This is a genomic window from Caballeronia zhejiangensis (genome assembly GCF_000698575.1).
GTDB lineage: Bacteria > Pseudomonadota > Gammaproteobacteria > Burkholderiales > Burkholderiaceae > Caballeronia > Caballeronia zhejiangensis.
This window is the reverse complement of sequence record NZ_JFHD01000006.1, coordinates 169421-224951: the sequence shown is the minus strand read 5'-3', so window position 1 is coordinate 224951 and position 55531 is coordinate 169421. Positions and strand designations below refer to the sequence as shown.

Below are 55531 nucleotides of genomic sequence, written 5' to 3'. Positions count from 1 at the left end.
CGATCTCATCAACCGTGGTCCGAAGTCCTTGCAGACATTGCGCGAGATCATCGCCCTCGGCTCGCGCGCAACTGTCGTGCTTGGCAATCACGATCTGAATCTGCTATCCGTCGCCGCTGGCCTGCGCAAGCCGAAAAAAGGCGACACGCTCGATGAAATCCTCGCCGCGCCCGACGCCGCCGATCTCATCGAGTGGGTGCGTCACAAGCCGGTCGCGCACTTCGAAAACAATGTGCTGATGGTTCACGCGGGTGTGTTGCCGCAATGGGACGCGACGATGACGATGGAACTCGCGCACGAGCTTGAGCAAGCGCTGCGCGCACCGAACTGGAAGGAAACGCTCGCGTCGCTCTACGGCAACGAGCCGCATCGCTGGGACGACTCACTGAAGGGGGCCGACCGGCTGCGCGTGATCTATAACGCGCTGTCGCGCATCCGCTTCTGCACGCCCGAAGGCGCGATGGAGTTCGCCAACAACGGCGGCCCCGACGCGGCGCCGCCCGGCTACATGCCGTGGTTCGACGTGCCGGACCGCCGCACGCAGGACGTGACGATCGTCTTCGGCCACTGGGCCGCGCTCGGTCTCATGATCCGCGACGACGTTCTCTGCCTCGATTCGGGCTGCGTGTGGGGCAACAAGCTGTCGGCGGTGCGCCTGACGGCCGATCCCGCGCAGCGCGTCGTCACGCAGGTGAGCTGCTCGATGAAGAAGTGAGCGGCACTTCCGTCATCGCATCGGCGACGGCGGGTAGGCCACGCATCCGCTGAAGTGCGGCGTCGACGGAAGCCTGCGCCTCGCTCGCGAGCAACCGCCGGTCCGCGCCCGGTGCGAGCGGATCGCACACGTACAGATGCGCGGTGAGCGGCCGCGCGCGCAAGAGCGCATCGAGCGAATCGTTGAGCGACATATCGCCGATATACGCCGGCGCAGTCGATTGCCTTCCGCGCGCATCCTCGTACATCAGGCAGATAGGCTGCACCGGGCACGACGCCGATACCGCCGCCTGAAACATGTTTGCGTGAAAGGGCAGCAGCGCTTGCCCGTCCGAGGTCGTGCCTTCCGGAAACACGCACATCTTTTCGCCGGCGAGCAGACGATCCGCGAGCTCGTGCATGATGCGCTTCGCGTCGCTGCGCTTCTCGCGCTGCACGAACACCGTATCCAGTTGATGCGCAAGCCAGCCGACCACCGGCCATTTGCGGATCTCCGCCTTCGACACGAACGGCGTCGGACGCCACGCGTTGATGACGTAGATATCGATCCACGAGATGTGATTGCCGACGACGAGCACGCCGCTATCGAGCCGCGCCTCGTCGTTATGCACGACGAGCTTCATCCCCGACAGCCGCAGCATTTCGAGCGACCACAGTCGATTCATCTCGGCGCGTTCGGCCGCCGACACGCGGGCAAAGCGCGTCGCGACGATCCACATGCCGTACAACAGATGCGCGACGAGCCGCAGCTTGCGCCATGCGAAGCGCATGTTCAGCGGCTCTCGTAAGCGACGTGACCGCCGACCACCGTCGCACGCACGCGCGCCGGCAATTCGTAGCCACGAAACGGCGTGTTGCGGCCCTGGCTCTTAAGCTTCAGCGGATCGACGCGCCATTCGCTCGCCGCATCGAACACGCACAGATCCGCGAGCGCGCCCGTCGCAATGCGGCCGGCGGGGAGCTTCAGCACGTCGGCGGGCGCGGACGTGATGCGCGACAGCGCCTCCGCAAGCGGCACGTTCGCTTCGCGCGCCCACTTCACCGTCAGCGACAGCAGCAATTCGAGGCCGGTCGCGCCGGGCGTCGCTTCGGCGAAGGGCAGCAGCTTTTCGTCGTCGTCGAGCGGCGTGTGATCGGAGCAGATCGCGTCGATGGTGCCGTCGGCGAGACCCGCGCGGATCGCATCGCGGTCGCGTTGCTGACGCAGCGGCGGATCGAGGCGAAATTGCGAATCGAAATAGCCGATGTCGATGTCCGTCAGATGCACGTGATTGATGGTCACGTCGCACGACACGGCGATTCCTTCGGCCTTCGCCGCGCGCACGAGCGCGACGCCCGCCGCCGACGACAGATGCGACAAATGCACGCGCGCGCCCGTCACGCGCATCAGTTCGAAAATGGTATGCAGCGCGATCGTTTCCGCCGACACCGGCACGCCCGACAGCCCCAGCCGCGACGCCACCGCGCCGCTCGCCGCCACGCCGCCCTTCGACATGTACGCATCCTGCGGACGCAGCCACGCGGTATAGCCGTAGGTGGTCGCGTACTGCAGCGCGCGCTGCAGCGTGCGCGTATCGACGATCGGGTTATCCGCCTGCGAAAAGCCGACGCAGCCCGCTTCAGTCAGCTCGACCATCTCGGTGATGGTCTCGCCCTTGAGCCCGACCGTCAGCGCGCCGAGCGGATACACGTGCGCGAGATGCAGCTTCTGCGCGCGAAACTTGAGCATTTCGACAAGACCGGGTTCGTCGAGCGTCGGATCGGTGTCGGGCGGGCACACGAGACTCGTCACGCCGCCCGCCATCGCGGCGGCCATCTCGGATTCGAGCGTCGCCTTGTGCTCGAAGCCCGGTTCGCGCAGACGCGCCGACAAATCGACGAAACCCGGCGCGACGTAAAGCCCCGAAGCGTCGATGACCTTGGCCGCGTTGAAATCCGCGGGCGCCTCGCCGATGCCGACGATCCTGCCCGCCGCGATGAACACGTCCTTGCGCTCTTCCGTGCCGGCCGCCGGATCGATGATCGTGCCGTTCTGAATCTGGATCTTCATGTCGTCTTTGTCAGTCAGTGTTGCCGGCCACGATGCCCATCACCGCCATGCGCACGGCGATGCCGAAAGTCACCTGATTCAGGATGACCGACTGCGGGCCGTCGGCCACTTGCGAGTCGATTTCCACGCCGCGATTCATCGGGCCGGGATGCATGACGATCGCATCGGGCGCGGCGAGCGCGAGACGCTCGGGCGTCAATCCCCAGCTCTTGAAGTACTCCTGCGCGGACGGCAAGAGCGCGCCGCTCATGCGCTCGTTCTGCAGGCGCAGCATGATGATGACGTCGACGCCCTTCAGCCCTTCGTCGAGATTGTGATAGACGTGCACGCCCATCTGATCGAGATTGCCCGGCAACAGCGTGCGCGGTCCGATCGCGCGCACTTCGGGCACGCCAAGCGTCGTCAGCGCGTGAATGTCGGAGCGCGCGACGCGCGAATGCAGGATGTCGCCGACGATCGCCACGCGCAGCTTCGTGAAGTCGCGCTTGTAATGGCGGATCGTGTACATGTCGAGCAGGCCCTGCGTCGGATGCGCGTGACGGCCATCGCCCGCATTGATGACGTGCACGTGCGGCGCGCAATGCTCGGCGATCAGATACGGCGCGCCGCTCGATGCGTGACGCACGACGAACATGTCGGCGTGCATCGCGGAGAGATTGTTGATCGTGTCGAGCAGCGATTCGCCCTTGCTCGTCGACGACGCGTTGATGTTCAGATTCAGCACGTCGGCCGAAAGACGCTTCGCCGCGATCTCGAACGTGGTGCGCGTGCGCGTCGAGTTCTCGAAGAAGAGATTGAACACCGACTTGCCGCGCAGAAGCGGCACCTTCTTCACTTCGCGATCGGTCACGCTGACGAACTGCTCGGCGGTATCGAGAATGTGCGTGACGATCGAGCGCGGCAATCCTTCGATGCTCAACAGGTGCTTCAGCTCGCCGTTCTTCGTGAGCTGCGGATTGCCCTTGAGAAAGCCGTAGCGAAAGGTGTCGGGCGCGGCGGCGCCTTCGGTGGCGATATTCATGTCGATCCCGGATGTACTTTGAAAAGACGTCGAAGCGCTCGCTTCAGCTGGCGCGCGGTTCCGTCCTGAAGTCGAATGCGCCGTCTTCGCGACGCGCGAGCACGAGATTCTGATTCGCGGGCACATCGAGCGTCGCGCCGGTGAAACGCGCGCCGATCGGCATTTCGCGCCCGCCGCGATCGGCGAGCACCGCGAGATCGATCGATGCCGGACGGCCATAGTCGTACAGCTCGTTGATCGCCGCGCGCACGGTGCGCCCAGTGGACAGCACGTCGTCGACCAGGATGATGCGGCGGCCGTTCACATCAAAGGGGAGCGAGGTCGGGCTCGCCTGGCTGTGCAGGCCTTTCTTCGCGTAGTCGTCGCGATGCAGCGCCACGTTCACCACGCCGAAGCGCGGCGCGTTCAGATCCTTCGCGAGCCGCTCGGCAAGCCACACGCCGCCGCTGAAAATGCCCGCGAGCACGGCGCCGTCGGGCGCGGCGAGCGATTGTCCGTAGGCAGCGCGAACCTGGTCGACGAGCGCGCGATATAGCGCCTCGGCGTCAATGGAACTCATGATCGTCGGCAAGTCCGTCGAGATATTGTTGAAGGATGACGCGCGCGGCTTCGGCGTCGATTTCGTCGAAGCGGCCCCGCGCATTGGCGCGCACGCCGCGCTCGCGCAAATCGGCTTTGGCGTCGACCGACGAGTAGCGCTCGTCCACCCATTGCACCGGCACGTTGAAACGTCCGTTCACCTGATTGCCGAAGCGCTTCGCAAGCGCGCTCATTTCGTGCGGCGTGCCGTCGGGATGCATCGGCATGCCGACGACGATGGCGTCGGGCTTCCACTCGTCGAGCAGTTTGGCCACTTCGACGAAGCGATATTCGCGATTGCGGTTTTCCAGCGTGACGAGCGCGCGCGCGTGGCGGGTGAGCGTATTGCCGACGGCGACACCAATGCGTTTCTCGCCGTAATCGAATGCCAGCAGCGTGGCTTCGCGGCTCATGCGTGCCCTGCTTCGCCGGACAACATCGAGCGCGACACGCCGAGCAGCGAGAGCGCCGCTTCAAGGCGGTCTTCGGCGGGTACGTCGAAGATGATGCGCGGATCGGCTTCGACGGTCAGCCAGCCGTTCTTCGAGATTTCCTCTTCGAGCTGGCCCGCGCCCCAGCCGGCATGACCCAGCGTGAGCAGGAAGCGCTCGGGGCCCTTGCCGCTCGCGACTGCTTCGAGCACGTCCTTCGACGTGGTCATGGCAAGTCCGCCGGGCACGCTCATCGACGAGCTATAGGGTTCGCCCTCGCCCGCTTCGTGCAGCACGAAGCCGCGCTCCGTCTGCACGGGACCGCCGAAATAAACGGGCAAATGGACGAGCGGCTCGATTTCGAGCTTGAGATCGATGCGATTGAAGAGCGATTGAAGGTCGATGTCGGTCGGCCGGTTGATGACGAGACCGAGCGCACCCTTCTCCGTGTGATCGCAAAGGTAGACTACCGTTCCTGAAAACGTCGGATCGGCCATGTTGGGCATGGCGATCAGGAACTGATTCGTCAAATTGATGCGATCGGAAGTCTTGGACATAATTCAGAATTTTAACAAAGGCGCTGCGAGATGGCCGACTTTGATGTGGGTCTGGTCTGGTTTCGGCGGGATCTGCGCGCGGCAGACAATGCTGCACTCTATCACGCGCTTACAAGGTGCCGTCGGGTGCTGTGCGCCTTCGTTTTCGATCGCGATATTCTCGCGCCGCTCGACAAAAAAGACCGGCGCGTGCCGTTTATTCACGCGAGCGTCGTCGAGCTGGATCGCACGCTGCGCGAGGCGGGCGGCGCGTTGATCGTGCGGCACGGGCACCCCGTGCACGATATTCCTTCGCTCGCACGCGAATGCGGCGCGAACGCCGTGTTCGTCAATCGCGATTACGAGCCGGCGGCGAAGGCGCGCGACGAAGCCGTCGCGCAGAAGCTTGCGAGTCAGGACATCGCGTTCTTCTCTTTCAAGGATCAGGCCGTCTTCGATCACGACGATGTGATGACAGGCGCCGCAAAGCCCTACACCGTCTTCACGCCGTACAAGCGCAAGTGGCTCGCGACGCTCACGCCCGATGCGCTTGCGCACTACGCATCCGAAGAACATCTGGACGCGCTCGCGAAGCCGCCGTCGAACGTGAAGCATGCGATTCCATCGCTCGATGCGCTCGGTTTCGGCGATGCACCCGCGCCTGCGTTTCCCGCCGGCACGCGCGGCGCCTATGAGCTCTTCGACGATTTCCGCGACCGCATGACCGACTACGGTCGCACGCGCGATTTCCCCGCGCTAAAAGGCCCGAGTTATCTCGGCGTTCATTTGCGGCACGGCACGATGTCGATCCGCGCGCTCGCCCGCAGCGCCCACGATGCGCTGCGTCACGGCGACAAGGGCGCCGAAACGTGGCTAGGCGAGCTGATCTGGCGGGAGTTCTATTTCTCCGTGCTGCACCATTTTCCGCACGTCGGCGTGGCTGGCGATCATCGCGCGTTCAAGCCGGAGTACGACCGCATCGGCTGGGAAACGGGCCATGCCGCCGACGCGAATTTCGCCGCGTGGTGCGCGGGTCAGACGGGCTATCCGCTCGTCGATGCGGCGATGCGGCAGATCAACGCGTCGGGATACATGCATAACCGTCTGCGCATGGTCGTGGCGAGCTTTCTGACAAAGGATCTCGGCATCGACTGGCGACGCGGCGAGGCGTACTTCGAAGCGCATCTGAACGACTTCGAGCTGTCGAACAACAACGGCGGATGGCAATGGGCCGCGTCGAGCGGCTGCGATGCGCAACCGTACTTTCGCATCTTCAATCCGGTCACGCAGTCACGGAAATTCGATTCGGCGGGCAAGTTCATCCGTCATTACGTGCCAGAGATCGCGGCTCTTTCCGATCGCGATATCCACGCGCCGTGGCTTGCAAAACCGGATGCGCTGAAAGCGGCGAAAATCTCGCTCGGCGCGGATTATCCGCAGCCGATCGTCGATCACGAAGCCGCCAGAAAACGCACGCTCATACGTTATGACGTCGTGCGCGCGCCGGGCGCGAAAGCGCTTCCGCCCGGAGACGACGACCGCGAAGATTAACGGGCAAACGGCGCAGGTTTTTCGATCATCGACGTCAGCGCGACGATCGATCCGCGCCCTTCCGAAGGCGCAATGCCGGCCGCCGCCTGATGCAGCATCGAACGCAGCATTTGCGCGGCGCGCTCGGGCACGGTCGCGTCGATGCCGCGTGTCGCGCCTTCGGCGCCATCGGCGTGCGTTTCGCCGTGATGTGCAACGCGCCGCCACGCGAGGCCGAGCGTATCCGCCAAGAGAGCGACATGCCCGAGGCCCAGCGCGCAAGCCGCCGCGCCCAGCCGATGCGACGCGTCCGCCGCCGACAGCGCCGCCGCTTCGTCGACCATGCCGGTTTCGTTCGCCTGCGTGCCGCGCTCGACGAGCGCGTCGATCGACGTTTCCGCGCTCTGCAGGAAGTCCTCGTAAGCACTCGCGTTCACGCGCAGCACGCCGAGATCGCGCGTCGCGGCGTCGCGCGAGGCTTCCTCGCCCGCCTGCGCGGCGCTCTCTTCCCACGCCGCTTCCGATTCGGGCGTCGCGGCGACGTGCCACGCGACCGTCAGGCCGTAATCGCGCAAAACATCGACGTGGTCGGCATCTTCCGGCCGCGCGCCGTACAGCGCGAAATCGCGCCACAGCAGCGCGAGCGTCGCGCGCACGAGCGAGCGCGGCGCGTACGAAAGCGCGTGCGCCTGATCCGCCAGCACGAGGTTGAAGCGCGCGTAGAGACGCTTGACGTCGGCGATGTAGTCCAGCTCGCCGCCGGTGCGCTGCGCGCGCTCGCGCAGCGCCACGACCGCCGACGACGCGAGCCGCCAGAAATCGTAGGGATCCGGGCCGCGCAGTTCGCCGAGGCAGGCGTCGAGGCGCGCGAAGGTGTCGGCGGAGCCTTCGGCCTGTCCGCGCAAGAGTTTCAGCAACGTTTCCTCATAGCGCGCCCGCGTGTGCGCGAGCCGCTCCGGCGCGATGCCGCGCAGGGTCGCCGGGGCGATGGCGCGGCCCGCGAGGGCAAGGTCATCGTAGGAAACCGGCGCGATGCGCGTATGCGATGCAAGCAACGCATGCAGGCCGCGATAGTGATCGAAGAGCGCCGTCGAGCACGAGAGTTCGCGCAGATTGCGCCGCTCGACCGCGCCGCGAAAAACCGCGATCGCATCGGCGATGCGTGCGTGGCTGCCTTCCGATTCCTCGCCGAGCGGCGCGACGAGCGTCAGCGCCTCGGCGAAGCGCTGCGCGGGAAGCCAGCCCGCCGAATGCAACGCGGCGATCGCGCGCTTGAGCGCCGCCCCGGTTTCGCCCTGACGCTGGAACGCGTGCAGCGCGTCGGTCAGCGCCATTTCTGCGAGTCGCACCGATCCGCCGCGCGGATTGGGCAAGGCTTCGTACGGAACGGGCAGATCGGGACGAGATGTCATAACAAGCGCTCACAAGCCGGTTCGCGGGCGCGGCGATGGAGGGCCATCGTCACCCGCCGTTTAAATGCGTCGTCGACAGGCGGGAGACGGCGTCGCCGCGCCTGCTTCAAGCGTATGCCTTAACGGGCCAGTGCGGGAACCGAACCTGCAAAGGCTTCCCCCATCTTTGTTCGCCAACGTCGGTCGACGCCGGAATCGCCGCAACGAACTTATCTGACTCTGCAAAATCCGAAAAATCGGACGGGCCGCCCGACGGCGGCCCATGCGCGGCACGCGCCGTAGCGACGTACGCGGTCCGCAAAAAGCGCGCGCCGCATGACGCGAGTCATGCGGCGCGGCAGAACGACAAGATCAGATCTGGACCATCTCGAAATCTTCCTTGCGGGCTCCGCATTCGGGACAGGTCCAGTTGATCGGAACGTCCTCCCAGCGCGTGCCCGGCGCGATGCCCTCGTCAGGCAATCCCGCCTCCTCGTCGTAGATCCAGCCGCAGATCAGGCACATCCAGCTTCTGTATTCCATACTTATGCCGAGTCGATTGGTCGTTTAAAAATAGGACATGATGGTACCGTGTTGCCGTGCCGATGCCTAGCAAGCCGCCCGCCTGCGGTGCGCGCATCGTGACATCGGTCGAAACGGCCGTCACGCCGGGTCCGGTGAAGAAGGCTAGCGCACCGGAAAAAAGTGCGCAAAGAAACATTCCTGGCTGCGTTAGGCCGCATAATCAGACATGACCGAGCGGGCATTCGCTCACGCGCCGAGGCGCGCACGAGTTCGCTTAGAGCCGATCGTCCATTCAAGCAATCCAATACCATAATGTCCGTTTTTGCCATGACCGGCGATTCCCCACCGATCGTACTCACCTTCGGCCTTTCCGATCCCACGGGCGGCTCCGGCCTGCAGGCCGACTTGCTGACGCTCGCCAGCATGGGCTGTCACGGCGCGACCGTGCTGACGGGCTACGCGGTGCGCGATTCCGCGACCTGCGATGAAGTGACGGGCCTCGATCCGGACACCGTCGCGACCCAGGCGCGCATGTTGCTAGAGGACATGCCGATCGCCGCCTTCAAGATCGGCGCGGCGACGCGCGCGGAGCTCGTGTCCGCCATCGCCGAAGTCGTCTCCGATTACGACGACGTGCCGCTGATTCTCGCGCCCGATTTCACGCTCGACGACGAACACGTCCTGTCCGCCGATGAACTGCGCGAATCGCTCGCCGATCTGCTCGTGCCGCAGACCACCATGCTGATTGCCGATCACGCCACGCTACTGCAACTCGCGCAGCCCGACAGCGACGCGGAATCGCCGACGCTCGATTCCGCGATTTCCCACATTCTTGCGCAGGGCTGCGAGTACGTGCTCGCGATGGAAACCGGCACGCATCGTCACGTCAACACGCTCTACAGCGAAGAAGGGCTCGTGCGACAGGACACGTGGGAGCGCAGCGTGCAACGCATCATGGGCCTGACCGATACGCTCGGCTCGGCGGTCGCCGCCCTGCTCGCCAACGGTCAGGAACCCGCCGAGGCCGCGCGTGAGGCGCAAGAGTACGTATTTCAGGCCGCGCGCGCCGCGTTCCGGCCCGGCATGGGCGCGTATCTGCCGGATCGCTTTTTCTGGGCGCGCTCGAACGATGCAGACGAAGAAGGCGACGCATCCGCGCTGCCCGACGATCCAACGGGATTGCCCGGAGAAGCCCGACACTGACACACAAAAAGAAGGGAGGCGACGCGAGCGCATGCCATACCGACTGCCCCATCTGCACAAGCCCGGCCCGCAAGGCGCGATCCGCATCGGCTGCGCGGGCTGGGGCCTGTCGAGCGGTGTCTCCGCGAGCTTTCCGCACGAAGGCACTCATCTCGAACGCTACTCGCACGTTCTGACGTGCGTCGAGATCAATTCCAGTTTCTACAAGCCGCATCGCGAGCAGACCTACGCGAACTGGGCGCACAGCGTGCCCGAGTCATTCCGGTTCTCGGTCAAGCTGCCGAAGGCGATCACGCACGACGCGCGTCTCGTCGATATCGAATCGCTGCTCGACGACTTTCTCCGCGCGGCCGGCCAACTCGGCGACAAGCTCGGATGCTGGCTCGTGCAATTGCCGCCGAGCCTGCCGTTCGATCACGACATCGCCGACGCGTTTTTCAAGGCGCTGCGCGAGCGCACGACGTTGCCGGTCGCGTGCGAGGCGCGCGAACATAGCTGGTTCACGACGCACGCGGCAGCGTTGCTGAAGTCGCATCACATTGCATACGTCGACGCCGACCCGATTCCCGACGAATGCGAGATCAAGCATCGCGCGGACGCATCGCTCGTGTATGTGCGGCTGCACGGCTCGCCCGAGTTATACAGGTCTTCGTACGACTACACGTATCTCGACGAACTCGCGCGCACGCTGCACAACCGCGCGAAGAAGACGGCCGAAGTCTGGTGCATCTTCGACAACACCGCCGAGGGCCACGCGCAGCCCAACGCGCTGCATCTGATTGAGCGGCTGCGCATTCATCACAAGGTCTGAAGTTCTTTCTGGAGGTTCCTCAGATGCTCAAGCTGCTTGCGGCCACGCTCGCCGCATCTTGCATTTTCACGACCACGCCGGCACACGCTCAGAACGCCACGCCCGCCGGCGATAGCACGTTCCTGCTGACGATCTTCCTCAAGCACGACGAATCGAAGACGCTGCCCCAGATCAATCAGCAGTTGAAGGAGCAGGGCTACTTCAAGCAGTTTCCGCCGCCGGGCGTCGAAGTGGTGTCGTGGTACGTGATGATGGGAATCGGTCAGGTCGTCACGTTGCGCGTACCCGCCGACCGGTTGCGCGAAGTCAACCGCGCAATCGAAAGCACCGCATGGGGCGGATATCGGACGGAGTTCTATCCGACGTACGACTACAAGGCCGCCGCGCAGAAGTTGCGCGAGGAAATGAACAAATAGTCTGGACGAAAAAAAACCCGCATCGCTGCGGGTTTCTTCTTTCGGCATGACGCGAGCCTCTTTCGAAGCCCGCGCCGATGTAATCGGCTTTCGCCAGATTACATGTCCATGCCCATGCCGCCCATGCCGCCGGGCATGCCGCCAGGCATCGGAGCATCTTCCTTCGGCAGTTCGGCGACAGCTGCGTCGGTCGTCAGCAGCAGGCCAGCCACCGATGCCGCGTTTTGCAGCGCCGTGCGCGTCACCTTCGTCGGGTCGACGACACCGGCTTCCACCAGGTCACCGTACTCGCCGGTTGCCGCGTTATAGCCGTAGTTGCCCGTACCTTGAGCAACTGCTGCCACCACGACCGAAGCTTCTTCGCCGCCGTTCGTGACGATCTGGCGCAGCGGCTCTTCCATTGCGCGCAGAACGATTTTGATACCAGCGTCCTGGTCTGCGTTCGCGCCCTTCAGCCCGTCGATCGCCTTGCGAGCGCGGATCAGCGCAACGCCGCCGCCTGCCACGATGCCTTCTTCCACAGCTGCGCGCGTTGCGTGCAGTGCGTCTTCGACACGTGCCTTCTTTTCCTTCATTTCGACTTCGGTCGCAGCGCCGACCTTGATCACCGCAACGCCGCCGGCCAGCTTGGCCACGCGCTCTTGCAGCTTCTCACGGTCGTAGTCCGACGTCGCTTCTTCGATCTGCTTGCGCACTTGCTTCACGCGAGCTTCGATGTTCACGGCTTCGCCAGCGCCGTCGATGATCGTCGTGTTTTCCTTGCCCACTTCGATGCGCTTCGCCTGGCCCAGTTCAGCCAGCGTTGCCTTCTCGAGCGTCAGGCCGGTTTCTTCCGCGACGACTTGACCGCCGGTCAGGATCGCGATGTCTTCCAGCATGGCCTTGCGGCGGTCGCCGAAGCCCGGAGCCTTAACAGCAACCGTCTTCAGGATGCCGCGGATGTTGTTGACGACCAGCGTAGCCAGCGCTTCGCCTTCGACGTCTTCAGCGATGATCAGCAGCGGACGGCCAGCCTTCGCGACTTGTTCCAGAACCGGCAGCAGATCGCGGATGTTCGAAACCTTCTTGTCGTGCAGCAGCACGAACGGGTTTTCAAGGACGGCGACTTGCTTGTCCGGGTTGTTGATGAAGTACGGCGACAGGTAGCCGCGGTCGAATTGCATACCTTCGACAACGTCCAGCTCGTCTTGCAGCGACTTGCCGTCTTCGACGGTGATGACGCCTTCCTTGCCGACCTTGTCCATCGCTTCAGCGATGCGCTCGCCGATCGACGTGTCGCTGTTCGCCGAGATCGAACCGACTTGCGCGATTTCCTTGTTCGTCGTGCAGGGCTTGCTGATCTTGCGCAGTTCTTCGATTGCTGCAGCCACGGCCTTGTCGATGCCGCGCTTCAGGTCCATCGGGTTCATGCCCGATGCGACGTACTTCATGCCTTCGCGAACGATGGATTGCGCGAGCACGGTAGCGGTCGTGGTGCCGTCACCTGCGTTGTCGCTGGTCTTGGAAGCAACTTCCTTGACCATTTGCGCGCCCATGTTCTGAAGCTTGTCCTTCAGTTCGATTTCCTTCGCGACCGACACACCGTCCTTCGTGACCGTCGGGCCGCCGAAAGAGCGCTCGAGCACGACGTTGCGGCCCTTCGGACCCAGCGTGACCTTGACCGCGTTGGCCAGGATGTTCACGCCTTCGACCATCTTGGCGCGTGCGGAATCGCCAAAAGTGACTTCTTTAGCTGCCATATCCAAACTCCTTGATTCGATTCGGTTTGCTGGCTTCGCTGCGGCGCTCGGAGGAGCGGCTCAGGCAGACGAAGCCGAACGTGCAGGAAGGATGCTTACTTGACCAGAACGGCCATGATGTCTTCTTCGCGCATGACGAGCAGTTCTTGCCCGTCGACCTTGACGGTCTGGCCAGCGTACTTGCCGAACAGAACACGGTCGCCGACCTTCACGTCGAGGGCGATTTGCGCGCCCTTGTCATCGCGCTTGCCCGGGCCGATGGCCAGGACTTCGCCTTGATCCGGCTTCTCAGCGGCTGCTTCAGGGATCACGATGCCCGATGCGGTCTTGGTTTCCTGGTCCAGACGTTTGACGATGACGCGATCGTGCAAAGGACGAAGGTTCATACACACTCCTCTCTTGATTGAGACTGAAAACGCGGGAAAACCCGTCCTTTGAGAAGAAACTCGCCGGACGGCAATCTTGTTAGCACTCTCGTGCAGTGAGTGCCAATTATATGGAGCGGCTTTGACAATTTCAAGGACGCGAAGGCCGGGAAAACGCTTAAGCAGCTTGGCTCTTGAAAAACGGCACTGCGTCCACAGGCGGAAATCAAATCAATCGAAACTTAGAATCGATTGACAGAATTAATGCCGATTCGACAAAAGTGATTTCGTCGGATTAGGGTTTTTCCTAGGTCGTCCGGAGCCTAGACTGCATCTCAACGACGAAGCAACGGAAAGACACACACTCCGCCGCGACGTTCCTTAAAACAGCATCCGGAGGTCATCATGTTCAAGTTCAAATCAATCGTTCCCGCCATCGCCATTGCAGCCGTACTCGCCGCGCCGGCTTTCGCGCAAGCGCGCGAAGACGGGCCTGCCACCCGTGCGCAAGTGCGCGCCGAACTCGTTCAACTCGAACGCGCCGGCTACAAGCCGATGGCCGATCAAGCCACGTATCCCGCCGAGATTCAGGCCGCCGAAGCGCGCGTGGCCGCGCAACAAAGCGCATCGAACGCGTCGTTTGGCGGCGTGAGCGATGGCGCGTCGGCATCGGGGAAGCCGGCGCGCGTCGGCTTTTTGAGCCGTATCGTCCGTCCCGCCGCCGATGCCAATCCGGTCGACTTCAATCGCCCGTAAGCGAAATGCAAAGCGGCGCGCGACGCCGCATCCGACGAAGCCCGGCCTCGCATGCCGGGCTTTTCGCTTGCTGAAGGAACTAAGACCTATGCTTTTTCGTCGGTGATACCGCTGGCACTACAATCTTCACCTGCCTCCCTTCGTTCCTCTCGCTCTCCGTCTTAAGCCGCTCATGTCATCTCTCGCATCGTCGCGTCTCGTGTTCGTGTCGCTCGCGCTGACCGCCCTTGTCGGGTGCGGCGGCCGCGCCGCCACCACGCCGAGCTATCAGCAGGAGCTGTTCAGCACCGGTGTGAGCCCGTTCGCGCACAATTTCGACGCCACCGTCAACGAAACCTGCGAGGCCGCGCGGCGTGCGCTGCTGTCGCAAGGGTTTCTCACGACGATGGGCCAGCCCGACACCGTCGACGCGACCAAGAATTTCCAGCCGAGCGCCGAAACGCACGTCGTCGTCTCGTTCCACGTCGTTTGCACGCCCGGCGAAAACGCGACGAACCAAAGCATCGCGTACGTGAACGCCGTGCAGGACGGCTATGCGCTCAAGAAGAGCGACACGTCCGCGAGCGTGGGCTTGAGCGTGCTCGGCTCGCTGTCGCTGCCGATCCGCTCGAACAGCGACGCGATGGTCAAGATTTCCAGCGAGACCGTGCCCGCCGGCAAGTTCTATGACCGCTTCTTCGGTCTGATGGGCCACTATCTGAACACGGTGCCGCGCAGCGCGCCCGTCGCCGGCGACGAAGTGAAAAGCAAGCCGCTCGCGCCGTCGATCATCGTGAGCTCGCCCGAGCTGACGCCGACGCCCATCGTCGTGCAGGCGCCCGCCGCCGCGACCGCGATCCAGAGGCCGGATGCGGATGCGCCTGCGGCTGCGGCTGGCGCATCGGAAGTCCCGGCGGCGTCGGCGGCCGCAGTGCCCGCGGCCACCGTGACGCACTGAACCGTCAGTTCGGCACGTTGACGATGCCGCCCGCCACCGAGATCGCGTTCGCGCCGGGATCGGTCGCGATGGGCGGCAGATTCGACGTCGTGAGGGCGGGCGCCGAACCCGCCTTGCCGCCGCGCGCGACCGTCCGCACCACCTGCGACGGCGGCAGCGGCGCGTTGTTCTTCAGGTGGTTCCACATCAGGTTGAGCGCCTGAATGTCGTAGTAGTGGATCGGAATGAAGCGCGTGTCGAAGCCTGCCACGCTCAGGAACGCGTCGAAGTGCTGACCGTTCGTGATCTCATACAGCGAAAGCTGGCTCTTGCTTCCCTCCGCCACGCGATTCGCACCCAGATACGGCCGCGACGCATGATTGATCGGCACGAGCGCATCCGCCCGGCCCTGCACGATGATCGCGGGCTTGCCGCGGAGATTCGCGTTCACGCGGATCGCATTGACGCTGCCCGCCATCGTCGCGTTGCCGTTCGTCCATAACGCGCGCAGGCAGGCGGCGCCCGCGTAGCTCGCATCGGGCGTCGCCAGCCGATGATCCGCCGCGCCCGTCGTTCCCGCGTTGTAGACCAGGTTGATGCCGTTGGTCGGCGGCACGCCGTTGCCGTTGCCGAAGATCGTCGGCATCGGCGAGACGAGCGGCGTGACGCCGGCCGCGCCCGTCGCCGCGCTGGTCGTGCCGAAGCTGAACTCGCAGAGATTGTCGAGCACGCTCGCTTTCATGTACGCATCGGCGTAAGTCACAGCGACGGCCGGGACCGCCTGCGAATCCCACATCGGCGCGTGCAGCGTGTCGGAATCGCTCTCGTAGCCTGCCTGATGCAGACGGTTCAGCGCATCGGTCGCCTGCTCCGTCGTCGTGCCGCCCGAGACGAAGCCGTTGGCGGCAAGCGTCGCACAGCGCGCCGTGCGGATCGCGTTGGTTGTGGCGGGCAGAAGCGTCGTCAGATACGGCGCGCCTGCCGCAGCGGGCGCGAGCGCCGCGCACGGCTGCAGCAGGTTCGCGAGCGTCATGTAATCCGCGAGCGGCCTGCCGAACGAGCCGACCGGCACGCCGCCCTGCCGCACCGAAACCTGCGACGGCAAATTCAGATTGATCTGCGGCTCGCCGACGACGACCGCCGTGATCCAGCCATCGGTGTCCTGTTCCGCCGCCGCCAGCGATGCGCCGCCGCCGTTGCTCACCGATGCCGCGATCGTCGTGATGCTGCCCTTGCTGTAGCGCACCTGATGCGTCGATCCGCTGACCGGCCCGAACATGTCGTTGAGCGCCCAGTACGCGAACTGGATCGCCTGCAGCGTGTTCTTGCCCCAGTCCTGCTCCGGGTTTTGCTGCGAATGCGCGTGCTTGTACGCGTAGCGATTCGGGAACGCCGAATTGAACGACGACAGCGCGGACGGGCTCACGTTCGCCTTAAAAATCGCCTTGGTTCCGGCGATGTCCGCACTGGCGAGCGTGCCGTCGATGAGCGTCACGAGCGTCGTCGAAATTTCCTGCGCGCCGTTGCCGCTGCCCTTGTCCGTGTAGGCGACCGCGCAGCCGCGCTTGAGGCCCCACTCGCCCGCCGCCGAAATCGCACCGTAGACGCCGCGCGATCCCGATGACGTCGCCGTGACGATGCACGGCTGGTCCGGATTGAAGCTCGTCGGGATCTGCACGAGCAGGCTCACGTTCTGCCTGCCGCTGCCATCGTCCGCATAGGCGATGTACTCCTTGCCCGCGATCTTGCCTTCGCCGAGCGAGTCGTTGCCGTTCAAATCGATATTCGGCCCCCAGAAGCGGCCGTAGCCGCCGTTCGCCGACATGTCGACGAGCGCGCGGTAGTTCGAATAGATCGCGAGACGGCGTAATTCGGCTGCCGTCGGCGCGGCGGGCTTCGCGAACGTCGGCGCGGTCGCCGACGCGAGCCCCGTCTTGCCGAGACCGGCCGTGAGCAAATCGTCGGAGACGCCGTCGTAAGTCTGGGTGTTGACCGAGCCCGAGATGAAGCTCGGCAAGCTGTTGGCCGGCTGGCCGCCGCCGCCGTTGTCGTCATCGCCGCCGTGGCATGCGGCTAGTGTCGCCGCCGCCAGCAACGCCAGCGCGCCGAGCGCGGCCGTTCGCGGTACCTCCTGCAAAGCCTGCAACCTCGGGAAACGCGCGAGTCTTTTCATTTGAATCTCCGCCATCCGTTCCGATTGAGTGATGCGATTTTCAAGCGATCGACAATGCGAGTATCGCGCCGATCGAACGCCAGTTACACCTGATTTCATGCGCGCCGGCGATAAAAGCGCCAAACGACAACGGGCCCCGGCGGAGACGCCGGAGCCCGTTCAAACGCCCGCCAGACGAGCGAAGCTTGCGGCATCACGGATGCCGCCCACTGCCTGTGACGCGTATTATTGCCCGCCGCCTTGAACGCCGAGCGTGAGCTTGTTGGAAACCGACTTCACGCCCGGCACGCCCTTCGCCACTTCTTCAGCCTGGGCGATCTGGCCGCCTTCCGGCACCGTGCCGGTCAGCGTGACTGCGCCGCTGCGCGCGCGCACGAACACGTTCGACACGTCGAAGCCCTGCGCCTTCGACAGCGCGCGGCGCACGTCGTAGCCGAGCTTGCGATCGGTTTTCTTGGTCGCGGATTTCTGAGCCTTGGCCGCCGCTGCCGAGTCGGTGCTCGTGGCCGCCGCGTCGCTCGATTGCGCATAGGCGCTCGATGCCACGGCCACGCACACCACCACGCCCAGCGCCTTCAACAGATCGACTGCTTTCATGATTTCTCCTTTTGTTTCGCTTGTTGACTTCGCACAGTTGCTACTTCGCTCGTTTTGCACTTCAAAAGCGGGCCGCATTCCCAGCGGCTGGGCAACGACATCGAGCGGCTGACCGTGACCGCGCGCGCCCGGCGCCTGAAACTGACGCGGGAATAGCGGCGACAAGCCGGCGGATGCGGCTCACGGTGCTGCGAGAGACTGGCGATCGAAACAAATCACGGCCGTTTTTTTCGGGCGATGACGCCCGCCGGCTCGAATATGACCTGCCGCATGGTCCCTGCTTGGCAGTCCGCGAACCCACATTCCGGGTTGCGGCGCGCGAGGAGCCTTGTCGTGCGGCGGCGAACGTCAATTTAGCCCAGCGCGGCCATTAGCGCAAAGCATTTAACAATGCGGCCATATGCGACGCCGTTCGCAAGCAACAGCGCGCGCGCTTTCTACACACGCCTGTCACACGGCGCGCCGGGCCCGCGGTCATCCGGGCGACGCGCGACCTCATGTACCATCGACGCCATGCCGGCCGTCCGGACGCGCCGCTCGCGCGCCTCGTCGAACACGTTCGGGCAGACGTGGGCGCATCGCGATCGGGTAAGCTCGCACGCACGAAGTTTCAAGATTACCGACCAGATGACCCACCCTTCAGGAAACAATCCGGGCCACGATCCGGACGTCCCGCCCAAACGCAAGCCCTTGCCGAGAATCGGCGCGCGCTTCGTCGCGATCTCATGGCGCGATCTCGCGCTCACCTTCGGACCGATTCTGCTCGTGTGCGCGGCCGCGCTCTATGCCGCCGTGCGGCTGATCCAGCCCGCGCCGCCGAGCACGCTGACCATCGCCGCCGGCCCGAAAGGCAGCTCGTTCTGGACGAGCGCGCAGAAATACAAGACGATCCTCGCGCGCAACCGCGTGACGCTGAACATCCTCGAGACGCAAGGCTCGCTCGATAACCTGACGCGCCTCGAAGACCCGAAATCGAACGTCGACGTCGGCTTCGTGCAGGGCGGCCTGACCAAGCCGGGCGCGACGCACGACAATCTGGAATCGCTCGGCAGCGTGTCCTACGTGCCGCTCGCGGTGTTCTATCGCGGCGCGACGGTCGTCAGCCGATTGTCGGAGCTGAAGGGCAGGCGGCTCGCGATCGGCGCGGAAGGCAGCGGCACGCGCGTGCTCGCGCTGAATCTGCTGAAGGCGAACGGCATCGAGCCGGGCGGCGACACGGAACTGCTGCCGCTCGCCGGCGACGAAGCGGCGAAAGCGCTCGAAGACGGCCAGATCGACGCAGCCTTTCTGACCGGCGACTCCGCGCAGCCGCCGACGATGGCGAAGCTCCTGCGCACGTCGGGCATCCGCTTCATGGATTTCGCCCAGGCCGACGCCTACGCGCGCCGTTTTCCGTATCTGACAGAAATCGACTTGCCGATGGGCGCCTTCGATTTCGCCCGCAACCTGCCGCCGCGCGCGGTCCACATGATCGCGCCGACCGCCGAACTGGTCGCGCGCGACAGCCTGCATCCGGCGCTCTCCGATCTGCTGATCGAAGCCGCGCGCGAGGTGCACGGGCGCGCGAATCTTCTGCAGCGGGCGAACGAATTCCCCGCGCCGCTCGTGCACGAATTCCGCATCAGCGACAACGCCGAGCGCTATTACAAATCGGGCAAGAGCTTTCTGTACCGTTCGCTGCCGTTCTGGGTCGCGAGTCTCGCGGATCGCGTGCTGGTCGTGCTGGTGCCGCTGATCGTCGTGCTGATTCCGGGCTTGCGGCTCGTGCCAGGGCTGTATCGATGGCGCGTGAAATCGCGCATCTACCGCTGGTATGGCGCGCTGATTGCGATAGAGCGGGAAGCGATCAGCGGCCCCGACACCGCGCAGCGCGACGCCCTGCTCGACCGCATCGACGCGATCGAAACGGCCGTCAATCGCATGAAGATGCCGCTCGCGTTCGCCGATCAGTTCTACGTGCTGCGCGAGCACATCGGTTTCGTGCGGGAGCGTCTCGCGCACGCGCCGGTCGCCCCGGCCGACCAAACCCGCGCGCGCGACATGGCGCAACAGCATGCGGCCGGTGTCGTTCGCCGAGCAGACACGGAGCAAGGCAGCACGTAATATCTGTTGGAGAAACGTTAAAAAGGATGCGACGCCGCGCGCTGCATCCGTCATGCAGGACACGACAAAAAACGAACAGATGCGGCTCAGAGCCCGCCGCCGCGCGAGCAAAGCCACGGAATCTCAGGGAGAAGGGAACATGAGTGCCCCGCATTCGACCAGCACCGGTCATCCGTACTTTTTCTTCGACTTCATATCGCCGTTTTCGTACTTGCTGCTGGAGCAGCATGAGAAGTGGCCCGACATGCCGTTCGAGCTCGTGCCCGTCCAGTTGATGAAGCTGCTCGACCGCTGGGGCCAGCCGCACGCCGCGACGATTCCGTCCAAGCGCGTCTTCACCTACCGGCACGCGCTGTTTCGCGCGGAGCAGCTCGGCATTCCGTTCAAGATGCCGCCCGCCCATCCGTTCGATACGAGCAAGGCGCTGCGTCTTGCCGTGCTCGCCGACGGCGACATCGCCCGCGTGCGCGAAATCTTCCGCTACATCTGGCGCGAAGGGCGCGATCCCGCGACGCCGGAAGGCTTCAAGGCGTTGTGCGAGCACGTCGGCATGCCGGAGGCCGTGACGCGCATCGAGGATGAGGACGTCAAGGCGAAGCTGCGCGACAACAACGACCGCGCCGTAGCGATGGGCGTGTTCGGCGTGCCGACTTTCCTCGTCAACGACCAGATCTTCTGGGGCGAAGACACGCTGCCGATGGTGCTCTACGTCGCGCGCTCGCCGAACTGGCTCGACGGCGCGGAAGTGAAGCGCATCAGCGCGCTGCCGATCGCGCCGAAAGACGCCGATTTCAGCTGACGGCGGCCGGATGGCGGACGCGCCTATGCCGTGCATAGCGCGCCTGCTATGGCGTCAAAATTGGATAAGCGGTTTACTTCGGCTTTAGGGCTCGCGAGTTCGCGCCCGCGCGTCCTGAATTCACTTGCTTGCCATGAACGATCCCGCCGACTCACTCGACATCTGGCTCATCCGCGTGCTGCGCACCTTGCTGCTGGAGCGCAGCGTGACGCAGACCGCGCAGCGGCTGAACCAGACGCAACCGGCGATCAGCACCGCGCTGCGCCGTCTGCGCGAGATCCTGAACGACCCGATTCTCGTGCGCGGCAAACAGGGCATGGTGCCGACCGAATACGGCGAATCGCTGCTCGCGCCCGCGCAACGCGCATTGCGCGAAGTGGAATTCGTCGCGACGCCGCACGGGGATTTCGACCCGCGAAGCTCGCGCCGCACGTTCCGCGTGGCCGCGCCTGATTATCTGAACGATTTCTTCATGCCGACGCTCGTCGCCGCTTTTCGCGACGCAGCGCCCAATGCGCGTCTAGAGATCGAGTCGCTGAATCCGATGCGCGATCACGAGCGCATGCTTGACGAAGGCGAAATCGATCTGATGGTCGCGAACTGGACGAAGCCCGAGCCGCGCTTCGAACGCCAGGATCTTTTCAGCGACGTATTCGTCTGCCTGATGCGTGCGAATCATCCGCTCGCGCGCGAACCGCTGACGGCGGAACGCTACGCGCTCGCCGCGCACCTCGCGCCGACGCCGTATAGCGGCGGCCGGCGTCATCCGATCGACATCGGGCTCGCGCGCGCGGGCATCGAAAGGCGCATCGTCACGACGATTCCGTACTTCGGCCTCGTGCCGCAGGTGCTGTTGCAGTCGGACCTCATCTTCACCGCGCCGCGCCGCTTCGCCCAGCACTATGCGGCGATGCTGCCGCTCGCCGTGCTCGACTCGCCGATACCGTTTCCGCGCATCAAGTGCTACCAGCTTTCCGTGCCGCAGCCCGATCAGCCGACGGATATCGCCTGGCTTCGCACGCTGATGTCGACCGTATCCGACTCGCTCACGGGCAGGAAGCAAGTCGCGGCGGCGGCATCGGGCGATGAAACCGCCGAACTGGGCGAAGCCGCGAAGTAACGCACGCGCGGCGGGACTTCGGTACTATCCGAACGACACCTTCTGCCCGCCCGCTCACATGGATGCTCTCGACAAACTGATTCAGCTTGCGAGCCTTGCCGGCGCGCTCGATCTGCGCTGCCTGCTGAGCGGCCCGCTGGAACTGGATCACGCGCCCGCGCCCGCCGGCGAAGCGGTTTATCACGTCGTGCTCGACGGCGCGTGCACCGTCGTGCGCAAAGGTCACGCGCCGCTCGAACTGACGGCGGGCGACATTTTCTTTCTGCCGCGCGGAGACGCGCATGTGCTGAGCATCAAGGCGCGCGAAGGCGGCTCGTCCAAAGTCGAGATGGAAGCGCGCGACAACGGCGCGGTCACGGTGAGAAGCAATTGCGGCGGGCAGCCGCCGGGCGTGGACTTGCTGTGCGGGCGCTTTCTCTACGCGCCGCGCGCGCTTCTGATCGACGTCCTGCCGGATGTCGTGCACGTATCGTTCTCGAACGCGTCGGCGTCCTATCTCGCGCCGCTCGTCCAGACGATGCGCCGCGAAGCGGAAGATGCGCAACTGGGCGCGCCGTCGATCGTCACGGCGCTATCGACCGCGCTCTTCACGATGGTGCTGCGCGCGTGGCTCGACGGACAGCCGTCATTGGCGGGCGTGCTCGGCTTGCTGGCGAACCGGCGGCTGGGCGCATCGATCATCGCGATGCTCGAGCGCCCCGCCGAACCGTGGACGCTGGAGATGCTCGCCAAGGAAGCGGCGATGTCGCGCGCCACGTTCATGCGCGCGTTCTCTGCGCATTCGGACAGCTCGCCGCTCGCGTTGCTGAGTCATGTGCGGATGCAGCTCGCCAGCACGATGCTCACGCATACGAAAAAGAGCATCGCGGATGTCGCGGCCGATGTGGGGTATCAGTCCGAAGCGGCGTTTTCGAAGCGGTTCAAGGAGCTTTATGGCGTCGCGCCGGGACGCTTCAGACAGACCAACGGCATCGCTTGAAGCGTCATCGTGGCTCAGGCGGAAAGATGCGCTGCGTTCACCGCCGGCGTTCCGAACCTCGCCGTCATCTCCCGCACGCGCAGCAGTTGCGCGGCAACGGCGAGCCCGATCGACCACGGCGCCTTGTCGACGATCCCTTCCACGCCGATCGGACACGTGATCTCCGGCAGCCGGTCCGCCGCCACACCACGCTCCATCAATCGCCGCTCGAACTTGACGCGCTTCGTCTTCGAGCCGATCAGCCCGAAGTAAGCGAAGTCGTCGCGCCGCATGATGCGTTGCGTCAGCGAAAAGTCGAGCGAATGATCGTGCGTCATCACGATGAAGTACGCGCCCGGCGGCGCTTCGTCGACGATCGCGTCGGGCAGATCGGTCGCTTCGATCTGCACGTTCGCCGGCACTTCGTCGGGGAAAAGTTCGTCGCGCGCATCGACCCATTGCACGACGCACGGCAACGTGCCGAGCACCTTCACGAGCGCGTGGCCGACGTGGCCCGCGCCGAACAGGACGACGTGCATCATGAGCGCGCGCTCCTCACCGCATTCACCGCCTTCAGGATTTCTTCGGCCGTCGCGGGCGCGTTGAGCGGCGGATTGATCTTGTGATCGCCGACAGCGGAAACGGCATCGCGGATCGCGAAGAACACCGAGAACGGCAGCAGCAACGGCGGTTCGCCGACGGCCTTCGAACGATGGATGCTGTCCTCCACGTTGCGATTCTTGAAGAGATCGACGCGGAAATCGGCGGGCATGTCGTTGGTCGTCGGAATCTTGTAGGTCGACGGCGCGTGCGTCATCAGCTTGCCGTTGTCGTCCCACCACAGCTCTTCCGTCGTCAGCCAGCCCATGCCCTGCACGAACGCGCCTTCCACCTGGCCCTTGTCGAGCGCCGGATTCAGCGACGCGCCCACGTCATGCAACGCATCCGCGCGCAGCACGCGCATTTCGCCGGTGAGCGTGTCGATCACCACTTCCGACACTGCCGCGCCATACGAGTAGTAGTAGAACGGACGGCCTTGCATCGTCGCTGCATCCCAGTGGAGCTTGGGCGTCGCGTAGAAGCCGTCGGACCACAACTGCACGCGCGCGAGATATGCCTTCTGGACGACTTCGCCGAACGGAATGGCATCGTCGCCGACGATCACGCGGTCGTTCGCGAAGCGCACTTGCGCCGGCGTGACGGTGCCGCCGCCGAACTTCTCCGCCGCGAACTTCGCGAGCCGCTCGCGCAACTGGCGCGCGGCGTCCTGCGCGGCCTTGCCGTTGAGATCGGTGCCGGTCGATGCCGCCGTCGCCGATGTATTCGCGACCTTGCTCGTATCCGTCGCCGTCACGCGCACGCGCTCGAAGTTCACGCCGAGTTCGTGCGCGACGACTTGCGCGACCTTCGTGTTCAGGCCCTGGCCCATTTCGGTGCCGCCGTGATTCACGAGCATCGAGCCGTCGGTGTAGATGTGAACCAGCGCACCCGCCTGGTTGAAGTGCGTCACGTTGAACGCGATGCCGAACTTCACCGGCGTCAGCGCGAGGCCCTTCTTCAGGATTGCGTTGTTCGCGTTGAATTCGTCGATGGCCGCGCGGCGCTTGCGATATTCGCTCGTCTCTTCGAGTTCGGCGATCAGTTCGTGGATGACGTTGTCCTCGACCGTCTGGCCGTAAGGCGTCTTGTTGTTTTCCGTCTTGCCGTAGAGATTCGCGCGGCGCACGTCGAGCGAATCCTTTCCGACCGCACGCGCGACGTTATCCAGAATGTATTCGATCGCGAACGCGCCCTGCGGCCCGCCAAAGCCGCGAAACGCGGTGTTCGACTGCGTGTTGGTCTTGCCGCAATAGCCTGCGATCTTCACGTCCGAGAGCCAGTACGCGTTGTCGAAATGGCAGACGGCGCGCGTCATCACCGGGCCCGACAAATCCGCGGAGAAACCGCAGCGCGACGTCATGTCGACGGACACGCCTTCGATCTTGCCGTCGTCGTCGTAGCCGACTTCGAAGTCGTACACGAAGTCGTGACGCTTGCCGGTGATCATCATGTCGTCGTCGCGGTCCGGACGCAGCTTGACCGGACACAGCAACTTCCATGCGGCGAGCGCCGCGCAGCACGCGAAAATGCCCGACTGCGATTCCTTGCCGCCGAATCCGCCGCCCATGCGACGGCATTCGACCAGCACGTTATGCGAATGCACGTTCAGCACATGCGCGACGAGATGCTGCATTTCCGTCGGATGCTGCGTCGAGCAGTAGACGTGCATGCCGTCGTCCTCCTTCGGCACGGCATAGGCGATCTGGCCTTCGAGATAGAACTGTTCCTGGCCGCCGAGCTTCATCGCGCCGCGCTCGTGATGCGCGGCTTTCGACATGCGGCTCTCGGCGTCGCCGCGCGCGAGCTTCAGCGGATTGAGCACGTACGATTCCGCTTTGCGCGCGTCTTCGGGCGTGAGAATCGGCACGAGGTCTTCGAATTCGATGGTCGCGCGACGCGCGGCCAAGCGCGCCGTATCGTGCGACGTCGCGACGACGATGAACATCGGCTGGCCGACGAACTGCACGATGCCCTGAGCCAGGACCGGATCGTCGTGGATGATCGGGCCGCAATCGTTCACGCCGGGAATGTCCTCGGCGGTGAAGACGGCGACCACGCCCGGCGTCGCGCGCACGGCGTCGAAGTTCATCGATACGATCTTCGCGTGCGCCTTCGGGCTCGTGCCGAGCGCGGCGTGCAGCGTGCCCGCGACGAGCGGAATGTCGTCGGTATAGCTCGCGCGCCCGCTCACGTGCAGATGCGCCGACTCATGCGGACGCGATACGTGGACCTGCTTGAAAGCGTCGATTTCGTTCGCGAGCGACTGAGCGTCGGCGATGAATGCTTCTGCTTGCTGATTCATGTTTTTTTGCTCCTTCGCTTACTTCGCTTCGACGAGTTCGATTGCGCGCACATCCAGCTTCGATTTGTCCAGCGGATCGTGCGGGCGCGTCTCCAGCCAGAAGCGATACAAGAGGCTCTTTGCGGTGTCGAGGCGATAGTCGCTGCTCGCGCGCATGTCGGTGAGCGGCTGGTAATCCTTGGAAAGCGCGATCATCGCGGCCTGCGCGGTGGCTTCGTGCCAAAGCGCATCGTTGAGAATGGCTTCGGCGTGTTCCGCGCGCTTCGGCGTCGCGGCCATGCCGCCGTAGGCGAGGCGCGGCTCGCGGATCGTGTCGCCATCGGCGATGAAACTGAACGCGGCGTAGACGGCGGAAATATCGGAGTCGAAACGCTTCGACAGCTTGTACGCGCGGAACTTAAGGTACGCGCGCTTGCCCGTGCGCGTCGGCACGCGGATCGCGGCGACGAACTCGTTCTCGCGCATGTCCTTCTTCTGATACGCGATGTACAGATCCTCGAGCGGCATCTCGCGCAGACCATCGACGCTTTGCAGGACGACGCGCGCATTCAGCGCGATGAGGCCGGGCATCGAATCGCCGATCGGCGAGCCGTTCGCGACGTTGCCGCCGAGCGTGCCGGCGTTGCGGATGGGCAGCGACGCGAAACGCAGACGCGTCTCTTCGAGTTCGGGATAGAGCTTCACGAGTTCGTCGTACGCGCGCTCGACCGACACGCCCGCGCCGATCTCGATCCATTCGTCCGTCGTCTCGACGCGCTTGAACGAGTCGATCTGCCCGACATAGACGATATCGCCCAGATCGCGCAACTGCTTCGTCACCCACAAACCGACGTCCGTGCTGCCCGCGAGAATCCGCACGTTCGGGTTTTTGTCCTTGATCGCGGCGAGCGCTTCGGTCGTGCGCGGCGCGTCGAACTGGCGGCCGGCGTGCTCGTAGTGGAACGTGTCGTCGCGCTTCAGGCTTTCGAGCGTGCGCGCGAGCGCCGGCACGTTGACGGGCGCGAGCGGCGCGCGGTCGAACATCTGCTCGGCAGCGTCGATGATCGGCCGATAACCCGTGCAGCGGCACAGATTGCCCGTCAGCGCATCGCTGATCTCCTGGCGCGAGGGCTTCGTCTTCTCGCACGTTCCCGGGCAGCCGGTCGTCGCATGACCGTGCTTTTCGTAGAGCGCGAACATCGACATCGCGAAGCCGGGCGTGCAGAAGCCGCATTGCGAGCCGTGACAATCGACGAGCGCCTGCTGCACCGGATGCAGCGTGCCGTCCGGCTGGCGCAGGTCTTCGACGGTGAAGAGCGCGCGGCCGTCGAGCGTCGGCAGAAACTGCACGCATGCGTTGACGGCCTTGAACGCGACGCCGCCCGCGCCGTCCGGCTCGCCGATGACGACCGTGCACGCGCCGCAGTCGCCTTCCGCGCAGCCTTCCTTGGTGCCGGTGCAGCGCGCGTCTTCGCGCAGATATTGCAGGACGGTGCGCGTCGTCGACGCGCCGCTCACTTCCTGGATCGCGTTGCGGTGATAGAAGCGGATCGGCTCAGTCATGGATGTCTCGGGGCTCTTCGATGCTTTTTCGCTGGTTGCGCGGGATGCGCAGCCGGTGGCATTCGCGATTTCGGACCTTTTCAGATTAGTCCTGTCGCTTCGATGGTTCAAAAGCTATCACCGCCAAAATCGATAACCCATAGGCGGCATTGCATGAACGACATATTCTTCGTCCGATATGTGCTGAGAGCCTTATCCAGCAAGGCTTGCGTCGGCGGCGCCCGATGACTCGGACAGGCGATTTGTCCTAGCTGGTTACAAAACGACTGCGACGTTGCGCCGCAACATATGGGACAATCACGCCTTCGCGCCGAATTCAACCCCGCAATTTCCCTATGTCCACCGAGTCCCGCATCAAGCCGCAAAGCGACTTCGCCGTCACGCTGCGGATTCTGCCCGTCGTGCTGTACACGTTCCTTTGCTACCTGACGATCGGCATTCCGCTCGCGGTGCTGCCGGGCTTCGTGCACACGGATCTCGGCTACGGCTCTGTGATGGCGGGCGCGGCGATCAGCGTCCAGTACTTCGCGACGCTGCTGTCGCGGCCGCTGGCGGGCCGCACCGCCGATACGCTCGGCCCCAAGAAAACCGTGCTCTACGGTCTCGCGGCGTGCTCGGCAAGCGGCGTGCTGCTGCTCGCCTCGGCGCTCGCCGCGCAGTGGCACGCGGTGAGTCTCGTGCTGCTGGTGATCGCGCGGCTCGTGCTCGGCTTCGGCGAGAGCTGGGTCGGGACGGGATCGATCACATGGGGCATCGGGCGCGTCGGCGTGAACAACAACGCGAAGGTGATTTCGTGGAACGGCATCGCCACTTACGGCGCGCTCGCGATCGGCGCGCCGCTCGGCGTCGCGATCGATCATTCGCTGGGATTCGCGTCGCTCGGGCTGATCGTGATCGCGCTCGGCGGCTTCGGCTACTGGCTCGCGACGCGCATGGCGAGCGTGCCGATCGTGCACGGCGAGCGCATGTCGTATCGGAGCGTGTTCTTCCGCGTGTTGCCGCATGGACTGGGGCTCGCGCTCGGATCGGCGGGATTCGGCTCCATCGCGACGTTCATCACGCTTTACTATGCCGCGCACAACTGGCCGAATGCGGCGCTTTCGCTTACGGTGTTCGGCACGATGTTCATCGGCGCGCGGCTTCTGTTCGCCAACACGATCAAGGCGTATGGCGGGTTTCGCGTGGCGATCGTGTCGTTTGCGTTCGAATGCGCGGGTCTGCTGATGCTGTGGCTCGCCGCCGAGCCGACTTTCGCGCTCGCGGGCGCGGCGCTGACCGGCTTCGGATTCGCGCTCGTGTTTCCGGCGCTCGGCGTCGAGGCGGTCGGGCTCGTGCCGCCGGCCAGCCGGGGCGCGGCTTTGTCGGCGTATTCGGTGTTTCTCGATCTGTCGCTCGGGTTGACCGGGCCGCTCGCTGGGTATGTCGCGGGTGAGTTGGGGTACGGGTCGGTGTTTCTGTTTGCCGCGCTGGCGGCGGCGGCGGCGGTGGCGTTGTCGGTGGCGCTTTATATGCGCGGTGGACGTGGCGTGGGTGGGGCGGCTACGGCTTGAGCTCAGTGCTTTCGTAGCGTCGCGTCGGGCGCGTTTTGCCGGATCCCGTTTTCGTGTCGGTCGATCGGCACTGCCCCTGTGCGGGGCAATGCTAATGGACCACCAAGAAAACGGGATCCGACGAGAAAAAGGCCAAGCAACCAAAACCCGCCTCAAAGCGAAACACGGAGCGACCACCTTCAGCGTTTGTCTTAAAATCCCCGCTTGGCCCATTAGCGTCCGCTTTATGAACCCGACCTCGGAAGACCGCTGGCGCGATTTGCGCCCGGACCCGGACAGCGACACTCCGCTCTACCTTCAACTCGCCCGCAAGCTCGCCAACGCTATCCACGACAATCGCTGGAACGCAGGCGAAGCGCTGCCCTCCGAGCGCGTGCTGTCGGAAGCACTCGGCGTCTCGCGGATCACCTCGCGAAAAGCGATCGCGCTGCTCGTCGAACAAGGGCTCATCCGCCGCGAACAAGGCGCGGGCAGCTTCATCACGCCGCGCTACGAAGACCCGCTCTCGCGTCTGTCGAGCTTTTCCGAAATGCTTCGGCGCCGCGGCTTCAAGCCCAGCTCCAAATGGCTCTCGCGCAGCATCGAGCCGGCCAATCGCGAGGAAGTCATCCAGCTCGGCCTCTCGCCCGCCGCGACCGTCACGCGCCTGAAACGCCTGCGTCTCGCCGATGACATCGTCATGGCCGTCGAGAATTCCACCTTTCCGGCGTCGTGCATTCCCGATCCGCAGACCATCGGCGATTCGCTCTACAGCTATCTCGATGCACGCGGGCTATCGATCGTGCGCGCGCTTCAGCATTTCCGCGCCGTGAACGCGAGCCCGGAGATTGCCGAGCAGATGGGCATCGCGCCACACGACGCGCTGCTGCTCATCACGCGCGTCGGCTACACGGCCGATCAGCGCGCCATCGAGCTCACCGATACCTACTGCCGCAACGACTACTACGACTTCGTCGCCGAGCTGCGAAAGTAACCCGCCCAATGACCGACACGCCCACAGCACAGACGTCTGACCGATCGCTCTCCATCATGCTGTGCCTCGTCGCCACGGGCTTCTTCATGCAGACGCTCGACTCGACGATCGTCAACACTGCGCTCCCCGCGATGGCACGAAGTCTGGGCGAGGCGCCGCTGCGTATGCAGGGCGTGGTGATCGCCTACTCGCTGACGATGGCGATGATGATCCCCGTCTCCGGCTGGCTCGCCGACAAGCTCGGCACGAAGCGCGTGTTCTTCAGCGCGATCCTCGTGTTCACGATCGGCTCGCTGCTCTGCGCGAACGCGCAATCGCTGACGGCGCTCGTCGCGTATCGCGTCGTGCAGGGCGTCGGCGGCGCGATGCTCTTGCCGGTCGGACGCCTCGCCGTGCTGCGCGTGTTCCCGGCGGAGCGCTATCTTTCCGCGCTCGCGTTCGTCGCTATTCCGGGGCTGATCGGCCCGCTCATCGGCCCGACGCTCGGCGGCTGGCTCGTGCAGATCGCGTCATGGCACTGGATTTTTCTGATCAACGTGCCGGTCGGCGTGATCGGCTGCATCGCGACGAACCTGTACATGCCCGACAGCCGCAATCCGGCGACCGCGCGCTTCGATCTGGCGGGCTACCTGCTGCTCGCGATCGGCATGGTCGCGCTCACGATTTCGCTCGACGGACTCGCCGATCTCGGCCTCGCGCACGCGATCGTGATCGTGCTGCTCGTGCTCTCGTTCGGCTGCTTCGTCGCCTACGGTCTGCACGCGACACGCGCCGCCCAGCCGATCTTCTCGCTCGATCTCTTCAAGATCCACACCTTCAGCGTCGGCTTGCTGGGCAATCTCTTCGCGCGTATCGGCAGCGGCGCGATGCCTTATCTGATCCCGCTCCTGCTGCAAGTGAGCCTCGGCTACACGCCGTTTCAGGCCGGCATGATGATGCTGCCCGTCGCGGCCGCGGGCATGGCGTCCAAGCGCGTCGTCACGCGGCTCATCGAAAAGCACGGTTATCGGCGCGTGCTGGTCGTGAACACGGTGCTCGTCGGGCTGATGATGGCGAGCTTCGCGCTCGTGAGCGCGCATCAGCCGCTCTGGCTGCGGCTCGTGCAGCTCGCGATCTTCGGCGCCTTCAATTCGATGCAGTTCACCGCGATGAACACGCTCACGCTGAAGGACCTCGGCACCGGCGGCGCGAGCAGCGGCAACAGCCTGTTCTCGCTCGTGCAAATGCTGTCGATGAGCCTCGGCGTGACCGTCGCGGGCGCGATCCTGTCGACGTTTACAGGACTGCTGCCGCAGGTCACGGAGACGAACTCGCTGCCCGCCTTCCACGCGACGTTCCTGTGCGTCGGCATCATCACGGCCGCGACGGCGTGGATCTTCGGACAGCTCGCGCCGGAAGTGCGCGCGGCCGCGAGAAAGCCCGATCCGTCCGACTCGAACTGAGAACGCGGACGACGCACCGCGCCGGTGCCCGCACGCACGTTTGGACGGCGCGCGCTCCCGCGTCTGCGGCATGCGAGCTTCAATCCGCACACGAATAGGCGCAACGAAGCGCGCGATACCCGGCGAGCGCCGCTTGGATATTGAATTTGCACGCTTTTTGCTCGAACGGTCGGGTGCCGATCCGGTAAACTATCTCGATAAAGTTACTTGCCCTGCGCCCCGACACCATGAGCATGGTTGATCTCGACCCTCCCCGCTTCCAGCCGCCGCGCCCCGTCGCCGGTGACGATGGATCGCGTCGCACCGTGTTGTACGGCGAGTACACCGTTTTCAGCGTGTTCCAGCCCGTGTTTTCGGTGTCGCACCGGCGCGCGATCGGCTATCACGCGTCCTTGCGCGCGCGCGATGACTCACATCGTCACGTGCCGTCGCACGAGGTCTTCACGCAGGCCGCGCGGCGCGGCGATCTGCTCGAACTCGGCCGGCTCGCGGAATCGCTGCATCTGGGCAACTTCAATGCCTTCGACAGCCACGACGAATGGCTCTTCCTGAGCCTGCACCCCGCCGCGCTGATGGACACGAGCTACGGCGATGCGCTGCTCGCGTCGCTGAAGGACATCGGTCTGTCGCCGCAGCGCGTCGTGCTCGAAGTGCCCGAGCAGGCGGGCGGCGAGACGACGCGTTTCGCTGAAATCATCGATTCGCTGCGCAAGTCGGGCTTTCTGATCGCGCTCGACGGCTTCGGCGTGAAGCATTCGAACATCGATCGCGTGTGGCATCTGCGGCCGGATATCGTGACGCTCGACCGCTGCATCCTTCAGCAGGCGACCGAGCACTCGCATATCGAGCGTGTGCTGCCGCGCCTCGTCTCGCTGCTCCATGAGTCCGGCCAGCTCGTCTTGATGGGCGGCCTCGCGACCGAACGCGACGCGCTCATCGCGTTGGAGTGCAATGTCGATTTCGTGCAGGGCGCGTACTTCGCGCAGCCGAGCGTCGAGGCGGTGCACAGCGAAGTCGCCGCTGGCGTGATGGATGCGTTGTCGGCGGCATCGCGCGAACGCGTCGCTGGCCGCGAACGGGCGCAAGTCGCGCGCCTCGAGCCGTATGTAAGCGGGCTGGAGCGCGCGTCGGTCAAGCTGATGGAAGGCGAGACGCTCACGGCCGCGACGAGCGAACTGCTACAACTCGCCGACACCGCGCGCTGCTTCCTGCTCGATCAGGCCGGGCGGCAGATCGGCGACAACGTCGTGCCGATCGTGCGTACATCGCAGCGCGCGAAGCGCTTCAGTCCGCTGCTGCATTCGGAGGGCGCAAGCTGGGAGCGCCGGCCGTACTTCATCGAGGCGCTGCGCGCGCCGGGGCGCATGCATCTGACGGCGCCGTATCTGTCGATCAACGAGGCGCACCTTTGCGTGACGGCGTCGATCGCCGCGCAGACGCCTTATGGCTTACAGGTGCTGTGCGTCGATATCAACTGGGAAGGCGCGAAGCAGCGGTAGGCTACGCGCTGTTTTCGGATTCCGGACGGAGCAGATCGAAGCCGGCAAGCACCAGCACGCCGGAGAGCACGATGAGCGCGGCAGAATGGCGGCCGAAATAGAGCAATGCAGCGGCCGACCAGGCCGCGAGGCACAAGCCTGCGAAGCGTTTCATGATGGCGATGCGATTTCGATCGTTGCGGCGAGCCGATATTTTAGGCTCGCGCTCCGATGCGCGCAGCGACGGCTTATCGTCACGCACGCTGCGTCACTCTGCTCCGCTGCTTTCCGCGCGTCAGATATCGTCCCAGTCGAATCGACGGCTTTTCGACCGCGTAATATCCCGCGATGCTGACGGGAAGAATCAGCACGGCGGCAATGATCAGCGACATGCCTTGATAGGTTTCGCCAAAATAATGCAGCACGCCCAGCAACACGATGCAATGCAGCAGATACAGGCTGAATGAAATCTCGCCGAGGAAAATCAATGGCCGCGCGGTCAGAAACGCGGCGAACGGCCTGAGCGCAATCGCCAGAACGAGAATGCCGGTCACGGCTGGAAGAATGATCCAGTCGTCGGCGAAACTGCGCAGCACGTCGTTGGATATCGAATGGCGAGTGATCGAACCGACGAGGACGTAAAGGGCGAGACAAATCAGCAATGCGCCGAAAAGCGTTCGTGCGGAATAGGCGCCGAGTTTCGACGAAATGGCTTCGCGATACCGCGCAATCAACGCGCCGAGAACGAACATCGACATGTAATGGATGGTCGGCATCCATTCGCCCTGAATGCTCGCGTCCAGGAGGGTCCGCTGCAAATGATGGTAATAGCCGAATGCAGCAAGAGAGAAACACATGCTTAGTGCTACGGAAAACCAGACGGGCGTGGCAAATACCACGACGACGAGAATCGGGAAGATCAGCGAGATACGCATCTCGTAGACGAGCGACCAGAGCACCGGATCGAGCGTGCTGTTGCTGAACGGAATCACAAAGTAGAGGTGATCCAGCAAATCACGCCGATCGATGCCCGCGTGCCATGCCTGATTGACCCATTCGCCGGTCCAAGAGAGATTCGACCGGTAAAGCAAGCAATACGCGGTATAAGCGGCCAGAACCGCGATGAGATATGGGATGTAGATACGGCACACGCGCTTCACGATGAACTCGGCGAAGCCGGGTTTACTATCGCCGGTAACCTGCATGGCCAAGGCGAAACCGCTCAGCGCAAAGAACAGGATCACGGCGGAATGCCCTTCGGCGATTGCGCGCCATGGAACGTGCTGCAGCCAATGCGTGAGGGTGATCTGTGAATAGTGACTGAATACGACTGTCAAAGCGGCAATGCCGCGCAGCGAATCCAGTTGATGATAGCGTGTCGTCATTATTCAGCTCGCGTCTGTGTTGGCAACGCCAACATGGAAATCGGAAGCCGATTGGGCGACCAGAATCCCGTTAGACCAAGTGAGACTTCGACGTTCCCCAAAAATAGCTCACGCCGGACGCTTCAACGAAAAAAGCCCTCTCGCGAGGGCTTTCATTCTGATTGCGGCATTCGGAACTCATTTCGAAATGCGGCAATCCAGTTTCACGCGCGCTTACTTACGCACCGAAATTCTTCGACGCGAAATCCCAGTTGACGATATTCCAGTAAGCCTCAATGAACTTAGGACGCGCATTGCGATAGTCGATGTAATACGCATGCTCCCACACGTCGATGGTCAGGAGCGCCTTCGCGTCCGTCGTGAGCGGCGTGGCGGCGTTGCTCGTCGACACGATATCGACGGTGCCGTCGGTCTTCTTCACGAGCCACGTCCAGCCCGAGCCGAACGTGCCGGTCGCGACCTTGGCGAATTCTTCCTTGAACTTGTCGTAGGAACCGTACTTTGCGTTGATCGCATCAGCCAGCGCGCCGGTCGGAGCGCCGCCGCCGTTCGGCGACAGGCTGTTCCAGAAGAACGTGTGATTCCATACTTGCGCCGAGTTGTTGAACACGCCGCCCGACGACTTCTTGACGATTTCTTCCAGCGGCAGGTTTTCGAACTCGGTGCCGGGGATCAGCTTGTTCAGGTTCGTCACATAGGTCTGGTGGTGCTTGCCATAGTGATACTCGAGCGTTTCTTCCGACATGTGCGGAGCGAGCGCGTTCTTGTCGAACGGCAGCGGCGGGAGCGTATGTTCCATGATGCGAGCTTCCTTTCTATGTGGATTGTGGGATTGTGTGGCGTCCAGCAGTGGAGCACTGGATTGTAGGCGAGTTGGGATAACCCAGCAAACCGTGTGCTCTTTATGAGCAAGATTGCTTTCCAATCGCCTCACGCGGCGTAAAAAGTGCTCTGAGGAGCCTCGTCAGGCACGTCAAATGTACGCCGATTCCGCGCGCCGCGCCGGGCTCAGAATTCGTCGGACAGACGCGCCTGGACATCGGCGAGCAGCACATCCGCCGATCCTTCCGCGAGATGCACCGTCAGCGGCCGCTTCGGTTTCAATGCGTTCGGTGCACGCACGGCGCGGCCCGTCTGCGCGTCGATCAATGCGGCATAACCGCGTTCGAGTGTGCGCTGCGGGCTCAGCACCTGCAAGCGCGCTGCCAGTTCCGAAATGCACGCTTTCTCACGGTCGGCGCGCCGCTCATGCGCGCTGCCGATACGCTGCGCGAGCCGCAACAGATGCTCGCGCTCGGCGGCCACATTCGGACGTCTGCGCTGCCAGCGGTAGTGCACCAGCGCGAAGTGCGCGCGCGCATCGCGCACGGGCCGCGCGCCCGCCGCGGCGAGCCGGCTTGCCAGTTGCCGCAGATGCGCGCGCTGCCGCGCCAGCCGTTCCGCGGGGCTCACGAGCCGGCGCGCGAGCCAGTCGAGCTGCTGCGCGCGGCGCTCCATCATCCGGCCGAAGCCGCGCGCGAGCGCCGCATGTCGATGATCGAGCTCGCGCAACAGCAGCACGCGCTGCGGACTGACGAGCTCAGCGGCGGCGGTCGGCGTCGGCGCGCGCACGTCGGCGGCGAAATCGGCGATGGTGAAATCCGTCTCATGCCCGACGCCGCTCACCACCGGCACCGCGCTCGCCGCGATCGCGCGTGCGAGCACTTCCTCGTTGAACGCCCAGAGATCCTCGATCGAGCCGCCGCCGCGGCACACGATCAGCACATCGACCTCGCGGCGCGCGTTCGCGGCTTCGACCATCGCCGCCAGCTTCGCGCCGACGCCCGCGCCCTGCACCGGTGCCGGATACACGACGATCGGCACATGCGGCGCGCGGCGCGCGAGCGTCGTGAGGACATCGCGCAATGCGGCCGCCTGCAGCGACGTCACGATCCCGATGCCGCGCGGATGCGAAGGCAACGCGCGCTTTCGCTCGGCCGCGAAGAGCCCTTCGCTTTCGAGCTGCGCCTTCAGCCGCAGAAACGCTTCGTAGAGCCGGCCCTGCCCCGTGCGCCGCACCGCTTCCACGTTGAGCTGCAGTTCGCCGCGCGGCTCGTACATCGTGACGAGCGCGCGCACTTCGATCTTGTCGCCCTCGCGCGGCGTGAATTCGGCGTATTGCGCGCGGCCGCGGAACATCACGCAGCGCATTTGCGCGTTCGCGTCCTTGATCGAGAAGTACCAATGGCCGCTCGCCGCGCGCGTGAAATTCGACACTTCGCCCGATACCCACACGAGCGGAAATGACCGTTCGAGCATCGAACTGATCGCGCGATTGAGCGCGGAAACGGGGATGACGGCATCGCCGCTTTGCGACTGCAGTGAATCGGGAGTCATGGCTGGACGAGAAAAATCTTCAGGCGCGGCGCTGTGCGCGATGGACAAACGCCGCTGAACGAGGTACGCAAGTGTAACAAGTGTCCACACAGAAAGACTTACCGCCGCGTGCGGAGCGGCATCGCCAGAGGCTAGTGAGTTCGTTTCAAGCCGTTGATTTTTCGACGTTAAATTTTTATGGATACTGTCAGCCCCGGAGCAACTCTTTCCTGACGCGCGATCGCGGTGTGGCGGCTGGAAGTTCTTCACAGAGTTATCCACAGGCGTGCGGCGCGGATGGCGTCGCCCTTTCTCCCGCGTTCCTGACTGGCGCCCACGCCCCGCGCGCGCTAGAGTGCCGGGTTCCAGCACCGGCTGGCGCGGCCGAAACCTGCTTGTCCCGGGCCGCGAAAAGCCGGGCATCGTCCAACGCCGACCGTCATCCAAGGAGCTGCCGTTGCACGCCATGCCGTACCCGACTTGCCGCCCGCCAGCGTTCATCGCGAAGGCGGTCCATGTCTGATTTCAAACCGCCGCTCGAAAACTTCCTCGCCCGCGAATGGCGCCGGCGCGGCCCCGTCGCGTGGGCGCTGACGCCTTTCGCGTGCATCTTCGGCGCGATCGCTGCCACGCGGCGCGCCTTCTACGACCTCGGCTGGATGAAGCGCGTCGAAGTGGGCGCGCCGGTGGTCGTCGTGGGCAACGTGACCGTCGGCGGAACGGGCAAGACGCCGACCGTCATCGCGCTCGTCGAGGCGTTGCGCGCCGCCGGATTCCAGCCCGGCGTGATCTCGCGCGGTTACGGCGCGAAGATCGCCAAGCCGACGAGCGTCACGGCAAGCTCCGCCGCCGAGCAGGTCGGCGACGAACCGCTGTTGATCGCGCGGCGTACACACGCGCCGGTGTTCGTCTGCCCGGACCGCGTCGCGGCGGCGAAGGCGCTGCTCGAAGCGCATCCGAACGTCGATGTCCTCGTTTCCGACGACGGCCTGCAGCACTATCGCCTCGCGCGCGCGTTCGAGCTCGTCGTGTTCGACGACCGTCTCGGCGGCAACGGCTTTCTGCTGCCCGCGGGTCCGTTGCGCGAGCCGATGTCGCGCCGCCGCGACGCGACGCTCATCAACAGTCCCTACGAGCGCACGCTGCCGCCGTGGCCGAACACGTTTGCGCTCGAACTCGAATCCGGCGACGCGTGGCTGCTCGACGATCCGCATCAGCGCCGCCCGCTCGATCAGTTCGCCGGCGAGAAAGTGGTCGCGGCGGCGGGCATCGGCTCGCCTGAACGCTTCTTCGCGACGCTGCGCGCGGCGGGCATCGCGCCGGCGACGCGCGCGTTTCCCGATCACTACGCGTATCGCGAGAATCCGTTCGCCGGCGTCGACGCCGATGCCATCCTGATCACCGAAAAGGATGCAGTAAAATTGGGCGCCTGGCGCGATGCACGCATCTGGGTCGTTCCGGTGCAAGCCGTGCTGCGGCCGCGCCTCATCGCTCTTGTTGTGGAGAAACTCCGTGGACGCACGTCTGCTTGAAATCCTCGTTTGCCCGATTTGCAAAGGCCCGCTCAGTTACGATCGCGCCGCGCAGGAACTCGTCTGCAGCGCGGACAAACTCGCCTATCCGATCCGCGACGGCATTCCCGTGATGCTCGTCGACGAAGCGCGTCAGACCGTCGAGGGCACGCCCGTCGAGCCGCTCAAACCCGTCGGCGACGTCTGAGCACGCTGAAATGTCCGTTCCGTTCATCGCGGTCATTCCCGCGCGCCTCGCTTCCACGCGCCTGCCGAACAAGCCGCTCGCCGATATCGGCGGCAAGCCGATGGTCGTGCGCGTCGCCGAGCGCGCGCGCGAATCGGGCGCTTCGCAAGTGCTTGTCGCGACCGACTCCGACCGCGTCGTCGAGGCTGCGCGCGATCACGGCGTCGAAGTCATGTTGACGCGCTCGGATCACCCCACAGGCACGGATCGGCTCGCCGAGGTCGCGACGCGTCTGAACTGGGCCGACGACGCCATCGTCGTCAACGTTCAGGGCGACGAGCCGCTCATCGATCCGCAGCTCGTGCGCGATGTCGCCGATCACCTAGCGGCGCATCCCGAATGCGCGATCGCGACGGCCGCGCATCCGATTCACGATCCCGCCGACGTGTTCAATCCGAACGTCGTGAAGGCCGTGCTCGATGCGCAGAGCCGCGCGCTCTACTTCTCGCGCGCGCCGATTCCGTGGACGCGCGATCTCTGGCAACCGCACTGGCCGGACGTCGCCGCGCTTGGGGCACTGCCGTCCGTGCCGAAGAACGTGCTGCGGCATATCGGCCTCTACGCCTATCGCGCGAAATTCCTGCGCGACTTCCCGAACCTCGCGCAAGCGCCGATCGAAGAAGCCGAAGCGCTCGAACAACTGCGCGCGCTGTGGCACGGCGAACGCATCGCGGTGCGCGTGACGCAAGACGCACCGCCGCCCGGCGTCGACACGCCCGCCGATCTCGCGCGCGTTCAGGCGCTCTTCCCGGAAGCGGACTGATCTCTATCTCTGTTCGACAACCCGTGTAAACCCCGCCGGATGGCCCATTCGGCGGGGTTTCTGGCGTTTTCTATCCGCGTTATTACGGTCGCAATCGTAAAGCGGCGTGGCATAATCAAGCGATTGCGCGAGCCTTCCGGTCAGCGCCACGCTCAACGTTGCGCCGCTGTCCGCAGGTGCCCGCCGTCTCCTTTTCGGCTGCGCGCCCTGTCGTCGACGCCGCACGAGCCTGGCCACCGGATGTCAAATCAGCCTCGCGGCTTGAAGCGGTTTATAGACGATTCGGAGAGATCACCATGCGTTTGATCCTGTTGGGCGCACCCGGTGCGGGCAAGGGCACCCAGGCAAACTTCATCAAGGAGAAATTCGGCATTCCGCAGATTTCGACCGGCGACATGCTGCGCGCGGCCGTCAAGGCAGGCTCGCCGCTCGGCGTCGAGGCGAAGCGCTTCATGGATGCGGGCGAGCTGGTGCCGGATTCGCTCATCATCAATCTCGTGAAGGAACGCCTGCAGGCCGACGACTGCAAGAACGGCTATCTCTTCGACGGCTTCCCCCGCACGCTGCCGCAAGCCGAAGCCATGAAAGACGCCGGCGTGGCGATCGACTACGTGCTCGAAATCGATGTGCCCTTCGACGAAATCATCACGCGCATGAGCGGTCGTCGCGTGCATGCGGCATCGGGCCGCACGTATCACGTCAAGTTCAATCCGCCGAAGGTCGACATGACCGACGACGTCACCGGCGAGCCGTTGATCCAGCGCGACGACGACAAGGAAGAGACCGTGAAGAAGCGTCTCGACGTGTACGTCGCGCAGACCAAGCCGCTGATCGCGTATTACAACGATTGGGCGAAGAGCGGCGCAGCGCCGAACGGACTGAAGGCGCCGGAATATCGCAAGATTTCGGGCCTCGGCGCCGTCGATGAAATCCGCACGCGCGTGTTCGACGCGCTCAAGTAACGCGCTGCCTGATTCGCGTTCGACGAAAACCCGCTCCCTGTGAGCGGGTTTTTTATGTCCGTGAAATCGCATGACCGTCGTGCGAATTTGCAGCATGCGGCTTCGCTACAATCGACGCGTTTCCCAAAAGGAATGACATCGGCGCGAGCGGCTCAACCCTGCTCTCGCGCGCACGAATCGCACAAAAGGAGAAGAGACATGGAGATGCAAGGCAACACCTTTCTGATCACGGGCGGTGCGTCGGGCCTCGGCGCGGCGACCGCGCGGCTCATCGCGGCGCAAGGCGGCAAGGTCGTGCTCGCCGACATGAACGACGCGGCAGGCGAAGCGCTCGCGAAAGAGCTGTCGGGCGCGTTCGTCAAATGCGACGTGAGCCAGGAAAGCGATGGCCAACGCGCCGTCGATGCCGCGTTGAGTCTCGGCACATTGCGCGGCCTCGTGAATTGCGCGGGCATCGCGCCGGCGGCGAAGACGGTCGGCCGCGACGGTCCGCACGCGCTCGATCTCTTCTCGAAGGTGGTGTCGGTGAATCTCATCGGCACGTTCAACATGATCCGGCTCGCGGCGCACGCGATGTCGAAGAACGAAGCGAACGCGGCGGGCGAACGTGGCGTGATCGTGAACACGGCGTCGGTAGCGGCTTATGACGGACAGATCGGCCAGGCGGCCTATGCGGCATCGAAGAGCGGCGTCGCGGGCATGACGCTGCCGATCGCGCGCGATCTGAGCAAGAGCGGCATCCGTGTGATGACGATCGCGCCGGGCCTCTTCGAAACGCCGATGCTGCTCGGCATGCCGAAGGAAGTGCAGGACGCGCTCGGCGCGATGGTGCCGTTCCCGGCGCGTCTCGGCAAACCCGACGAGTACGCTCTGCTCGTCAAGTCGATTTTCGATAACCCGATGCTCAACGGCGAAGTGATCCGCCTCGACGGCGCGATCCGCATGCAGCCTAAGTAACGCTCTGCACGGCGCGCGCGGCGTGGTTCAGTCGCCTTGCTGCGTGCGCTGCCGCAACTCGTGCAGCTCGGTTTCGACGACGGTCGCGTCCTCGGCATCCGGACGAATCTCGATGTATCGCTGCAAATCTTCCAGCGCCGGTCGCAGATAATCGAGCCGCGCATACGCGAAACCGCGATCGCGCACTTCCTCGATGCTGTTCGGCAACGCGATCACCAGCCGCTGCTGAACGGCGAGCAGACGCTGCCACCGCTCCGTTTGCAGATAGATACCCTTCAGATTGCGCAGCATGCGCGCGACGATCTCGCGCCGCGTCGCGGGTTGCAACAGCACGCGCAACGCGCTGCCGATCGACTCGCCCACACGCTGCACATACGGCTCCAGCATCTCGACCATCTGCGCTTCGGAGAGCGTCTGGCCGGTCGTCGGATCGAGCATCAGATCGTGACCCGGCGTCGCGACGCGCAAAAGGAAATGCCCCGGAAACGATACGCCGCGCACCGGCAGGCCGAGTTGCTCGGCCATTTCCAGATAGATGACGGCAAGCGAGATCGGAATGCCGCGCCGGCGACGCAGCACCACATTCAGATGGCTGTTATCCGGATCGTAGTAATCGTTGAGATTGCTGGAGAAGCCCAGCTCGCGGAAAAAGTAGCGATTCAGCGCATCGACTTTCTGCTTCGCGTCGGCGTCATCGGGCATGCGGCGACGGGCGCGCACGACGAGTTCGTCGATCTCCGCGAGCGCGGCCTGCATGTCGAGATCGGGATACGCGTCCTGCGCGAGCGACAAGGCGGCTTCCGTGAGCGGAAGGCTGTCGTCGTCCGCCATCAGCGAGGAGAAGTAGTCGAGGATACGCGTTGTCGTCATCAAAGCGTGCGTCTCTTGAAATAGGCGTACTTGAAGCCCATTGCGGCAAGAATACCGAAATATAACGCGGCAAACACGACGAGACTTGCACCGAGAAGCGCGATGCGCAGGACCGGCGTCGCGCGCATGCCGATCCAGTCGAAATTGATCGCCACCCAATGCATCGTCCCCGCAAGAATCAGGCACGCGCCGATCAGTTGCACGAAAAAGCGCAGCCAGCCCGCCGAAGGCTCATAGATCTTGCGGCGGCGCAGCCCCGCGAACAGCAGCAGCGCGTTGGCGAGCGCGCCGAGGCCGATCGAGAGCGTCAGGCCCGCGTGAGAAAAAATCGGCACGAAGATGTAGTTGCTCACCTGAGTCATGACGAGCACGAAGATCGCGATCTTCACCGGCGTCTTGATGTCCTGCTTCGCGTAGAAGCCCGGCGCGAGAATCTTGATGAGGATGAGGCCGATCAGCCCGATCCCGTATGCCGACAGCGCGTGGCCGACCATCACGACCGAACGATTGTCGAACTTGCCGTAGTGAAAGAGCGTCGCGGTGAGCGGCTCGGCGAAGAAAAACAGCGCGATCGCGCTCGGCGCGGCCAGCAGGAACGTGATGCGCAGGCCCCAGTCGAGCAGCGCGGAGTATTCGTCGTGATTGGCGTCGACGTGCGCTTTCGAGAGGCTCGGCAGCAGGATCGTGCCGAGCGCCGCGCCGAGCAGCGCGGTCGGGAATTCCATCAGCCGGTCGGCGTAGTTGATCCACGACACCGCGCCCGCCCCGATGTTCGACGCAATATTCGTGTTGATGATGAGGCTCAGTTGCCCGACCGACACTGCGAACATCGCCGGGACCATTTTCAGCAGCACGCGCTTGACGCCGGGATGCGCGAGCGCGGCGCGGAAGTTCAGCCCGATGCGCGGCGTCATGTCGATCTTCTTCAGGCCGGGCAGTTGCACGAGCAATTGCAGCACGCCGCCGACGATCACCGCATACGCGAGCGCATAAACCGGAATCTTCAGATGCGGCGCGACGAACACCGCCGCGGCAATGAACGACACGTTCAGCAGCACGGGCGCGAACGCGGGCAGCGAAAACTGCTTGTACGTGTTGAGCACGCCCGAGGCGAGCGTCGTCATCGAAATGAGGACGATGTACGGGAACATGATGCGCGTCATCGAGACGGCGAGGCCGTACGCCGCGCCCTCGTGCGACAACCCCGACGCGACCGCGTACACGACCCAGCTCGCGCCCAGCATGCCGAGAAGCGACAGCACGACGAGGAACCAGGTGAGGACCGTCGACATCGCGTCGACGAGCGCCTTGGTCGGATCGTGGCCCTTGCTGTTCTTGAACTCGGCGAGGATCGGCACGAACGCCTGCGCGAACGCGCCTTCCGCGGACAGACGCCGCAGCAGGTTGGGGATTCGGAACGCGACGTAGAACGCGTCGGTATAGATACTGGCGCCGAAGGCTCGGGCGATCAGCGTTTCGCGGATCAGGCCGGTCACGCGCGACAGCAGCGTGAAGCCGCTGACCGTCAGCAGGGCTCGGAATAGATTCATGGGGCGCTTATTATACGGGCCGCGAGCGGCGCGCCCACGAGACTCGGGGCAATGCTGGCGGCCAATGCCGCACGTTTGACCGATGACAAGGCAGCCGCCCCGTGCCGGCGCGATCCACGCCGCGCTTGTCATGTCTCATATTCCCTTGCTATAATCGCGGGTTTCGAAGCTCCAAAAATCGCTCCGATTTTGCGGCTTCGCGTCTTTTCCGGCCCCGGCCGGCGATGTTTTAGAGGTTCTCGGGCAATCGTTCCCGGGATTTCAGATCAAAGGCAGCGCGCTCGATCGCCCGCGTCAGGGCTTTCATGGCCTTCGCCGGCCCCGCGCGCTCCGGACAAGTAACAGCGAAACAGGAAAAGGGAAACCGTCATGGCAAATTCCGCACAAGCTCGCAAGCGCGCCCGTCAGGCCGCCAAAGCCAACTCGCACAACTCGGCGCTGCGCTCGAAGTTCCGCACGGCCATCAAGGCAGTTCGCAAGGCTATCGAAGCCGGCGATCAGGCCAAGGCCGCCGAAGTGTTCAAGACGTCGGTCAAGACGCTCGACATCATCGCGGACAAGAAGATCGTCCACAAGAACAAGGCAGCTCGTCACAAGAGCCGCCTGGCTGCAGCCATCAAGGGCCTGCAAGCCCCCGCTGCCCAGTAATTCCGGCTCGCTTCCGGCGGGCGCATTCCGGTTTCGCGAGTTTCGCGTTCGGGGCGTTCGCCGAAGCAGCTTCCTGTTTCCGCTGCGCAGTAACGAAAAAGCCCGCTTCGGCGGGCTTTTTTGCGTCTATCGCTTTTCGTCTGTGGCTTTCGTCGCGCGGAGGTCAGGGCTGAGGCTGCTGCGTCTGCGTGCCGTGATGCGGCGGCAATTCGCACGCCTCGGTCACAACCAGATCATTGTCTTTTGCGAAGTTAAGAACGAAGTCGAACGCCATCGGTTCGATGTCGCGCAGGCGGGAATCGACAATCACGACCTTGATGTCGCCGATCATCGTCGGACGCACGTAGATGGAATATTGCAGGCGGGCGTTGGGCCCTTTCGCCTTTGGGCCGAAGCCCGACATCACGCCGGCGAGACGCTCGGACCAGTCGCTCGGCCGAAATTTCCTCCCGCTCTTGGTGATGCCTTGAATGAAGTACTCGGTAGGGGATGATTCAGCCATGTAGCAATACCTTTTGACGGCCGGTGACGCGCACCGGAACGCACATGCCTGACGCAGGAACCGCAGGAGCCGGCTAGCGAAAAGCGCCGGGCGGTCTTGCGCGGGTCGATTCTGGCGGAATCGTCCGCGCCCGCGACAGGAAATGGCGGACTCGACAGCACTGGGCAATCCACCGCGAAATCGGAACGCGCAAAGTCACGCCGACCGGATTCTTGCGAACCCTTCGCCGCAGAAGCGCGTGAAACGGTGCTGAATGTTGCAGAACTGTTGAAACGAGCGAGCGTGATTATACCGCAGCGGCCTGTTTTCCGCAGCGCACACAGACATGGGATGCGTCCATCAGGGACAGCCCGAGGCCGTGAGACGGGTCTGCGCGCGCATCCTCGTCCTTTTGGCCAGCCTCGTCAAACATCGCAAAATCCTTTATGCTCAAACGCGATACCCACTCCCGACGGCGGCGCCGTCCGGCCTCGACACTCACGCGCGGCGGCCGGTTCGAAGCCGCCGCTTGCGTTTCATGACCGCCAAGAAAATTCGCCACTATCTTCAGTTCAAGGATTTTTCCCTCGACGACTATGAGTACGTGCTCGAACGCGCGCGCATCCTGAAGCGCAAGTTCAAGAACTACGAGACTTATCATCCGCTGCACGATCGCACGCTCGCGATGATCTTCGAGAAGAGCTCGACGCGCACGCGCCTTTCGTTCGAAGCGGGCATTTTCCAGCTCGGCGGCCATGCGGTGTTCATGAATACGCGTGATACGCAACTCGGCCGCGGCGAGCCGATCGAGGATTCGGCGCAGGTCATCTCGCGCATGGTCGACATCATCATGATCCGCACGTTCGGCCAGGACATCATCCGGCGCTTCGCGGAAAGCTCGCGCGTGCCGGTCATCAACGGGCTGACCAACGAATATCACCCGTGTCAGGTGCTCGCGGACATCTTCACGTTCTACGAGCATCGCGGTCCGATTTCCGGCAAGACCGTCGCGTGGGTCGGGGACGCCAATAACATGCTGTACACGTGGATCGAAGCGGCGCAGATTCTCGGCTTCAAACTGCGTCTCTCCACGCCGCTCGGCTACAAGCTCGATCCCGCGCTGGTTGCCGAGGAAAGCAAGCCGTTTTTTCAAGAATTCGACGATCCGAACGAAGCCTGCGCCGGCGCCGATCTCGTCACGACGGACGTCTGGACCAGCATGGGCTACGAAGCCGAGAACGAAGCGCGCATGAAGGCGTTCGCCGACTACTGCGTCGATGCCGAGATGATGGCGCGCGCCCATCCCGATGCGCTCTTCATGCACTGCCTGCCCGCGCATCGCGGCGAGGAAGTGAGCGCGGAAGTCATCGACGGTCCGCAAAGCGTCGTATGGGACGAGGCGGAGAACCGTCTGCACGTGCAGAAGGCGCTGATGGAGTATCTCCTGCTCGGCAAGCTGAATCACTGAGCGAATCTGCGCTGCCGATTCGCCGCGCATCCCAAATTTGCGGAGGCGCGGCTTTTTAATGTCAGAATAGTAGTTTTTCCGCGCACTTCATGCCCGTCGCGCGCCCGGCGGACGCGAAGCGGCGCACAACCGCCGCACCGGCTTTTCCGCACACGAGTTCACCATGAGCGATATCAAGAAAGTCGTGCTCGCCTATTCGGGCGGTCTCGACACCTCCGTCATCCTGAAATGGTTGCAGGACAACTACGACGCCGAAGTCGTGACCTTCACCGCCGACATCGGTCAGGGCGAGGAGCTGGAGCCCGCGCGCAAGAAGGCGCTCCAGCTCGGCATCCAGCAGGAAAACATCTTCATCGAAGACCTGCGTGAAGAGTTCGTCCGCGATTTCGTGTTCCCGATGTTCCGCGCGAACACCATCTACGAAGGCGAGTATCTGCTCGGCACGTCGATCGCGCGTCCGCTGATCGCGAAGCGTCAGATCGAGATCGCGCGCGCGACCGGCGCGCAGGCCGTCTCGCACGGCGCGACCGGCAAGGGCAACGATCAGGTGCGCTTCGAGCTCGGTTACTACTCGCTCGAACCCGGCATCAAGGTGATCGCGCCGTGGCGCGAATGGGACCTGCTCTCGCGCGAAAAGCTGCTCGCGTATGCGGAAAAGGCCGGCATTCCGATCGAAATGAAGCACAAGCAAGGCGGCGCGCCCTACTCGATGGACGCGAACCTGCTGCACATCTCGTTCGAAGGCCGCCATCTGGAAGACCCGAAGGCCGAGGCCGAAGCCGAAATGTGGCGCTGGACCGTATCGCCGGAAGAGGCGCCGGATCAGGCGGAATATGTCGATATCGAATTCGAGAAGGGCGATCCGGTCGCGCTGAACGGCAAGCGCCTGTCGCCCGCCGAGATGCTGACCGAGCTGAACCGTCTCGGTGGCAAGCATGGCATCGGCCGTCTGGATCTGGTCGAGAACCGTTACGTCGGCATGAAGTCGCGCGGCTGCTATGAAACGCCGGGCGGCACGATCATGCTGAAGGCGCATCGGGGTATCGAGTCGATCACGCTCGACCGCGAAGTGGCGCACCTCAAGGACGATCTGATGCCGCGTTACGCATCCCTGATCTACAACGGCTACTGGTGGAGCCCGGAGCGCCGCGCGCTGCAGGTGCTGATCGACCACACGCAGGAGAAGGTCAACGGCTGGGTGCGCGTGAAGCTCTACAAGGGCAGCGTGTCGGTCGTCGCTCGCGATTCGAAGGAAACGCTGTTCGACAAGACCATCGCGACGTTCGATGACGACGGCGGCGCCTACAACCAGGCCGATGCCGGCGGCTTCATCAAGCTGAACGCACTGCGCATGCGTATCGCGGAGAACGCGCGCCGTCAGCGCGGGGACTGATCTTTCGTTGGAATCAGGCTCGAGAAAAAACCCGCCGCGGCGGGTTTTTTCGTTTTCAGACGCGCACCGGCTCCATCTCCAGTTCGACATTGAAACGTGCTAGCACGTCGCGCCTGATGGCTTCGGCGAGCTCGAGCACCTGCGCGCCCGTCGCGCCGCCGCGATTCACGAGCACGAGCGCCTGACGATCGTGCACCGCCGCGCCGCCGATGCCGCGCCCTTTCCATCCGCACTGGTCGATCAGCCAGCCCGCCGCGAGCTTCACTTGCCCGTCGGCTTGCGGGTACGAAACGACGCCCGGTTCGCGCTGCTTGAGCGCCTCGAACGCCTGCGCACTCACGACCGGATTCTTGAAGAAGCTGCCCGCGTTGCCGAGCGCGGTCCAGTCGGGCAGCTTGGCGCGGCGCACGGCGACGACCGCATCGAAAATGGCTTGCGCATCCGGCGTCGTGGCGCCGTCGAGCGCGCGGGCGACGTCGGCGTAATCCGCGCGCGGCGTCCACGCTTTCGGCAGCCGGAACGTGACCGACGTAATCATGAAGCGCCCGCGCCCTGCCCGCTTGAAGAAGCTGTCGCGATAACCGAAGGCGCACGCGGCGCGATCGAATTTCGCGCGTGCGCCGGTCGCGAGTTCTACCGCCGTCAGCCGCTCGAAGCGCTCGCCCATTTCCAGCCCGTACGCGCCGATGTTCTGAATCGGCGCCGCGCCGACCGTGCCGGGAATCAGCGCGAGGTTTTCGAGCCCCGGCATGCCCTGCGCGAGCGTCCACGCGACGAAATCGTGCCAGTTCTCGCCCGCGCCGGCTTCGACGAGCCACGCATCGTCGTCTTCGCCGATCACGCGTTTGCCGCGAATGCCGACGATCAGCGCGACGCCGTCGAAATCGCGCGTCAGCACGATATTGCTGCCGCCGCCGAGCACGAGTTGCGGCATGTTTGCGATGCGCGCATCGGTGGCGAGCGCGGCGGCCGCATCGACGGAATCGATACGCATCGCGTGACGCGCGCGCGCGTCGAAGCCGAACGTGTTGTGGGCGAGCAGAGAGAAATCGGAGAGGAGCTGGAGCGACATGAACGAAGCGCGTCGGTAGAATGACGACAGGTCCGTGATTATAGCGATTGCGCGAGCCACGCCTGCCCGGCGCGCTCGTCGCCTCAATGAAGGAGAAAGACAGATGCCATCGTTTGACGTCGTCAGCGAAGCAAACATGATCGAAGTGAAGAACGCGATCGAGCAATCGAACAAGGAAATCTCGACGCGCTTCGACTTCAAGGGTTCGGATTCACGCGTCGAGCAGAAGGAGCGCGAACTCACGCTCTACGCCGACGACGACTTCAAGCTCGGCCAGGTGAAGGACGTTCTGCTGAACAAGATGGCCAAGCGCGGCGTCGACGTGCGTTTCCTCGACTACGGCAAGCAGGAGAAAATCGGCGGCGACAAATTGAAGCAAGTCGTCACGGTGAAAAAAGGCGTGTCGGGCGATCTGGCGAAGAAGATCGTCAAGATCGTGAAGGACAGCAAGATCAAGGTTCAGGCGAGCATTCAGGGCGACGCTGTGCGCGTGCAAGGCGCGAAGCGTGACGACCTGCAAAGCGCCATCGCGCTGCTCAAGAAGGAAGTCACGGACACGCCGCTCGACTTCAACAACTTCCGCGACTGATTCCTGATTGCTTCAGAAGCGAAAAAGCCGTTCCGGTTTGCGCCGGAACGGCTTTTTTGCATTATTCGGCGACCTTCTTTTTCTCGCCGATGCGGCTTTCCTTGCCCGCCAGCAGCTTCGAAATATTCGCGCGATGCCGCCAGATGAGCAGCAGGCTCATTGCCAGCACGGCGAGCGAGATGCGGCTCGGCCCGAACAGAAACACCTGAAAGAACGGCGCGAACACGGCCGCGACGAGCGCCGCGAGCGACGAATAGCGGAAGAAGAACGCGATGATGAGCCACGTGAGCAGCGTCGCGATACCGAGCGCCGGATGAATCGCGAGCAGCACGCCCGCCGCCGTCGCGACGCCCTTGCCGCCCTGGAACTTGAAGAAAACCGGGTACAGATGCCCGAGGAACACGGCGATGGCCGCGAGCGCCGTCGCCGTGTTGATGCCCGTTTGATCCCAGCCGAAGCTCGCGCCGAAGTGCGCGACGATCCACACGGGCAGCCAGCCCTTGAACGCATCGCCGATCAGCGTCAGGATCGCGGCCTTCTTGTTGCCGGTGCGCAGCACGTTCGTCGCGCCGGGATTGCCCGAGCCGTACGAGCGCGGATCGGCCAGTCCCATCGCGTGACTCACGACGACGGCAAACGAAATCGATCCGATCAGATAGGACGCGACGGCGACGAGCAGAAAAATCATGGTGTCTTTTCGGTTATGGCGAGAGCGGAACGCATTCTAATCGACGCTCGCGCACTGCACGGGTTTCGCGCCCAGCAACTCGGTCAGCACGTTCGGATCGATGCTCACGAGATACCCCCGTCGCCCGCCGTTCAGATAGATGCGATCGAGTTCGAGAATGCTCGATTCGACGTACACCGGCATCGCTTTTTTCGTGCCGAACGGCGACGTGCCGCCCACGAGAAACCCCGAATGCCGGTTCGCCACTTCGGGCTTGCAGGGTTCGACGCGCTTCGCGCCAATCTGACGCGCGAGATTCTTCGTGGATACCGTGCGGTCGCCGTGCATGAGGACGATCAGCGGCTTGGCGTGCTCGTCTTCCATGACGAGCGTCTTGACTACGATATGTTCGTCCACGCCGAGCTGACGCGCGGATTCCTCCGTGCCGCCGTGCTCGACGTAATCGTAAGGATGCTCGCCGAATTCAACCTTGTGACGACGCAGGAATTGCGTCGCGGGCGTTTCGGACACGTGTTTGGCTTTCGACATGCCACGCATTGTAGCGGCGCGCCGTGGCGCTCACCATCGGCCATTCGGCCGAGTATGCAGCGCAACGCGGCCGTGGCACGATCGTTCGCAGATGACGCTATCCGCGCGGATGATGCTCCCGATGCAGCTTCTGCAGCCGCTCGCGCGCGACGTGCGTGTAGATCTGCGTCGTGGAGATGTCCGAGTGGCCGAGCAGCAATTGCACGACGCGCAGGTCCGCGCCGTGATTGAGCAGATGCGTCGCGAACGCGTGCCGCAGCGTGTGCGGCGAGAGCGGCGCGTGCACGCCGCCGTTCAGCGCATGACGCTTGATGATGTTCCAGAACTGCTGGCGCGTCATGCCTTCGCCGCGCGCGGTGACGAAGAGCGCATCGGCGGAGCGCGCGCCGAGCAGCACCTGACGCGCATCGCGCAGATAGCGTTCGAGCCAGTCGTGCGCCGTTTCGCCGAACGGAATCAGGCGTTCTTTCGAGCCTTTGCCCATCACGCGCACGACGCCTTCGTTCAGGCCGACTTCGACCGTCTTCAGCGTGACGAGCTCGGTCACGCGCAGGCCGCTCGCATACATCAGTTCGAGCATCGTGCGGTCGCGCAAGCCGAGCGGCGTCTCGATGTCGGGTGCGCCGAGCAGCGCTTCGACTTGCGACTCGTTGAGCGTCGACGGAAAGCGCGGCGGCTGCTTGGCCGAGCGCAGCTTGAGCGTCGGATCGGCGGACACGCGATGCTCGCGCAACGCCCACGCGTAATAGCGCCGAAAGACCGACAGACGCCGGTTCGCGGACGTCGCCTTGTCGCCGCGGCGCGCGGCCATGTAGCCGTTCATGTCGGCTTCGACGGCGGCATCGATCGACGCGCCGCGCGTCTTGCCGAGCCATTCCGCGAAGAGTTTGAGGTCGCGCCGGTACGCTTCGAGCGAGTTCTTGGCGAGGCCGTGTTCGAGCCAGAGCGCATCGCAAAAGAGATCGATCGCGTCCTGACTCGCGACGAGTTCCGGTGCTTGTATTGCTTCAGTCGTTGCGCTCGTCATGCGATCGATACACCTTCATGCGCCAGCAGCCAGCGCTTCACGTTGCGATAAAAACCTTCGCCGGGATGATGCGCGAAACCGCCGATCCCGCCCGAGGCCACTACCCGGTGGCACGGTATCACGATCGGCAGCGGATTGGAGCCGCACGCCTGCCCGACCGCGCGCGGCACGCTGCCGATCTCGCGCGCGAGCTGGCCATAGGTCCAGACTTGGCCCGCCGCGATGCCCGAGATGCCGCGCCATACGCGCTGCTGAAACGCGGTGCCGCGAAGCGCGAGCGGTAGGTCGAAGCGCATCGAAGGCGTCTGAAAATACGCGCGGATCTGCGCGGCGGCTTCCTTCGCGAGCGGCGTTTCAGGCTCAATGCTGCCGACATCGTCCGGCAGATAGACGATCTCGCGCACGCATTGCGCATCGGCGCGAATGCCGACCTTGCCGAACGGGGCGTCGATCACGGCATCGAATGGCTTCACGTTCTTGTCCCTTGATCGAGCGCCCACAGCACATGCTCGCGCACCAACGCCGAGGAATCGTCCGCACGCGCGCGCAATGCATCGGCGATCGCTTCGCGTTCTTCCGCATCGAGCGACGGATCGCGCAACGCATTGCCCATCGCGACCGCGATATTGCGCAGCCAGCGCTCATGCCCAATGCGCCGGATCGCGCTGCCCTGCATGCGCGTGTCGAAATCCGCCGCGCTCCATGCGAACAGCTCGACGAGTGTCGCGCGATCGAGTCCGTGGCGCACGTCGAAATCCGCGACCGGCGCGGCCTGCGCGAACTTGTTCCACGGACAGACGAGCTGACAATCGTCGCATCCATACACGCGATTGCTGATCAGCGGACGCATCTCCTCGGGAATGCTGCCGTGCAGTTCGATCGTCAGATACGAGATGCAGCGCCGCGCGTCGACGCGATACGGCGCCACGATCGCGCCCGTCGGACACGCGCCGATGCAGCGCGTGCACTGCCCGCAATGCGCGCCTTCGTGCTCGGGATGCGGATCGACGGGCAACGGGACATCGACGAAAATTTCGCCGAGGAAGAAGAGCGATCCGGCGTCGCGATCGAGCAGCAACGTATGCTTGCCGCGCCAGCCGGCGCCCGCTTTCTGCGCGAGCGCGACTTCGAGCACTGGCGCTGAATCCGTGAACGCGCGATGCCCGAACGGCCCGATCTCGCGCTCGATGCGCTCCGCCAGCTGCTGCAGGCGATTGCGCATGACCTTGTGATAATCGCGCCCGCGTGCGTAGATGGAGACCATCGCCTGCGACGGCTTCGCGAGCCGCGACCATTCGATCGCGCGCCAGTCGTTCTTCTGACCGTCGGCTGTCGCGACACTTTCATCGCCCTTTTTCGCGAGCGTTTCCGCAGGAAGATAGGCCATGCGCGCGGTGATGACACGTCGCGTGCCGGCCACAAGCTCGGCCGGTCTTGCGCGTTTCATCCCATGTTTGGCCATATAATCCATTTCGCCGTGATAGCCTGCTTCGAGCCAATCAGTCAGGCCCTTCTCGGCATCCGTCAGGTCGATATCGCTGATGCCGACCGCACCGAACCCCAACTCGCGCCCCCATGTCTTGATGCGCTGCGCGAGTTCTGCCAGCGCGTTTTCATCGAGATCGAAGACGCGAGACTCTGAATCGGATTCAGCGGCGGCGTCGCTGGACGCTGTCGTGATTTCAACGGAATGTTCCGGCAATCGGTTCATCACGACATTTTACGAGCAATGCCCGAAAGCCCCGCACGAACGACGCAAGACTTATCCGCCGCGCTTCTCGAACGCCGCTTCGACCTGCGCGACGAAGCCGCGACGCTCGTTTTCGGAGAACGCTTCGCGCGCGCCATCGACGCTACGCGTCTGTCCATATCGCACGCTTCGTCTGAACGTTTTCACGGTCTGCAAGTCCAGTTGATCGGTGATCTCGGCGCGGGCAAGACCACGCTCGTGCGCGCGACCTTGCGCGCGCTCGGCCACGTCGGCCGCGTGAAGAGCCCGACTTACACGCTCGTCGAGCCGTATTCGCTCGTCACCAAAAGCGGTCCGCTCGACGTTTATCACTTCGATCTCTATCGCTTCGCCGATCCGGCCGAATGGGCCGATGCCGGCTTTCGCGAATATTTCGATGCGGGCGCGGTGTGCCTCGTCGAATGGCCGCAACAGGCGGGCGGCCTGCTCGGCGTGCCGGATCTCGTGTTTGCGCTGTCCCTGCCGGACGAAGGAACGTCGAACGATGAAGGCCGCGTGCTGACCGCGCGGGCATTTAGCGAAACAGGAAAGTCATGTCTCGAAAGATGTTGATCAAGCCATTTCATTCGATCGAATCGGCTGCCCAAGCGCCGCACAACTGGCGTCGCCGTCAGGTGTTGCGCGCAGGCGCTTCGACGCTCGTGCTCGCGCTCGTCGGACCGAAGCTCGCGCATGCGAGCAGCGTGCTCGGCGTGCGCGTGTGGCCCGCGCGCGACTACACCCGCGTGACGATCGAATCGGACCAGCCGCTTCAGAACGCCAATCAGCTATTGCAGGGGCCGGACCGGCTCGTGGTCGATCTCTCCGGCATCGATCTCGATCAGGCGCTGCGCGATCTCGTCTCGAAGATCACGCCGAACGATCCGCAGATTCAGGCGGTGCGCATCGGGCAATATCAGCCGCATGTCGTGCGCATGGTGTTCGATCTGAAAGGATCGGTGAAGCCGCAGGTGTTCACGCTCGGGCCGATCGGCAGCTACAAATATCGGCTCGTGTTCGATCTGTATCCGGCCGTCGCGCCCGATCCGCTGATGGAACTGCTCGCGCAGACCGAGCGCAAGCAGGAAGCGCTCGACCGCGCCAATCCGAATCCGCCCGCGCCGCCGCCCGCGACGCTTTCCGGGCCGGCGACCGCGCAGAAACCGACGACGCCCGATTCCACCGACGAGTTCTTCCAAAAGTACGCGCAGAACGAAACGCCCGCCGAAACGCCGCCGAAACCGGCGGTCAAGCCGCGCGTGCCGGCGCCGCCGCCCGTCATCGCGAAGAAGGACGACGACAACGACGCCTACGCATTCTCGACGCCCAAGCAAGGCGCCGGCACGACGCGCCTGCTCACCGTCGCGATCGATCCCGGTCACGGCGGCGAAGATCCGGGCGCGATCGGCGGCCAAGGCACGTATGAGAAGCACATCGCGCTCGACATCGCAAAGAAGCTGCGCGCGAAGATCGACTCCCAGCCCAACATGCGCGCGATGATGACCCGCGACGCCGACTTCTTCGTGCCGCTCAACGTGCGCGTGCAAAAGGCGCAGCGCGTCTCCGCCGATCTTTTCGTGTCGATTCACGCCGATGCCTTCACGTCGCCCGAAGCGCGTGGATCGTCGGTGTTCGCGCTGTCGGAGCATGGCGCGTCGAGCGCGGCTGCGCGCTGGATGGCGAACAAGGAAAACTCGTCGGATCAGGTCGGCGGCATCAACGTGAAGTCGCAGGACGCGAGCGTGAACCGCGCGCTCTTCGACATGTCGACGACCGCGCAGATCCGCGATTCGATGCGCTACGGCAGTTTCGTGCTGAACGAAATCGGCGGCATCAACAAGCTGCACAAGGGTTCGGTCGAGCAGGCGGGTTTCGCCGTGCTGAAGGCGCCGGACATTCCGTCGATCCTCGTGGAGACCGCGTTCATCAGCAATCCGGACGAGGAAACGCGCCTGAACGACGACGCCTATCGCGACAAGATGGCCAACGCGATCATGAAGGGCATCAAGCGCTACTTCGCGGCAAATCCGCCGCTCGCGAAGAGCCGCATGACGTAAAAATCCGGCCGGGTTTCGTTCAGCGCGCCGGCAGAATGCGCTGAACGAGCCGCGCGCCGAATACGTTCACCACGAGTCCCGCCATCACGAGCGCCGCGCCCGCTACCTGCGCCGAATTCAAACCCTCGCCGAGAAACAGCGCCGCCGACGCCAGCCCGATCACCGGGACGAGCAGCGAGAACGGCGCGACGCTTCCCGCCGGATAGCGCGCGAGCAACTTTCCCCACAAGCTGTAACCGACGATCGTCGCGATGAACGAAAGATAGAGAATCGCGAAGATCGAGATGAGCGGAATCGTCGCCAGACTGGATTCGATGCGCGCCGCGCCTTCGAAGATGAGCGAGAGCGCGAGGAACGGCAGCGGCGGAATCAGGCTGCCCCACACCACGAGCGAGAGCAGATCGACCTTGCCCATGCGCTTCGTCACGATATTGCCGAGCGCCCACATCGCGGCGGCGGCGAGCGTGAAGAGAAAGCCGGTGATGGTCATCGCGTGACCGCCGCGCATGCCGATGAGCGCAAGCCCCGCCGCCGCGATCAGCAGGCCGGCGACGTTCGCCGCGCGGATGCGCTCGCCGAGGAACATCGACGCGAAGATGAGCGTGAAGAATGCTTGCGCCTGCAGCACGAG

At 64.1% G+C, this 55531-nt stretch carries 55 protein-coding genes (2 of these 55 cut by a window edge); 26 read left to right on the top strand and 29 right to left on the bottom strand.

Annotated features, from left to right (window positions below; translation table 11 throughout):
* Positions 1-715, top strand: the 3' portion of a protein-coding gene (locus BG60_RS11790; protein ID WP_034471638.1) for a symmetrical bis(5'-nucleosyl)-tetraphosphatase. 122 nt of this gene lie to the left of the window's left edge; the window shows 715 of its 837 coding nt (coding positions 123-837); the start codon falls outside the window, past its left edge; its stop codon occupies positions 713-715.
* On the opposite strand, the gene BG60_RS11785 is transcribed toward BG60_RS11790, so the two are convergent.
* From BG60_RS11785 to BG60_RS11760, 6 genes are read right to left on the bottom strand one after another with little or no spacing between them, the layout of a single operon-like run.
* The gene (locus tag BG60_RS11785; protein ID WP_034471636.1) at positions 684-1484 is read right to left on the bottom strand and encodes a lysophospholipid acyltransferase family protein; all 801 of its coding nucleotides are present in this window, start codon (positions 1482-1484) and stop codon (positions 684-686) included. The genes BG60_RS11790 and BG60_RS11785 overlap by 32 nt on opposite strands.
* A gap of 2 nt (positions 1485-1486) precedes the next feature.
* The gene (locus BG60_RS11780; protein WP_034471634.1) at positions 1487-2764 is read right to left on the bottom strand and encodes a dihydroorotase; all 1278 of its coding nucleotides are present in this window, start codon (positions 2762-2764) and stop codon (positions 1487-1489) included.
* 10 nt (positions 2765-2774) lie between these two features.
* Positions 2775-3785 (bottom strand): aspartate carbamoyltransferase catalytic subunit, encoded by a 1011-nt coding sequence (locus BG60_RS11775; protein ID WP_034471632.1) that lies wholly within the window; start codon positions 3783-3785, stop codon positions 2775-2777.
* A gap of 43 nt (positions 3786-3828) precedes the next feature.
* Entirely contained in the window at positions 3829-4344 is a 516-nt protein-coding gene (gene pyrR, locus BG60_RS11770) for a bifunctional pyr operon transcriptional regulator/uracil phosphoribosyltransferase PyrR (protein WP_034471630.1), read from the bottom strand.
* Positions 4331-4777: a Holliday junction resolvase RuvX gene (ruvX, locus tag BG60_RS11765; RefSeq protein WP_034471629.1), complete on the bottom strand. Its 447-nt coding sequence runs from the start codon at positions 4775-4777 to the stop codon at positions 4331-4333. The genes pyrR and ruvX overlap by 14 nt, the downstream gene beginning before the upstream one ends.
* Entirely contained in the window at positions 4774-5352 is a 579-nt protein-coding gene (locus BG60_RS11760; protein WP_008342667.1) for a YqgE/AlgH family protein, read from the bottom strand. Before BG60_RS11760 ends, ruvX begins: the two co-directional genes overlap by 4 nt.
* 30 nt (positions 5353-5382) lie before the next feature.
* On the opposite strand from BG60_RS11760, the gene BG60_RS11755 reads away from it, so the two are divergent.
* On the top strand, positions 5383-6882 hold the full coding sequence (locus BG60_RS11755; protein ID WP_034471627.1) for a cryptochrome/photolyase family protein: 1500 nt from the start codon (positions 5383-5385) through the stop codon (positions 6880-6882).
* Here the strand turns inward: BG60_RS11755 and BG60_RS11750 are convergent.
* Both BG60_RS11750 and BG60_RS11745 read right to left on the bottom strand, forming a co-directional pair.
* Complete coding sequence (locus BG60_RS11750) at positions 6879-8273, bottom strand: hypothetical protein (protein WP_034471624.1); 1395 nt, start codon at positions 8271-8273, stop codon at positions 6879-6881. The two genes, BG60_RS11755 and BG60_RS11750, sit on opposite strands and share 4 nt — an antisense overlap.
* Before the next feature lie 351 nt (positions 8274-8624).
* The gene (locus tag BG60_RS11745; protein WP_008342674.1) at positions 8625-8795 is read right to left on the bottom strand and encodes a rubredoxin; all 171 of its coding nucleotides are present in this window, start codon (positions 8793-8795) and stop codon (positions 8625-8627) included.
* 309 nt (positions 8796-9104) lie between these two features.
* Between BG60_RS11745 and thiD the strand changes: the two genes are divergently transcribed.
* The 3 genes from thiD to BG60_RS11730 are packed head-to-tail and all read left to right on the top strand — an operon-like array spanning position 9105 to position 11207.
* Positions 9105-9980, top strand: coding sequence for a bifunctional hydroxymethylpyrimidine kinase/phosphomethylpyrimidine kinase (gene thiD, locus BG60_RS11740; protein ID WP_034471621.1), 876 nt, complete (start codon positions 9105-9107; stop codon positions 9978-9980).
* A gap of 31 nt (positions 9981-10011) precedes the next feature.
* Positions 10012-10791, top strand: coding sequence for a DUF72 domain-containing protein (locus BG60_RS11735; RefSeq protein ID WP_034471618.1), 780 nt, complete (start codon positions 10012-10014; stop codon positions 10789-10791).
* A 23-nt stretch (positions 10792-10814) separates the two neighbouring features.
* The gene (locus BG60_RS11730; RefSeq protein ID WP_034471615.1) at positions 10815-11207 is read left to right on the top strand and encodes a hypothetical protein; all 393 of its coding nucleotides are present in this window, start codon (positions 10815-10817) and stop codon (positions 11205-11207) included.
* Between the two features lie 98 nt (positions 11208-11305).
* On the opposite strand, the gene groL is transcribed toward BG60_RS11730, so the two are convergent.
* Both groL and BG60_RS11720 read right to left on the bottom strand, forming a co-directional pair.
* Positions 11306-12946 carry a chaperonin GroEL gene (gene groL / locus BG60_RS11725; RefSeq protein ID WP_008342681.1) on the bottom strand — a complete coding sequence of 547 codons (1641 nt, stop codon included), beginning with the start codon at positions 12944-12946 and terminating at the stop codon, positions 11306-11308.
* A 95-nt stretch (positions 12947-13041) separates the two neighbouring features.
* On the bottom strand, positions 13042-13332 hold the full coding sequence (locus tag BG60_RS11720; protein ID WP_006999126.1) for a co-chaperone GroES: 291 nt from the start codon (positions 13330-13332) through the stop codon (positions 13042-13044).
* Between the two features lie 384 nt (positions 13333-13716).
* Between BG60_RS11720 and BG60_RS11715 the strand changes: the two genes are divergently transcribed.
* Entirely contained in the window at positions 13717-14067 is a 351-nt protein-coding gene (locus tag BG60_RS11715) for a DUF4148 domain-containing protein (protein WP_034471613.1), read from the top strand.
* 172 nt (positions 14068-14239) lie between these two features.
* Positions 14240-15004 (top strand): DUF2242 domain-containing protein, encoded by a 765-nt coding sequence (locus BG60_RS11710; RefSeq protein ID WP_034471610.1) that lies wholly within the window; start codon positions 14240-14242, stop codon positions 15002-15004.
* Positions 15005-15008: 4 nt separating this feature from the next.
* Here BG60_RS11710 and BG60_RS11705 read toward each other — a convergent pair whose 3' ends face one another.
* Positions 15009-17156 carry a D-(-)-3-hydroxybutyrate oligomer hydrolase gene (locus BG60_RS11705; protein ID WP_051996492.1) on the bottom strand — a complete coding sequence of 716 codons (2148 nt, stop codon included), beginning with the start codon at positions 17154-17156 and terminating at the stop codon, positions 15009-15011.
* Positions 17157-17381: 225 nt separating this feature from the next.
* On the bottom strand, positions 17382-17753 hold the full coding sequence (locus BG60_RS11700) for a BON domain-containing protein (protein WP_008342692.1): 372 nt from the start codon (positions 17751-17753) through the stop codon (positions 17382-17384).
* Between the two features lie 627 nt (positions 17754-18380).
* On the opposite strand from BG60_RS11700, the gene BG60_RS11695 reads away from it, so the two are divergent.
* The 4 genes from BG60_RS11695 to BG60_RS11680 all read left to right on the top strand — a co-directional run bounded on the left by BG60_RS11695 (position 18381) and on the right by BG60_RS11680 (position 22754).
* Positions 18381-19856, top strand: coding sequence for a TAXI family TRAP transporter solute-binding subunit (locus tag BG60_RS11695; protein ID WP_034471705.1), 1476 nt, complete (start codon positions 18381-18383; stop codon positions 19854-19856).
* A 139-nt stretch (positions 19857-19995) separates the two neighbouring features.
* Entirely contained in the window at positions 19996-20655 is a 660-nt protein-coding gene (locus BG60_RS11690) for a 2-hydroxychromene-2-carboxylate isomerase (RefSeq protein WP_008342696.1), read from the top strand.
* Positions 20656-20788: 133 nt separating this feature from the next.
* Positions 20789-21775 carry a LysR family transcriptional regulator gene (locus tag BG60_RS11685; protein ID WP_034471609.1) on the top strand — a complete coding sequence of 329 codons (987 nt, stop codon included), beginning with the start codon at positions 20789-20791 and terminating at the stop codon, positions 21773-21775.
* Complete coding sequence (locus BG60_RS11680; protein ID WP_235366361.1) at positions 21741-22754, top strand: AraC family transcriptional regulator; 1014 nt, start codon at positions 21741-21743, stop codon at positions 22752-22754. Before BG60_RS11685 ends, BG60_RS11680 begins: the two co-directional genes overlap by 35 nt.
* A 14-nt stretch (positions 22755-22768) precedes the next feature.
* Here the strand turns inward: BG60_RS11680 and xdhC are convergent, their stop codons facing one another.
* The 3 genes from xdhC to xdhA are packed head-to-tail and all read right to left on the bottom strand — an operon-like array spanning position 22769 to position 27177.
* On the bottom strand, positions 22769-23275 hold the full coding sequence (xdhC, locus tag BG60_RS11675) for a xanthine dehydrogenase accessory protein XdhC (RefSeq protein ID WP_034471606.1): 507 nt from the start codon (positions 23273-23275) through the stop codon (positions 22769-22771).
* A complete protein-coding gene (gene xdhB / locus BG60_RS11670) occupies positions 23272-25635 on the bottom strand; it encodes a xanthine dehydrogenase molybdopterin binding subunit (protein ID WP_034471603.1) in 2364 nt (787 codons plus the stop codon). Before xdhB ends, xdhC begins: the two co-directional genes overlap by 4 nt.
* A gap of 18 nt (positions 25636-25653) precedes the next feature.
* Complete coding sequence (gene xdhA / locus BG60_RS11665; RefSeq protein ID WP_034471600.1) at positions 25654-27177, bottom strand: xanthine dehydrogenase small subunit; 1524 nt, start codon at positions 27175-27177, stop codon at positions 25654-25656.
* Between the two features lie 335 nt (positions 27178-27512).
* Between xdhA and BG60_RS11660 the strand changes: the two genes are divergently transcribed.
* The 4 genes from BG60_RS11660 to BG60_RS11645 all read left to right on the top strand — a co-directional run bounded on the left by BG60_RS11660 (position 27513) and on the right by BG60_RS11645 (position 32641).
* Entirely contained in the window at positions 27513-28727 is a 1215-nt protein-coding gene (locus BG60_RS11660; protein WP_034471598.1) for an MFS transporter, read from the top strand.
* A 226-nt stretch (positions 28728-28953) separates the two neighbouring features.
* Positions 28954-29700, top strand: coding sequence for a GntR family transcriptional regulator (locus BG60_RS11655; RefSeq protein ID WP_008342704.1), 747 nt, complete (start codon positions 28954-28956; stop codon positions 29698-29700).
* A gap of 8 nt (positions 29701-29708) precedes the next feature.
* Positions 29709-31142, top strand: a complete 1434-nt coding sequence (gene mdtD, locus BG60_RS11650; RefSeq protein ID WP_034471596.1) for a multidrug transporter subunit MdtD — start codon at positions 29709-29711, stop codon at positions 31140-31142.
* Positions 31143-31369: 227 nt separating this feature from the next.
* Entirely contained in the window at positions 31370-32641 is a 1272-nt protein-coding gene (locus BG60_RS11645) for an EAL domain-containing protein (RefSeq protein WP_008342708.1), read from the top strand.
* Position 32642: 1 nt separating this feature from the next.
* Here BG60_RS11645 and BG60_RS38990 read toward each other — a convergent pair whose 3' ends face one another.
* From BG60_RS38990 to xseA, 4 genes are all read right to left on the bottom strand, one after another.
* A complete protein-coding gene (locus tag BG60_RS38990; protein ID WP_033537310.1) occupies positions 32643-32795 on the bottom strand; it encodes a hypothetical protein in 153 nt (50 codons plus the stop codon).
* A 79-nt stretch (positions 32796-32874) separates the two neighbouring features.
* Positions 32875-34005, bottom strand: a complete 1131-nt coding sequence (locus tag BG60_RS11635) for an acyltransferase family protein (protein ID WP_008342712.1) — start codon at positions 34003-34005, stop codon at positions 32875-32877.
* Between the two features lie 217 nt (positions 34006-34222).
* Positions 34223-34804: a superoxide dismutase [Fe] gene (gene sodB / locus BG60_RS11630; protein ID WP_008342714.1), complete on the bottom strand. Its 582-nt coding sequence runs from the start codon at positions 34802-34804 to the stop codon at positions 34223-34225.
* Positions 34805-35013: 209 nt separating this feature from the next.
* Positions 35014-36381, bottom strand: a complete 1368-nt coding sequence (gene xseA / locus BG60_RS11625) for an exodeoxyribonuclease VII large subunit (protein WP_034471594.1) — start codon at positions 36379-36381, stop codon at positions 35014-35016.
* 494 nt (positions 36382-36875) lie between these two features.
* Between xseA and lpxK the strand changes: the two genes are divergently transcribed.
* From lpxK to BG60_RS11600, 5 genes are all read left to right on the top strand, one after another.
* Positions 36876-37892: a tetraacyldisaccharide 4'-kinase gene (gene lpxK / locus BG60_RS11620; RefSeq protein ID WP_034471592.1), complete on the top strand. Its 1017-nt coding sequence runs from the start codon at positions 36876-36878 to the stop codon at positions 37890-37892.
* Positions 37873-38079, top strand: coding sequence for a Trm112 family protein (locus tag BG60_RS11615; protein WP_034471590.1), 207 nt, complete (start codon positions 37873-37875; stop codon positions 38077-38079). Before lpxK ends, BG60_RS11615 begins: the two co-directional genes overlap by 20 nt.
* Before the next feature lie 10 nt (positions 38080-38089).
* On the top strand, positions 38090-38881 hold the full coding sequence (gene kdsB, locus BG60_RS11610) for a 3-deoxy-manno-octulosonate cytidylyltransferase (RefSeq protein ID WP_034471588.1): 792 nt from the start codon (positions 38090-38092) through the stop codon (positions 38879-38881).
* 296 nt (positions 38882-39177) lie between these two features.
* Positions 39178-39843, top strand: a complete 666-nt coding sequence (gene adk, locus BG60_RS11605) for an adenylate kinase (RefSeq protein ID WP_008342724.1) — start codon at positions 39178-39180, stop codon at positions 39841-39843.
* Between the two features lie 198 nt (positions 39844-40041).
* Positions 40042-40800, top strand: coding sequence for a 3-hydroxyacyl-CoA dehydrogenase (locus BG60_RS11600; protein ID WP_034471586.1), 759 nt, complete (start codon positions 40042-40044; stop codon positions 40798-40800).
* 27 nt (positions 40801-40827) lie between these two features.
* Here the strand turns inward: BG60_RS11600 and BG60_RS11595 are convergent, their stop codons facing one another.
* Together BG60_RS11595 and murJ are read right to left on the bottom strand one after the other, a co-directional pair.
* The gene (locus BG60_RS11595; RefSeq protein ID WP_008342728.1) at positions 40828-41670 is read right to left on the bottom strand and encodes a SirB1 family protein; all 843 of its coding nucleotides are present in this window, start codon (positions 41668-41670) and stop codon (positions 40828-40830) included.
* The gene (gene murJ, locus BG60_RS11590) at positions 41670-43220 is read right to left on the bottom strand and encodes a murein biosynthesis integral membrane protein MurJ (RefSeq protein WP_034471584.1); all 1551 of its coding nucleotides are present in this window, start codon (positions 43218-43220) and stop codon (positions 41670-41672) included. Before murJ ends, BG60_RS11595 begins: the two co-directional genes overlap by 1 nt.
* Positions 43221-43589: 369 nt before the next feature.
* Between murJ and rpsT the strand changes: the two genes are divergently transcribed.
* Entirely contained in the window at positions 43590-43868 is a 279-nt protein-coding gene (gene rpsT / locus BG60_RS11585) for a 30S ribosomal protein S20 (RefSeq protein ID WP_008342733.1), read from the top strand.
* A gap of 163 nt (positions 43869-44031) precedes the next feature.
* Here rpsT and BG60_RS11580 read toward each other — a convergent pair whose 3' ends face one another.
* Complete coding sequence (locus tag BG60_RS11580; RefSeq protein WP_034471582.1) at positions 44032-44370, bottom strand: DUF3579 domain-containing protein; 339 nt, start codon at positions 44368-44370, stop codon at positions 44032-44034.
* Positions 44371-44887: 517 nt separating this feature from the next.
* Here BG60_RS11580 and argF point away from each other — a divergent pair.
* Both argF and BG60_RS11570 read left to right on the top strand, forming a co-directional pair.
* On the top strand, positions 44888-45817 hold the full coding sequence (argF, locus tag BG60_RS11575) for an ornithine carbamoyltransferase (RefSeq protein WP_008342737.1): 930 nt from the start codon (positions 44888-44890) through the stop codon (positions 45815-45817).
* Positions 45818-45980: 163 nt separating this feature from the next.
* The gene (locus BG60_RS11570) at positions 45981-47210 is read left to right on the top strand and encodes an argininosuccinate synthase (RefSeq protein ID WP_034471580.1); all 1230 of its coding nucleotides are present in this window, start codon (positions 45981-45983) and stop codon (positions 47208-47210) included.
* Between the two features lie 55 nt (positions 47211-47265).
* On the opposite strand, the gene murB is transcribed toward BG60_RS11570, so the two are convergent.
* Positions 47266-48282: a UDP-N-acetylmuramate dehydrogenase gene (murB, locus tag BG60_RS11565; RefSeq protein WP_034471578.1), complete on the bottom strand. Its 1017-nt coding sequence runs from the start codon at positions 48280-48282 to the stop codon at positions 47266-47268.
* Between the two features lie 103 nt (positions 48283-48385).
* Here murB and BG60_RS11560 point away from each other — a divergent pair, with 103 nt between their 5' ends.
* Positions 48386-48871 (top strand): YajQ family cyclic di-GMP-binding protein, encoded by a 486-nt coding sequence (locus tag BG60_RS11560; RefSeq protein WP_008342740.1) that lies wholly within the window; start codon positions 48386-48388, stop codon positions 48869-48871.
* 61 nt (positions 48872-48932) lie between these two features.
* On the opposite strand, the gene plsY is transcribed toward BG60_RS11560, so the two are convergent.
* From plsY to queG, 5 genes are all read right to left on the bottom strand, one after another.
* Positions 48933-49559 (bottom strand): glycerol-3-phosphate 1-O-acyltransferase PlsY, encoded by a 627-nt coding sequence (gene plsY / locus BG60_RS11555; RefSeq protein WP_008342743.1) that lies wholly within the window; start codon positions 49557-49559, stop codon positions 48933-48935.
* A gap of 36 nt (positions 49560-49595) precedes the next feature.
* Complete coding sequence (gene ybaK, locus BG60_RS11550) at positions 49596-50087, bottom strand: Cys-tRNA(Pro) deacylase (protein ID WP_008342744.1); 492 nt, start codon at positions 50085-50087, stop codon at positions 49596-49598.
* A gap of 97 nt (positions 50088-50184) precedes the next feature.
* Positions 50185-51114 (bottom strand): site-specific tyrosine recombinase XerD, encoded by a 930-nt coding sequence (gene xerD, locus BG60_RS11545; protein ID WP_034471576.1) that lies wholly within the window; start codon positions 51112-51114, stop codon positions 50185-50187.
* Positions 51111-51587 (bottom strand): methylated-DNA--[protein]-cysteine S-methyltransferase, encoded by a 477-nt coding sequence (locus BG60_RS11540; protein ID WP_034471573.1) that lies wholly within the window; start codon positions 51585-51587, stop codon positions 51111-51113. Before BG60_RS11540 ends, xerD begins: the two co-directional genes overlap by 4 nt.
* Positions 51584-52825 (bottom strand): tRNA epoxyqueuosine(34) reductase QueG, encoded by a 1242-nt coding sequence (gene queG / locus BG60_RS11535; RefSeq protein WP_034471570.1) that lies wholly within the window; start codon positions 52823-52825, stop codon positions 51584-51586. Before queG ends, BG60_RS11540 begins: the two co-directional genes overlap by 4 nt.
* Positions 52826-52843: 18 nt before the next feature.
* Between queG and tsaE the strand changes: the two genes are divergently transcribed.
* Together tsaE and BG60_RS11525 are read left to right on the top strand one after the other, a co-directional pair.
* Positions 52844-53416: a tRNA (adenosine(37)-N6)-threonylcarbamoyltransferase complex ATPase subunit type 1 TsaE gene (gene tsaE, locus BG60_RS11530; RefSeq protein ID WP_008342749.1), complete on the top strand. Its 573-nt coding sequence runs from the start codon at positions 52844-52846 to the stop codon at positions 53414-53416.
* Complete coding sequence (locus BG60_RS11525; protein WP_034471568.1) at positions 53398-54900, top strand: N-acetylmuramoyl-L-alanine amidase; 1503 nt, start codon at positions 53398-53400, stop codon at positions 54898-54900. The genes tsaE and BG60_RS11525 overlap by 19 nt, the downstream gene beginning before the upstream one ends.
* A 19-nt stretch (positions 54901-54919) precedes the next feature.
* Here the strand turns inward: BG60_RS11525 and BG60_RS11520 are convergent, their stop codons facing one another.
* Positions 54920-55531, bottom strand: the 3' portion of a protein-coding gene (locus BG60_RS11520) for an O-acetylserine/cysteine exporter (RefSeq protein ID WP_008342753.1). 267 nt of this gene lie beyond the right edge of the window; only the last 612 of its 879 coding nucleotides appear in the window; the start codon falls outside the window, past its right edge — the gene reads right to left on this strand; its stop codon occupies positions 54920-54922.

What these genes read in the sequence shown, in the direction of transcription:
- BG60_RS11695 (WP_034471705.1), top strand. Translation starts at nt 18,381, where the DNA reads ATGACCCACCCTTCAGGAAACAATCCGGGCCACGATCCGGACGTCCCG.
- xdhA (WP_034471600.1), bottom strand. Translation starts at nt 27,177, where the DNA reads ATGACTGAGCCGATCCGCTTCTATCACCGCAACGCGATCCAGGAAGTG.
- xdhC (WP_034471606.1), bottom strand. Translation starts at nt 23,275, where the DNA reads ATGATGCACGTCGTCCTGTTCGGCGCGGGCCACGTCGGCCACGCGCTC.
- argF (WP_008342737.1), top strand. Translation starts at nt 44,888, where the DNA reads ATGACCGCCAAGAAAATTCGCCACTATCTTCAGTTCAAGGATTTTTCC.
- tsaE (WP_008342749.1), top strand. Translation starts at nt 52,844, where the DNA reads ATGCCCGAAAGCCCCGCACGAACGACGCAAGACTTATCCGCCGCGCTT.
- ruvX (WP_034471629.1), bottom strand. Translation starts at nt 4,777, where the DNA reads ATGAGCCGCGAAGCCACGCTGCTGGCATTCGATTACGGCGAGAAACGC.
- BG60_RS11760 (WP_008342667.1), bottom strand. Translation starts at nt 5,352, where the DNA reads ATGTCCAAGACTTCCGATCGCATCAATTTGACGAATCAGTTCCTGATC.
- BG60_RS11780 (WP_034471634.1), bottom strand. Translation starts at nt 2,764, where the DNA reads ATGAAGATCCAGATTCAGAACGGCACGATCATCGATCCGGCGGCCGGC.
- BG60_RS11655 (WP_008342704.1), top strand. Translation starts at nt 28,954, where the DNA reads ATGAACCCGACCTCGGAAGACCGCTGGCGCGATTTGCGCCCGGACCCG.
- pyrR (WP_034471630.1), bottom strand. Translation starts at nt 4,344, where the DNA reads ATGAGTTCCATTGACGCCGAGGCGCTATATCGCGCGCTCGTCGACCAG.
- thiD (WP_034471621.1), top strand. Translation starts at nt 9,105, where the DNA reads ATGACCGGCGATTCCCCACCGATCGTACTCACCTTCGGCCTTTCCGAT.
- mdtD (WP_034471596.1), top strand. Translation starts at nt 29,709, where the DNA reads ATGACCGACACGCCCACAGCACAGACGTCTGACCGATCGCTCTCCATC.
- BG60_RS11705 (WP_051996492.1), bottom strand. Translation starts at nt 17,156, where the DNA reads ATGAAAAGACTCGCGCGTTTCCCGAGGTTGCAGGCTTTGCAGGAGGTA.
- BG60_RS11750 (WP_034471624.1), bottom strand. Translation starts at nt 8,273, where the DNA reads ATGACATCTCGTCCCGATCTGCCCGTTCCGTACGAAGCCTTGCCCAAT.
- BG60_RS11570 (WP_034471580.1), top strand. Translation starts at nt 45,981, where the DNA reads ATGAGCGATATCAAGAAAGTCGTGCTCGCCTATTCGGGCGGTCTCGAC.
- BG60_RS11775 (WP_034471632.1), bottom strand. Translation starts at nt 3,785, where the DNA reads ATGAATATCGCCACCGAAGGCGCCGCCGCGCCCGACACCTTTCGCTAC.
- xdhB (WP_034471603.1), bottom strand. Translation starts at nt 25,635, where the DNA reads ATGAATCAGCAAGCAGAAGCATTCATCGCCGACGCTCAGTCGCTCGCG.
- groL (WP_008342681.1), bottom strand. Translation starts at nt 12,946, where the DNA reads ATGGCAGCTAAAGAAGTCACTTTTGGCGATTCCGCACGCGCCAAGATG.
- BG60_RS11595 (WP_008342728.1), bottom strand. Translation starts at nt 41,670, where the DNA reads ATGACGACAACGCGTATCCTCGACTACTTCTCCTCGCTGATGGCGGAC.
- plsY (WP_008342743.1), bottom strand. Translation starts at nt 49,559, where the DNA reads ATGATTTTTCTGCTCGTCGCCGTCGCGTCCTATCTGATCGGATCGATT.
- BG60_RS11700 (WP_008342692.1), bottom strand. Translation starts at nt 17,753, where the DNA reads ATGAAAGCAGTCGATCTGTTGAAGGCGCTGGGCGTGGTGGTGTGCGTG.
- BG60_RS11755 (WP_034471627.1), top strand. Translation starts at nt 5,383, where the DNA reads ATGGCCGACTTTGATGTGGGTCTGGTCTGGTTTCGGCGGGATCTGCGC.
- BG60_RS11730 (WP_034471615.1), top strand. Translation starts at nt 10,815, where the DNA reads ATGCTCAAGCTGCTTGCGGCCACGCTCGCCGCATCTTGCATTTTCACG.
- BG60_RS11745 (WP_008342674.1), bottom strand. Translation starts at nt 8,795, where the DNA reads ATGGAATACAGAAGCTGGATGTGCCTGATCTGCGGCTGGATCTACGAC.
- rpsT (WP_008342733.1), top strand. Translation starts at nt 43,590, where the DNA reads ATGGCAAATTCCGCACAAGCTCGCAAGCGCGCCCGTCAGGCCGCCAAA.
- xseA (WP_034471594.1), bottom strand. Translation starts at nt 36,381, where the DNA reads ATGACTCCCGATTCACTGCAGTCGCAAAGCGGCGATGCCGTCATCCCC.
- BG60_RS11785 (WP_034471636.1), bottom strand. Translation starts at nt 1,484, where the DNA reads ATGCGCTTCGCATGGCGCAAGCTGCGGCTCGTCGCGCATCTGTTGTAC.
- lpxK (WP_034471592.1), top strand. Translation starts at nt 36,876, where the DNA reads ATGTCTGATTTCAAACCGCCGCTCGAAAACTTCCTCGCCCGCGAATGG.
- ybaK (WP_008342744.1), bottom strand. Translation starts at nt 50,087, where the DNA reads ATGTCGAAAGCCAAACACGTGTCCGAAACGCCCGCGACGCAATTCCTG.
- murB (WP_034471578.1), bottom strand. Translation starts at nt 48,282, where the DNA reads ATGTCGCTCCAGCTCCTCTCCGATTTCTCTCTGCTCGCCCACAACACG.
- BG60_RS11580 (WP_034471582.1), bottom strand. Translation starts at nt 44,370, where the DNA reads ATGGCTGAATCATCCCCTACCGAGTACTTCATTCAAGGCATCACCAAG.
- murJ (WP_034471584.1), bottom strand. Translation starts at nt 43,220, where the DNA reads ATGAATCTATTCCGAGCCCTGCTGACGGTCAGCGGCTTCACGCTGCTG.
- xerD (WP_034471576.1), bottom strand. Translation starts at nt 51,114, where the DNA reads ATGACGAGCGCAACGACTGAAGCAATACAAGCACCGGAACTCGTCGCG.
- BG60_RS11690 (WP_008342696.1), top strand. Translation starts at nt 19,996, where the DNA reads ATGAGTGCCCCGCATTCGACCAGCACCGGTCATCCGTACTTTTTCTTC.
- sodB (WP_008342714.1), bottom strand. Translation starts at nt 34,804, where the DNA reads ATGGAACATACGCTCCCGCCGCTGCCGTTCGACAAGAACGCGCTCGCT.
- BG60_RS11660 (WP_034471598.1), top strand. Translation starts at nt 27,513, where the DNA reads ATGTCCACCGAGTCCCGCATCAAGCCGCAAAGCGACTTCGCCGTCACG.
- BG60_RS11715 (WP_034471613.1), top strand. Translation starts at nt 13,717, where the DNA reads ATGTTCAAGTTCAAATCAATCGTTCCCGCCATCGCCATTGCAGCCGTA.
- BG60_RS11680 (WP_235366361.1), top strand. Translation starts at nt 21,741, where the DNA reads ATGAAACCGCCGAACTGGGCGAAGCCGCGAAGTAACGCACGCGCGGCG.
- queG (WP_034471570.1), bottom strand. Translation starts at nt 52,825, where the DNA reads ATGAACCGATTGCCGGAACATTCCGTTGAAATCACGACAGCGTCCAGC.
- BG60_RS11685 (WP_034471609.1), top strand. Translation starts at nt 20,789, where the DNA reads ATGAACGATCCCGCCGACTCACTCGACATCTGGCTCATCCGCGTGCTG.
- BG60_RS11645 (WP_008342708.1), top strand. Translation starts at nt 31,370, where the DNA reads ATGAGCATGGTTGATCTCGACCCTCCCCGCTTCCAGCCGCCGCGCCCC.
- kdsB (WP_034471588.1), top strand. Translation starts at nt 38,090, where the DNA reads ATGTCCGTTCCGTTCATCGCGGTCATTCCCGCGCGCCTCGCTTCCACG.
- BG60_RS11735 (WP_034471618.1), top strand. Translation starts at nt 10,012, where the DNA reads ATGCCATACCGACTGCCCCATCTGCACAAGCCCGGCCCGCAAGGCGCG.
- BG60_RS11720 (WP_006999126.1), bottom strand. Translation starts at nt 13,332, where the DNA reads ATGAACCTTCGTCCTTTGCACGATCGCGTCATCGTCAAACGTCTGGAC.
- BG60_RS11710 (WP_034471610.1), top strand. Translation starts at nt 14,240, where the DNA reads ATGTCATCTCTCGCATCGTCGCGTCTCGTGTTCGTGTCGCTCGCGCTG.
- adk (WP_008342724.1), top strand. Translation starts at nt 39,178, where the DNA reads ATGCGTTTGATCCTGTTGGGCGCACCCGGTGCGGGCAAGGGCACCCAG.
- BG60_RS38990 (WP_033537310.1), bottom strand. Translation starts at nt 32,795, where the DNA reads ATGAAACGCTTCGCAGGCTTGTGCCTCGCGGCCTGGTCGGCCGCTGCA.
- BG60_RS11560 (WP_008342740.1), top strand. Translation starts at nt 48,386, where the DNA reads ATGCCATCGTTTGACGTCGTCAGCGAAGCAAACATGATCGAAGTGAAG.
- BG60_RS11525 (WP_034471568.1), top strand. Translation starts at nt 53,398, where the DNA reads ATGTCTCGAAAGATGTTGATCAAGCCATTTCATTCGATCGAATCGGCT.
- BG60_RS11600 (WP_034471586.1), top strand. Translation starts at nt 40,042, where the DNA reads ATGGAGATGCAAGGCAACACCTTTCTGATCACGGGCGGTGCGTCGGGC.
- BG60_RS11635 (WP_008342712.1), bottom strand. Translation starts at nt 34,005, where the DNA reads ATGACGACACGCTATCATCAACTGGATTCGCTGCGCGGCATTGCCGCT.